The 55946-nt window shown below is 73.8% G+C and carries 50 protein-coding genes (2 of these 50 only partly in view); 23 read left to right on the top strand and 27 right to left on the bottom strand.

Annotated elements, in window-relative coordinates; genetic code table 11:
- Positions 1-2648, bottom strand: partial view of a LuxR C-terminal-related transcriptional regulator gene (locus tag ACFZP7_RS31160; protein ID WP_385637273.1) — the 5' portion only. It extends 409 nt beyond the left edge of the window; only the first 2648 of its 3057 coding nucleotides appear in the window; the start codon lies at positions 2646-2648; the stop codon falls past the left edge of the window.
- A gap of 219 nt (positions 2649-2867) precedes the next feature.
- Positions 2868-3788 carry a lipase gene (locus ACFZP7_RS31155; RefSeq protein ID WP_019327787.1) on the bottom strand — a complete coding sequence of 307 codons (921 nt, stop codon included), beginning with the start codon at positions 3786-3788 and terminating at the stop codon, positions 2868-2870.
- Positions 3789-4426: 638 nt separating this feature from the next.
- Here ACFZP7_RS31155 and ACFZP7_RS31150 point away from each other — a divergent pair.
- Positions 4427-5314 (top strand): Gfo/Idh/MocA family protein, encoded by an 888-nt coding sequence (locus ACFZP7_RS31150; RefSeq protein ID WP_367834799.1) that lies wholly within the window; start codon positions 4427-4429, stop codon positions 5312-5314.
- A 6-nt stretch (positions 5315-5320) separates the two neighbouring features.
- Here the strand turns inward: ACFZP7_RS31150 and ACFZP7_RS31145 are convergent, their stop codons facing one another.
- Together ACFZP7_RS31145 and ACFZP7_RS31140 are read right to left on the bottom strand one after the other, a co-directional pair.
- The gene (locus ACFZP7_RS31145) at positions 5321-5710 is read right to left on the bottom strand and encodes a hypothetical protein (RefSeq protein ID WP_385637269.1); all 390 of its coding nucleotides are present in this window, start codon (positions 5708-5710) and stop codon (positions 5321-5323) included.
- Between the two features lie 124 nt (positions 5711-5834).
- Positions 5835-6734: a GNAT family N-acetyltransferase gene (locus tag ACFZP7_RS31140; protein WP_385637266.1), complete on the bottom strand. Its 900-nt coding sequence runs from the start codon at positions 6732-6734 to the stop codon at positions 5835-5837.
- 386 nt (positions 6735-7120) lie between these two features.
- Here ACFZP7_RS31140 and ACFZP7_RS31135 point away from each other — a divergent pair, with 386 nt between their 5' ends.
- The 3 genes from ACFZP7_RS31135 (at position 7121) to ACFZP7_RS31125 (ending at position 9850) form a co-directional block, all read left to right on the top strand.
- Positions 7121-8329, top strand: a complete 1209-nt coding sequence (locus ACFZP7_RS31135) for a glycoside hydrolase family 64 protein (protein ID WP_019327783.1) — start codon at positions 7121-7123, stop codon at positions 8327-8329.
- Between the two features lie 66 nt (positions 8330-8395).
- On the top strand, positions 8396-9502 hold the full coding sequence (locus tag ACFZP7_RS31130; protein ID WP_385637264.1) for a PP2C family protein-serine/threonine phosphatase: 1107 nt from the start codon (positions 8396-8398) through the stop codon (positions 9500-9502).
- Positions 9503-9628: 126 nt separating this feature from the next.
- A complete protein-coding gene (locus ACFZP7_RS31125) occupies positions 9629-9850 on the top strand; it encodes a hypothetical protein (RefSeq protein ID WP_019327781.1) in 222 nt (73 codons plus the stop codon).
- A gap of 63 nt (positions 9851-9913) precedes the next feature.
- Here ACFZP7_RS31125 and ACFZP7_RS31120 read toward each other — a convergent pair whose 3' ends face one another.
- From ACFZP7_RS31120 to ACFZP7_RS31105, 4 genes are all read right to left on the bottom strand, one after another.
- Entirely contained in the window at positions 9914-10426 is a 513-nt protein-coding gene (locus tag ACFZP7_RS31120) for a DUF5709 domain-containing protein (protein ID WP_385637261.1), read from the bottom strand.
- A gap of 97 nt (positions 10427-10523) precedes the next feature.
- On the bottom strand, positions 10524-12002 hold the full coding sequence (locus ACFZP7_RS31115; RefSeq protein WP_385637258.1) for a hypothetical protein: 1479 nt from the start codon (positions 12000-12002) through the stop codon (positions 10524-10526).
- Between the two features lie 162 nt (positions 12003-12164).
- Positions 12165-14519: a glycoside hydrolase family 65 protein gene (locus ACFZP7_RS31110; RefSeq protein ID WP_019327778.1), complete on the bottom strand. Its 2355-nt coding sequence runs from the start codon at positions 14517-14519 to the stop codon at positions 12165-12167.
- Positions 14516-15262 carry a beta-phosphoglucomutase family hydrolase gene (locus ACFZP7_RS31105; RefSeq protein ID WP_030975825.1) on the bottom strand — a complete coding sequence of 249 codons (747 nt, stop codon included), beginning with the start codon at positions 15260-15262 and terminating at the stop codon, positions 14516-14518. Before ACFZP7_RS31105 ends, ACFZP7_RS31110 begins: the two co-directional genes overlap by 4 nt.
- Before the next feature lie 53 nt (positions 15263-15315).
- Here ACFZP7_RS31105 and ACFZP7_RS31100 point away from each other — a divergent pair, with 53 nt between their 5' ends.
- Positions 15316-16017 carry a nucleoside/nucleotide kinase family protein gene (locus ACFZP7_RS31100; RefSeq protein ID WP_385637256.1) on the top strand — a complete coding sequence of 234 codons (702 nt, stop codon included), beginning with the start codon at positions 15316-15318 and terminating at the stop codon, positions 16015-16017.
- Positions 16018-16103: 86 nt separating this feature from the next.
- Here the strand turns inward: ACFZP7_RS31100 and ACFZP7_RS31095 are convergent, their stop codons facing one another.
- Both ACFZP7_RS31095 and ACFZP7_RS31090 read right to left on the bottom strand, forming a co-directional pair.
- Positions 16104-16529 carry a DUF3662 domain-containing protein gene (locus ACFZP7_RS31095; RefSeq protein WP_030975822.1) on the bottom strand — a complete coding sequence of 142 codons (426 nt, stop codon included), beginning with the start codon at positions 16527-16529 and terminating at the stop codon, positions 16104-16106.
- Positions 16530-16613: 84 nt separating this feature from the next.
- Positions 16614-16778 carry a hypothetical protein gene (locus ACFZP7_RS31090; protein ID WP_019327774.1) on the bottom strand — a complete coding sequence of 55 codons (165 nt, stop codon included), beginning with the start codon at positions 16776-16778 and terminating at the stop codon, positions 16614-16616.
- A 202-nt stretch (positions 16779-16980) separates the two neighbouring features.
- Here ACFZP7_RS31090 and ACFZP7_RS31085 point away from each other — a divergent pair, with 202 nt between their 5' ends.
- Entirely contained in the window at positions 16981-17898 is a 918-nt protein-coding gene (locus ACFZP7_RS31085; RefSeq protein WP_019327773.1) for a MurR/RpiR family transcriptional regulator, read from the top strand.
- 281 nt (positions 17899-18179) lie between these two features.
- Positions 18180-18560: a hypothetical protein gene (locus tag ACFZP7_RS31080; protein WP_019327772.1), complete on the top strand. Its 381-nt coding sequence runs from the start codon at positions 18180-18182 to the stop codon at positions 18558-18560.
- A gap of 39 nt (positions 18561-18599) precedes the next feature.
- Here ACFZP7_RS31080 and ACFZP7_RS31075 read toward each other — a convergent pair whose 3' ends face one another.
- Entirely contained in the window at positions 18600-19475 is an 876-nt protein-coding gene (locus tag ACFZP7_RS31075) for a hypothetical protein (RefSeq protein ID WP_385637253.1), read from the bottom strand.
- Positions 19476-19619: 144 nt separating this feature from the next.
- Here ACFZP7_RS31075 and ACFZP7_RS31070 point away from each other — a divergent pair, with 144 nt between their 5' ends.
- On the top strand, positions 19620-20372 hold the full coding sequence (locus ACFZP7_RS31070; protein ID WP_385637250.1) for a TetR family transcriptional regulator: 753 nt from the start codon (positions 19620-19622) through the stop codon (positions 20370-20372).
- A gap of 172 nt (positions 20373-20544) precedes the next feature.
- Positions 20545-20958, top strand: coding sequence for a Zn-ribbon domain-containing OB-fold protein (locus ACFZP7_RS31065; RefSeq protein WP_019327769.1), 414 nt, complete (start codon positions 20545-20547; stop codon positions 20956-20958).
- 7 nt (positions 20959-20965) lie between these two features.
- Here ACFZP7_RS31065 and ACFZP7_RS31060 read toward each other — a convergent pair whose 3' ends face one another.
- Entirely contained in the window at positions 20966-21373 is a 408-nt protein-coding gene (locus ACFZP7_RS31060) for a PPOX class F420-dependent oxidoreductase (protein WP_385637247.1), read from the bottom strand.
- A gap of 95 nt (positions 21374-21468) precedes the next feature.
- Entirely contained in the window at positions 21469-22650 is a 1182-nt protein-coding gene (locus tag ACFZP7_RS31055; RefSeq protein ID WP_031015860.1) for a MalY/PatB family protein, read from the bottom strand.
- A 181-nt stretch (positions 22651-22831) separates the two neighbouring features.
- On the opposite strand from ACFZP7_RS31055, the gene ACFZP7_RS31050 reads away from it, so the two are divergent.
- On the top strand, positions 22832-24214 hold the full coding sequence (locus ACFZP7_RS31050; RefSeq protein WP_385637244.1) for a S1 family peptidase: 1383 nt from the start codon (positions 22832-22834) through the stop codon (positions 24212-24214).
- A gap of 81 nt (positions 24215-24295) precedes the next feature.
- Here the strand turns inward: ACFZP7_RS31050 and ACFZP7_RS31045 are convergent, their stop codons facing one another.
- Together ACFZP7_RS31045 and ACFZP7_RS31040 are read right to left on the bottom strand one after the other, a co-directional pair.
- Complete coding sequence (locus ACFZP7_RS31045; protein WP_164289681.1) at positions 24296-24460, bottom strand: hypothetical protein; 165 nt, start codon at positions 24458-24460, stop codon at positions 24296-24298.
- Between the two features lie 161 nt (positions 24461-24621).
- Positions 24622-25782: an ROK family transcriptional regulator gene (locus ACFZP7_RS31040; protein WP_127442685.1), complete on the bottom strand. Its 1161-nt coding sequence runs from the start codon at positions 25780-25782 to the stop codon at positions 24622-24624.
- A 156-nt stretch (positions 25783-25938) separates the two neighbouring features.
- Between ACFZP7_RS31040 and ACFZP7_RS31035 the strand changes: the two genes are divergently transcribed.
- The 4 genes from ACFZP7_RS31035 to ACFZP7_RS31020 are packed head-to-tail and all read left to right on the top strand — an operon-like array spanning position 25939 to position 30346.
- On the top strand, positions 25939-26835 hold the full coding sequence (locus tag ACFZP7_RS31035; RefSeq protein WP_030975784.1) for a carbohydrate ABC transporter permease: 897 nt from the start codon (positions 25939-25941) through the stop codon (positions 26833-26835).
- A gap of 16 nt (positions 26836-26851) precedes the next feature.
- Positions 26852-27784, top strand: coding sequence for a carbohydrate ABC transporter permease (locus tag ACFZP7_RS31030; RefSeq protein WP_125536701.1), 933 nt, complete (start codon positions 26852-26854; stop codon positions 27782-27784).
- Between the two features lie 10 nt (positions 27785-27794).
- Positions 27795-29129: an ABC transporter substrate-binding protein gene (locus tag ACFZP7_RS31025; protein WP_385637239.1), complete on the top strand. Its 1335-nt coding sequence runs from the start codon at positions 27795-27797 to the stop codon at positions 29127-29129.
- A 14-nt stretch (positions 29130-29143) separates the two neighbouring features.
- Positions 29144-30346, top strand: a complete 1203-nt coding sequence (locus tag ACFZP7_RS31020; protein ID WP_031015866.1) for a Gfo/Idh/MocA family protein — start codon at positions 29144-29146, stop codon at positions 30344-30346.
- A 21-nt stretch (positions 30347-30367) separates the two neighbouring features.
- On the opposite strand, the gene ACFZP7_RS31015 is transcribed toward ACFZP7_RS31020, so the two are convergent.
- From ACFZP7_RS31015 to ACFZP7_RS31000, 4 genes are all read right to left on the bottom strand, one after another.
- A complete protein-coding gene (locus ACFZP7_RS31015; RefSeq protein WP_385637237.1) occupies positions 30368-31165 on the bottom strand; it encodes an SDR family NAD(P)-dependent oxidoreductase in 798 nt (265 codons plus the stop codon).
- 66 nt (positions 31166-31231) lie between these two features.
- Positions 31232-32158: an SDR family oxidoreductase gene (locus tag ACFZP7_RS31010; RefSeq protein ID WP_029393836.1), complete on the bottom strand. Its 927-nt coding sequence runs from the start codon at positions 32156-32158 to the stop codon at positions 31232-31234.
- Positions 32159-32287: 129 nt separating this feature from the next.
- Positions 32288-32917 carry an MBL fold metallo-hydrolase gene (locus ACFZP7_RS31005; protein ID WP_030975774.1) on the bottom strand — a complete coding sequence of 210 codons (630 nt, stop codon included), beginning with the start codon at positions 32915-32917 and terminating at the stop codon, positions 32288-32290.
- Positions 32917-34005 carry an S-(hydroxymethyl)mycothiol dehydrogenase gene (locus ACFZP7_RS31000; protein WP_031015869.1) on the bottom strand — a complete coding sequence of 363 codons (1089 nt, stop codon included), beginning with the start codon at positions 34003-34005 and terminating at the stop codon, positions 32917-32919. Before ACFZP7_RS31000 ends, ACFZP7_RS31005 begins: the two co-directional genes overlap by 1 nt.
- Positions 34006-34136: 131 nt before the next feature.
- Here ACFZP7_RS31000 and ACFZP7_RS30995 point away from each other — a divergent pair, with 131 nt between their 5' ends.
- Positions 34137-35891 carry an ABC transporter ATP-binding protein gene (locus tag ACFZP7_RS30995; protein ID WP_031015870.1) on the top strand — a complete coding sequence of 585 codons (1755 nt, stop codon included), beginning with the start codon at positions 34137-34139 and terminating at the stop codon, positions 35889-35891.
- Between the two features lie 63 nt (positions 35892-35954).
- Here ACFZP7_RS30995 and ACFZP7_RS30990 read toward each other — a convergent pair whose 3' ends face one another.
- On the bottom strand, positions 35955-36239 hold the full coding sequence (locus tag ACFZP7_RS30990; RefSeq protein WP_019327754.1) for a hypothetical protein: 285 nt from the start codon (positions 36237-36239) through the stop codon (positions 35955-35957).
- A 183-nt stretch (positions 36240-36422) separates the two neighbouring features.
- Here ACFZP7_RS30990 and ACFZP7_RS30985 point away from each other — a divergent pair, with 183 nt between their 5' ends.
- Complete coding sequence (locus ACFZP7_RS30985; protein ID WP_019327753.1) at positions 36423-36788, top strand: nuclear transport factor 2 family protein; 366 nt, start codon at positions 36423-36425, stop codon at positions 36786-36788.
- 28 nt (positions 36789-36816) lie between these two features.
- On the opposite strand, the gene ACFZP7_RS30980 is transcribed toward ACFZP7_RS30985, so the two are convergent.
- Positions 36817-37473: a TetR/AcrR family transcriptional regulator gene (locus tag ACFZP7_RS30980; protein ID WP_127438820.1), complete on the bottom strand. Its 657-nt coding sequence runs from the start codon at positions 37471-37473 to the stop codon at positions 36817-36819.
- Between the two features lie 207 nt (positions 37474-37680).
- On the opposite strand from ACFZP7_RS30980, the gene ACFZP7_RS30975 reads away from it, so the two are divergent.
- Complete coding sequence (locus ACFZP7_RS30975) at positions 37681-38940, top strand: YncE family protein (protein WP_385637233.1); 1260 nt, start codon at positions 37681-37683, stop codon at positions 38938-38940.
- Between the two features lie 63 nt (positions 38941-39003).
- Here the strand turns inward: ACFZP7_RS30975 and ACFZP7_RS30970 are convergent, their stop codons facing one another.
- From ACFZP7_RS30970 to ACFZP7_RS30950, 5 genes are all read right to left on the bottom strand, one after another.
- Positions 39004-39504 (bottom strand): metallophosphoesterase, encoded by a 501-nt coding sequence (locus ACFZP7_RS30970; protein ID WP_019327750.1) that lies wholly within the window; start codon positions 39502-39504, stop codon positions 39004-39006.
- A 9-nt stretch (positions 39505-39513) separates the two neighbouring features.
- Positions 39514-40491 (bottom strand): dTDP-glucose 4,6-dehydratase, encoded by a 978-nt coding sequence (gene rfbB, locus ACFZP7_RS30965; protein WP_385637230.1) that lies wholly within the window; start codon positions 40489-40491, stop codon positions 39514-39516.
- Positions 40492-40660: 169 nt separating this feature from the next.
- Positions 40661-40840: a hypothetical protein gene (locus ACFZP7_RS30960; protein ID WP_127437283.1), complete on the bottom strand. Its 180-nt coding sequence runs from the start codon at positions 40838-40840 to the stop codon at positions 40661-40663.
- Positions 40841-40927: 87 nt separating this feature from the next.
- Positions 40928-41350: a CBS domain-containing protein gene (locus ACFZP7_RS30955; RefSeq protein WP_385637227.1), complete on the bottom strand. Its 423-nt coding sequence runs from the start codon at positions 41348-41350 to the stop codon at positions 40928-40930.
- 70 nt (positions 41351-41420) lie between these two features.
- Positions 41421-43877: a SpoIIE family protein phosphatase gene (locus ACFZP7_RS30950; RefSeq protein WP_355513296.1), complete on the bottom strand. Its 2457-nt coding sequence runs from the start codon at positions 43875-43877 to the stop codon at positions 41421-41423.
- A 191-nt stretch (positions 43878-44068) separates the two neighbouring features.
- On the opposite strand from ACFZP7_RS30950, the gene ACFZP7_RS30945 reads away from it, so the two are divergent.
- The gene (locus tag ACFZP7_RS30945; protein WP_385637225.1) at positions 44069-46225 is read left to right on the top strand and encodes a SpoIIE family protein phosphatase; all 2157 of its coding nucleotides are present in this window, start codon (positions 44069-44071) and stop codon (positions 46223-46225) included.
- A 586-nt stretch (positions 46226-46811) separates the two neighbouring features.
- On the opposite strand, the gene ACFZP7_RS30940 is transcribed toward ACFZP7_RS30945, so the two are convergent.
- Positions 46812-48194 (bottom strand): S1 family peptidase, encoded by a 1383-nt coding sequence (locus ACFZP7_RS30940; RefSeq protein WP_385637222.1) that lies wholly within the window; start codon positions 48192-48194, stop codon positions 46812-46814.
- 580 nt (positions 48195-48774) lie between these two features.
- Between ACFZP7_RS30940 and ACFZP7_RS30935 the strand changes: the two genes are divergently transcribed.
- From ACFZP7_RS30935 to ACFZP7_RS30915, 5 genes are all read left to right on the top strand, one after another.
- Positions 48775-48990: a hypothetical protein gene (locus ACFZP7_RS30935; RefSeq protein ID WP_019327743.1), complete on the top strand. Its 216-nt coding sequence runs from the start codon at positions 48775-48777 to the stop codon at positions 48988-48990.
- Positions 48991-49088: 98 nt separating this feature from the next.
- A complete protein-coding gene (locus ACFZP7_RS30930) occupies positions 49089-49895 on the top strand; it encodes an HlyD family efflux transporter periplasmic adaptor subunit (RefSeq protein ID WP_046250083.1) in 807 nt (268 codons plus the stop codon).
- Complete coding sequence (locus ACFZP7_RS30925; protein WP_385637220.1) at positions 49892-52117, top strand: NHLP family bacteriocin export ABC transporter peptidase/permease/ATPase subunit; 2226 nt, start codon at positions 49892-49894, stop codon at positions 52115-52117. Before ACFZP7_RS30930 ends, ACFZP7_RS30925 begins: the two co-directional genes overlap by 4 nt.
- 1 nt (position 52118) lies before the next feature.
- Positions 52119-54974 carry an NHLP bacteriocin export ABC transporter permease/ATPase subunit gene (locus tag ACFZP7_RS30920; protein WP_385637218.1) on the top strand — a complete coding sequence of 952 codons (2856 nt, stop codon included), beginning with the start codon at positions 52119-52121 and terminating at the stop codon, positions 54972-54974.
- Between the two features lie 74 nt (positions 54975-55048).
- Positions 55049-55946, top strand: the 5' portion of a protein-coding gene (locus tag ACFZP7_RS30915) for a hypothetical protein (protein WP_062133573.1). 113 nt of this gene lie beyond the right edge of the window; the window shows 898 of its 1011 coding nt (coding positions 1-898); it begins with the start codon at positions 55049-55051; the stop codon falls past the right edge of the window.

Below are 55946 nucleotides of genomic sequence, written 5' to 3'. Positions count from 1 at the left end.
CGCTCGAAGTCGCCGCCGGCCTCGTCGTGCCGGGCGAGCGCGCGCCGGTAGAGGTCGTCGGCGCGGTCCGGCGGCGCCAGCAGGGCGTGGCAGCGGGCCAGTTGCGCGGCGGCCTGCGGGTCGGCGCCGAACGCCGCCCAGCCGGCGAAGTCCGTGAGCACCTCGTGGGTGTCCTCCGGGCGTCCGGCGAGGGCCGCGGCCTCGACGAAGCACGGCACGGCGAGCCGCCAGACCGCGAAGTGCCCGCGTCCGGGCCCGGGCAGGACCAGGAGCCCGAGCCGGTCGGCCGCGTCCTGAGGGCGTCCCCGGCCCAGGTCCGCGCGGGCCGCCGCCCACTCGGCGAGGGTGGCCGCCTGGGCCAGCCCGTGGCGCCGGGCCGTCGCCAGCGCCGCCGTCACGTGCCGGGCCACCGTCGCCGGCTCGTCCTCGATCGACGCCGCCAGGGCCAGTACGGCCTGGTGGTGGGCCGCCGTGTTGCGCTGTCCGGCCCGCAGCGCGGTGCGCAGTCCCTCCTCCGCGTGGGCGCGGGCCTGGGGGTGCCGGCCGGCACGCAGTTCGGCGTAGGCGAGGTACTCCAGCGCCTGCGGCACCAGCGCCTCCGAGCCGGACTGCCGGGTCGCGGCCAGCGCCCGCGCGCCGGCCCGGCGGGCGGCGTCCACGTTCCCGAGCAGCAGGGCCGCGGAGGCCGCCCGCAGCAGGGCCTCGGGGCGGTCGTCGGTCCGGGCCCGCTCCACCACCTGCCCGAGCGAAGGGGCCGCCCGGTCGAGCCGCCCTTCGAGCAGCGCGCGCATGCCGACACGGTGGTCGCGCACGGGATCCGGCACGGCACCGCACACCCGTGTCCCGCCGGGCCCGCCCCGGGCACCCGCGTCCGTCCGGGGCGTCGCGCCGCCGGTGCGGCCACCCGCCAGGACGGCCGACGGGACGGCGGCGTACCCCGGAGCGGTGACGTGCCCCGGGACGGCAGCGCGCCCCGGAGCGGTGGCGTGTCGCGGGGCGACGGCCTGCCGGGGATCGACGGCGTGCCGGGGATCGGCGGCGTGCCGGGGGCCCGGCTGGTCGGTCGGGACCGGGACGCCGCCGGGACCGGCGCCGTCGACCGCACCCGCGAGATCGACCGCGCCCGGGAGGCCGTCCGCGCCGGTGGCGGCGTCGGGGGCCGCCGGGCCGAGCATCCCCGCGGCGTCCCGCGGCACCGGTGCCGGTCCGAGGGACAGGGTGGCGAGGCAGGACGACAGGTCGCCCGCCGCCCAGGCGGCGTCGACGGCGGCCAGGGCGGCGGACGCGGCCTCGGCGGGGGCGTCCTCGGCCAGCAGCGACGCGGCCAGCAGCAGGGACTGGTGGGCGTCGCCGACGGGGCCGTCGCGGAGTTCCGCCAGACCGCGTACCCGCTCGGCCCGCCCCCGTACGACGGCGGGGGCGGCACAGTCCCGGGCCGCCGCGAGCAGCGGGCGTGCCCGGTCGGGGCGGCCCCCGAGCAGCGCCTGCTCGGCCGCGGCCGTGTACCGCTCCGCCCGGACCGGCGCGTCGGCCGTCAGTTCGGCCGCACGGGCGTACGCCGTGCCGCGCAACCCGTGGGAGGCCGGCGTCGTGCCGTCGGCGGCGACCGCCGCCAGCCGGTCCGCGAGCCGGGCCACGGGCGCCGGGCCGGACAGCGACCAGGAACGGTGGAGCAGCGCCGGCAGCGGTTGTCCGTCGGCCTCCAGCACGTCGGCCAGCGCGCGGTGGGCGGCCCGGCGCCGGTCGGGCGCGGCGGTGGCGTGGACCGCCCGGCACAGCAGCGGGCTGTGGAAGCGGAGCCGGTCCCCGGCCCCCGCGAGGACGTCGGGGAGGGGGTTCGCGGTGGGGGCGGACGCGGGGTCCAGGTGCCGCAGGGCGTCGAGGACCAGGCGGGTGTCGACGTCCGGTCCGTCCGCCGCGCGTACCGCCGCCGCCACCGTCAGCAGCAGGTCGCGGGCGTCTCCGGAGAGGCAGGTCAGCGCGGAGCCGGCCACCGCCGCCAGGGCCCCGGCGTCGGCCGTCGGGCGGGGCAGCGGCCGCAGTCCGCGCAGTTCGGCGGGCGTGAGCCGGCGGACGAGGGCCAGGAGCAGGGCCGGGTTGCCCTCCGCCTCGGCCAGCAGGTGCTCGCGGACGGCCGGGTCGGTGGAGCCGTCGGTCACCTCGTCGAGCAGGGCGTCGGCGTGCGACGGCGCGAGCGGGTCGAGGCGGACGACGGGGAGGCGCGCGAACTCCGGGTCGACGGCGCGGTGTCCGGCGACGGAGAGGAGCAGCGCGACGCGTCCCGCGGTGTGCAGGCGTTCGGCGGCGCGGCTCAGGGCGGACCGGGCCGGCGCGTCCCACAGGTGTGCGTCGTCCACGCACACCAGGAGCGGAGCCTCGCCGGCCGCCTTCCGCAGGGTGGTGAGCAGTTCCCCGGCGGTGGCGGGCGCGCCCCGGTCCTCTCCGGGGCCGAGGCGCAGTACGGGCCCGGCCCGGAAGGAGTCGGCGGCCCACTGGAGGAGGGCGGTCCGGCCCAGCCCGGGTTCGCCCGTCACGACGAGGTGGCCGCTGCGGGCGCGCAACCCGTCCAGCAGGGCCCGCACCGCCTCCCGCTGCGCGCTGCGGCCGTGGATGCGCACGGCCGTACGTACGGTCGTCTCTCCGGTCATCCACGGGAGGTTACGCGTGCGTAACCTCACGCGGAAGCCGTCGGTCCGCCGTGGGCCGCCCGGGCGTCGGCCGTGTCACCTGCGGTTGTGCGCCGTACGACGGGAACGCGCACTGTGCCGCCGCCCAGCCGCCGACGCCGGTGGCCGTGCGGCGGCACAGCGGGCCGGCGGCGGCCGCGAGGTGTCCGCGACCGCCGCCGGTGGGTGCCGGGAAGGGCGTCAGGAGCCGTGCGGGCAGTTGCCCCGGTACTCCTCGATGGTCAGGCTCGGCCGGGGCAGCGGGCACAGGAACTGCTCGTAGCGGGTGTCGTTGTCGATGAACCGCTTGAGCCAGGAGATGCTGTACTTCGCGATCGTGGTGTTCGACGTGTTCGGCGAGAAGTGGGTCGCGTTGTTCAGCTCCAGGTAGGCGCGGTCCGTTCCGGACGGCAGGCTGGAGTAGAACGGCTCGGAGTGCGAGGAGACGGGCGCGACCGTGTCGCCGTCGGCCCCCACGATCAGGGTCGGGGTGCTGACCTCCGGCCAGCTCTTGTCCAGGTTCCAGGGTGTGAGCGGGATCGCCGCCTGGAGCGACGGACGGGACTTGGCGGCCTCCAGCGAGCCTCCGCCGCCCATGGAGTGGCCCATGACGCCGAGCCGGCTGCTGTCGATCCGTCCCCGGACGGAGCTGCGCTCGGTCAGGTAGTCCAGGGCGGCCAGCAGTTGCCGACCTCGGGAGTCGGGCTGGTCCAGCGTGGTGTTGGTGTCGATGGTGAAGACCACGAAGCCCTGCGAGGCCAGCCGCGGACCGAGCCAGGCGATGGACGACTGGTACGCGGTGAAGCCGGGCGAGATCACCACGGCGCCGAAGGTGCCGTCGCTGGTGCTGGTCGGGTAGTAGATGGTGCCGCCGCCGAAGCCGGTGACGGCGAGCGAGGAGACGCTGGTGTCGGCCACGGAGTACGGACCGCGCAGGGCCTCGATGCTGGACTCGGTGGGCGCCGGGCCGCGCTCGTACGGGTTGTCGGCGGCCTGGGCGCCCGGGCCGGTGAGGGTGGTGAGCGCGACGGCGGCGGCCACGGCGGCCGTGAGAGCGGCGAGCCGCCGGCGGGGTCCACGGAACGCCGGACGCGCCGCGTGGGTGTGGGGGTTCTGCTGCACGGGGAGTGGTCCTCTCTGTCGGGGCGAGGGGCCCGGCCGGTGGTCGCACACGGCCCGGGGCGCGTGGGGTCGCGTCCCGGGACATCCGGTGGCCGGACGTCGCCGATGAGCTGGCGGTGCCACTGTCGGGGGCCGGTGCGGCCGGGCGGATCGGCAGAATCACCGGTCTCGTGCGCCGCGTCCGGACCGGGACGGACACGACACCGGGACGGCGCGGTGCCTCGACGGCCCTGCACCTCGACGGCCCGGCACCTCGACGGCCCGGTGCCGGGACGGACTCCGCACCGGCACGGACGCGACGCCGGCGGGTTCTGGGCCGGCACGGACACGGACACGGACACGGCCTCGGCAACGGCAACGGCACGAGGACCGGGCGCGGGCGCCGGACGCGATCACCGGCCGGGGACACCGGACGCGGAGACCGCCCACTCACGCCGGACACGAACGCCAGACCCGGACACCGGGCCCGCAGACCGCCCACGCAAGCCGGGCGGACGGCGCCGGGCGCGGGGGCCGTCTTGCCCCGGCACCCCGTCGGTGTGGCACGCTCGGCGTCGGCCGGGCGGTCGTGCCGCCGGCCCGTGTCGGCAAGGTCGGCCCGCCCGGTGCCGGGTGGGGTGCGAGGGAGAGGCGGCGGTATGCGGATCGGACTGCTCGGTACCGGACCCTGGGCGGACATGGCGCATGCCCCCGCCCTGCGTCTGCACGAGGAACTGGACTTCGCCGGGGTGTGGGGCCGCCGCCCCGAAGCCGCCGGGGAGTTGGCGCGGCGGCACGGCACCCGTGCCTACGGCGACCTCGACGCCCTGCTCGCGGACGTGGACGCCGTCGCCATCGCGCTGCCCCCGGAGGTGCAGGCCGACCTGGCGGTGCGGGCGGCGCGCGCCGGGTGCCACCTGCTGCTGGACAAGCCGCTCGCGGCGACCGTGGCGCAGGGGCGGGCGGTGGTCGCGGCGGCGACCGAGGCGCGCGTCGCGTCCGTGGTCTTCTTCACCGCCCGGTTCCAGGCCGCGAGCGAGGCGTGGATCACCGAACAGGGCGCCACGGGCGGCTGGTTCACCGCGCGGGCCCAGTGGCTCGGCGCGGTCTTCGGCGGGGACAGCCCGTTCGCCGACTCACCGTGGCGGCGGGAGAAGGGAGCCCTGTGGGACGTGGGCCCGCACGCCCTGTCCGTGCTGCTGCCGGTGCTGGGCGACGTCCGTCACGTGTCGGCCGCGGCCCCCGGACCCGGCGACACCGTCCACCTGGTCCTCGACCACGCCGGCGGCGCGTCCAGCACCCTCACCCTGAGCCTGACGGCACCGCCGGCGGCGGCGGGCGCCGCGGTGGAGCTGCGCGGCCGCACGGGGGTGACCCTGCTCCCCGAGGAGGACGAGGGCCCGGTGCCGGCGCTGCTGAGGGCAGCGGACGCGCTCCTCGTCGCGGCCGGCGGCGGTGAACCGCACCCGTGCGACGCCTCGTTCGGCCTGCGGGTCACCGAGATCCTCGCCGAGGCGGAGGCCCTGCTGGCCGCCGGACGGCGGTGACCGGCGTCAGCCCCCGGCACGCCCGGCACCCTCGTCGCCCTCGTCGCCCTCGTCGTCGAAGGGTGCGTCGCTCCATCTGAACCAGGCCCGATCGCCCCGGATGTGCAGCAGGAACGCGGCGACCGGGCCGTCGGGGGAGATCAGCCGCACCGTGCGTTCGATCTCGGCCTGAATCGCCTCCCATCGGGACCGGTGTGAGGCGTCGTCCCCCTCCGCGAGGGCCAGTTCGCGCGCGAAGAGGTCCTCGACAGCCGCGAAGGCGGGTCCCGCCCGGAACCGTCCGGACAGCCAGGGGAAGTCGGCTTCGTCGATCAGGATCTCGCCGATGTCCGCGTCCCCGCCCCCGTACCTCGGGTCCACCCCGCGCACGTACCAGGTCTCGCCCTCGAAGCCCACGTCCTGCCGCCCTCCGCCGCCCGCTCCGGTGATCGCTCTCGCGGCCCAGCATGCCACCGGGCCCCGGCACCGGGCCGGAGGAAGCCCCCGGCCCGGTGCGTGGTGCGGCGGCACCGCCGTGCGGCTACCGGTCCGTCACGGCGGGACGGAAGTTGATCCGCTCCCGGACGACCGGGTAGCCGGCCCTGGCGAAGTTCGCCGCCATCGGGTGGTTCCCCCGGTCGGTCGCGGCGGAGACGAACTCCGCTCCCCGTTCGACGAGGAAGTGGGTGCACTCGGCCAGCAGGTCGTAGCCGTACCCGTGGCCGCGGTGTTCGGGCAGGACGCCGATGAAGCCGACGCAGGGGCCGGACGGGTTGTGCGCCGGGATGTGGATGCCGGCGAGGTCGCCCCGGGGAGTGCGGGCCACCTGCCACCATTCGCGCGGCGACGGGCACCAGTGGAAGAAGTCCAGTTCCGCCTGGGCGGCCCGGTCGAGACCGCCCTCCTCGATGTCCAGCAGCGCGTGGGCGTCCAGGGTGACCGAGTGGATGCGGCGGAGCGCGTCGAAGAACACCCCGTCGTCCGGCTCGGGGCGGAACTCCAGCCGCCCGGGCCGCTCGGGCAGCCCGCACTCCGGTGTCCAGCGGTAGAGGAAGCGTTCGACCAGGAGGTCGTACCCGGCCGCCCGTGCGGCGGCGAAGCACGCCTGGGTGGCGGCGCGACGGGCCGGGTCGGTGCGCCAGTCGGCGGGCGGGTTCAGTTCCAGTTCGACCTGCCAGGGCGCGGTGCGCAGGAGTTCGGCTCCCGCTTCCTCCTCGCCCTCGGCCACGTCGAACCAGTTGACGTTGAGGGGTTCGGTGTCGTCGGGACCGCCCCACCAGGCGCCGCGGGCGACGACCACGCCGTCGCGCAGGGCGACCCGCTTCCATTCGGGGCGGTGCCGGGTGAGCCGGTGGGCCTTACGGGCGTCCAGCGGGTCGGGCATGGTGTCGAAGAGATGGGCGTCGCTCGCGTCGAGCGCGCGGATGACCGTATCGGTCACGGATTCCTCCGGGATGCGTCATGCGTGGTGCGCTCCCGGTCGGACGAGATTCACGCCGGGACGACGGGGAGGGAGCGCGGGGTGTCGGTGAACTGCACGGCTCTCCCTCCTTCCGTGGGTCTCGGGCGTGGTGCCCACACCGTAGACCACGACCGTCGGGCGGGGCCATCGCTTTTCCGGTGCGGTTTAAACCAGCCTTAAAGGCCGGTTAAGCGTGGCCCGCGCGGCACAGGACGTCCCAAGTCGGGGCGGGTGCGCGGGGTTTGAGCCGCCGGGAACGGTTGGCCGGACCATGCGTCCTGCGTACCATCGGCGCACGGTGTGAGAGCGCTCTCAGGAACCCGCTCGCACTCTGTCATGTCCCGAACACTCTGGAGACCCCCCACATGACTCCTCGTCACCAGCGCCCGCTCGGCCGCCGCAAGCTGCTCGTCGCCCTCGGCGGCGCCGTCGTGGCCGCTCCCGTCGCCGCCGCCGTCGCCCCGCACGCCCTCGCCGGCGCCGGTCCGGACGGCGACGGCGCCGCGCCCCGGGCCGCGGGCGCGCTGCCGCTGACGATCGTCAACAACACCGGCTCCTTCGGCAACGCCGACGTGCACGTGTACATCGTCGGCAACCAGGACGGCACCCAGGTGCGCGTCACCCCCGACGGCACGGTCGCGCCCGTGGCGCTGTCGGACAACGGGGCCGACGGCTACACCGACTACGCGATCAGCCTCGCCGGCAGCGGCGAGACAACGCTGTCACTGCCGTACCTCTCCGGCCGCATCTACGTCTCGCTGGGCGCCAAGCTGAAGTTCAAGGTCGTCGCCGACGGCGCCGGCAAGCCGGCCCTGCAGTACCCGGCGGGCTGGGTGAAGTCGGACCCCAACCACGGGGTACTGCACGACTGCGCCGAGTTCACCTACAACTCCGCCGGCATGTTCTGCAACACCACCATGGTCGACATGTTCAGCGTGCCGATGAGCATCCGGCTGACCGGCGAGAAGGACCAGACGACCGGCACCGTGCGCCCCGGCGGACGGGCGGCCGTCTTCGACGCGGTGCGGTCGGTGGAGGAGTTCGCTCCGCTCGTCGTGGACGACACGCGCGTGATCGCCCCCGGCCACGGTCTGGACGCCGGGCTGTTCCCCGCGGACTACCTCGCTCCGTACATCGACGAGGTCTGGAGCACCTACACCGGGAAGGATCTGCGCGTGACCACGAACGCCGGCACCTTCACCGGGCGGGTGCGCGGCGACCGGCTGACCTTCGACGGGCCCGCCCAGGTGTCGTTCGCCAAGCCGTCCACCCGGGACGTGCTCTTCTGCGACGGCGCCCTCGCCGCCCCCAACGACGGCACGACCGGTCCCGTCGCGGCGGTCCTGGGCGCCGGTTTCAACCGCTCGACGCTGGTCTCCTCCGCCGACCAGCCCACGACCGACCCGGCGTCGTTCTACCGGGCCGCGCTGACCAACCACTACGCGAAGGCCGTGCACGCGGCCACCGAGGACGGGAAGGCGTACGGCTTCGCCTTCGACGACGTCGCGGACTTCGCCTCGTACGTCCAGGACACCGCGCCCACCGGGTTCCGGCTGACCCTGACCGCCTTCTAGCGCGCTCTCGCCCCGCCGCCCCGGCCCGGCGTGCGCGGCACGGGGCGGCGTAGGAGCGTGGTGGGTGTGCGAAAGGTGCCGGCCCCGCCACCGCGCCGGGGCGAGGAGCGGCGGAGCTGGCTGAGCGGTGCTCCGCCGCCCCGCTGGGTGCGGGCGCTGCCACCGGTCCTCGTCGGGGTGGTCTGCGCGGCGACGCTGGCCAGCGACGACCGGCTCGACATCGGCTTCCTGCTGGGCGCCATCCCGCCGCTGGCCGTCCTGTCGTACGGCCCGCCGGCGACGGCGCTGCTGTGCGGGGCCGTGATCGTGCTGCTGACCGTGCCGGCCTTCCAGCTCGACCGGCCGGGCGACGCCGACCTGCTGACCGTCGTGTTCGTCTCCGTACTGAGCGTCTTCGTGTCCTTCGTGCGCAGCCGCCGTGACGCCCAGCTGGACCTGGAGCGCACGGTCGCCGAGGCCGCGCAGCGGGCGGTCGCCCCGCCGCTGCCCGAGCGGGTCGGCGCGGTGCGCTGTGCGGGGCTGTACCGGGCGGCCCAGAGCGGCACCCTGGTCGGAGGTGACTTCTTCGACGTGCGGGACGGGCCCTTCGGTGTGCGGGCCGTCATGGGCGACGTGCAGGGGCACGGGCTGTCGGCGGTGGCGACGGTCGCCTCGCTGCTGGGCGCGTTCCGGGAGGCGGTGCTCGACCGGCCGGACCTGGTGTCGGTGGCGGCTCGGCTGGACCGCAGGCTGCTGGTGGACGCGGCGGGGGCGCGGCACTCCGAGTTGTTCGCCACGGCCGCGCTGCTGGAGTTCTCCGCCGACGCCCTCGAGGTGCGCGTCGTGGTCTGCGGCAACCCGCCGCCCCTCCTGCTGCGCGGCGGGCGCGCCACGGAGCTGGAGGTGACCCCGTGGACGCCGCTGGGGCTCGGGCTGGCGGACGACTGCGCGATCGAGGTGTCCACGGTGACGCTGCGCCCCGGTGACCGGCTCTTCCTCGCCTCCGACGGGGTGGTCGAGGCCCGGGGCGCCGGCGGCGCCTTCTACCCACTGGCCGAGCGGCTGGCCGTCCTCGCCGCCGGGGAGGCCCGGGACGACACCCTGCTGGAGCGCGTCCGGGCCGATCTCCTCCGGTTCTGTCCGGACGTGGAGGACGACGTCACGATGCTCGTGCTCACCCCGTCGCCCCGCTGACCGGGCGGAACGGGTCCGCCCCTCGGGATGCGCGGACCGCTTCCGCATTGAATGGTGTTATCGGGATATTCGGGACCGACACAGCACGGCACCGAAGCAGCGATCCGGATCCGAGGAGCACTGATCATGTCGACGTCACAGCCCGACGCCTCCCAGCCGTCCGAGTCCCGCGCGGGGGACGACCGCGCCACCCCGGACGACCTGCTCCACGCCCGCACCGGCACCGAGGTGTCCCCCGAGGACGTCGTTCTCGCGGCCGGCCGGGACATCACGCCGAAGAATCTCGAATGGGCCCGGCGGAAGCTGGCCGACGAGGGCCCCGCCGCCCTGGACAAACTGCTGCCCTGACCACGGGCGCGGCCCGGGCGGGTGCCGTGGCACCCGCCCGGGCCGCAGAGGTGCCGCGACGCGTCAGGCGGTCCGGTCGTCGCCGCGGTCCGGCGCCTCGGTCCCGTCCGGGAGGTCCGTCTCGTCCTCCACGATGTGCACGGCCGCCTCCTCGGCGCCCGCGGCCCCGCCGTCGATGCCGACGTCCTCGGCGATCGTCTCCTTCGTCGTGTCGGTGCGCACGCCCTCGTCGGGGGCGACCAGCCGGCCGGAGCGTTCGGTGCCCGCCTCGGGGTCGACCGGTTCGCCCTCGCCGCCGGGCTGGTCGCCCACGCCGTCCCCGGCGGGCCCGGACACGTCGGGCACCTCCTGGGCGAGCCTCTGGTCCAGGGTCTCGCCGTCGCGCTGCTCGGCCGCCGTGGTGCCGTACTTGGTCACGCCCAGGGGTTTCTCCGGCGGGGAGTAGCCCTCGTCGAGCGTCTCGTCGTAGGTCCGCTCGTCGACGGCGTCCTGGAGGTCGAGGGGCGCGGCATCCTCCTGCTCCTCGTTGTCCCCGGTGGGCTGGTAGGCGTCGTCGGCCATCGGGTCCGTGCCCATCGCTGCCTCCCTCTCGCGCTGCGGCGGCTCGGTGGTCTCGGTGTGCGGTTCGCGTTTCCCGTTACGCGATCTCTAACCCGTTCCGGGAGGGTGGTCTTCACCCGCGCGGCGCGACGCGCACGGTCAGATCGGTGATCGGGTACGCGGTCCAGTCCCGGGCGTAGCCGGGCGCGCCGCCGCCCGGGCCGGTGACGGCGGCGACCGGGATGCGGCGCGCGGTCTCGACGATCTCGGCGGCGGTGGTGTTCTCGTTGTTGCCGCTGGTGGCGCCGGAGGAGCAGCCGGTGTAGTAGCCGATCGGGATGGACTCGTGCCCGGTGACCAGGCAGGGCGGGCGGACGCCGAGCCGGTGCAGTTCGTCCGCGACCCGGGCCCAGTCCTCGCGGCTCGCGACATTGCGGTCGACGGTGCCCTCGAGGACGGTGAGCTGCACGGCCAGGTGACCGGCGACCGCGAGCGCGACCAGGGGCGCCGCCACCGGCCGCCACCGCCCCCGGTGCGTCCTGGCCAGGTGCCACAGTCCGTCGGCGACCGGGATCGCCAGCAGGGCGTAGGCGGGCTGGAGGAAGCGCGGCGCCGCGTAGCCGATCATGAGCAGGTAGGGTGCCGCGGCCGTGACGGCGCAGACGAACGGGACCAGGGTGAGGGCGGTGCGCCGGGCCCGGGCCGCGACGGCGACACCGAGCGCGGCGACGAACGGCAGGACGATCCACCAGGCGGTGACCACCGGGTGGGGCATGGAGCCGGTGCACGGGCGGCACAGGCCCCGGCCGCCGAGGCTGCGCATCTGGTCGTCGACGGCGATGTTCCAGCCGAGGCCGCCCTGGATCTCGGAGGCCCTGGACAGCCGCTCGCCGAGGCCGCCGTACCAGCCGTACGCCTCGATCACCCACTCCACTCCCCCGGCGGCGAGACCGCCCACGAGGGCGAGCAGCAGCATCCAGCGGCGGCGGACGAGGACCAGGGCCAGCAGGGGCACGGTCACCCATACGGCGTCGGTGGGCCGCATCCACGCCATCAGCGCGACGCCGGCCACCACGCCCCACAGCGCGGCCCGGCCGGAGCGCTCCTGCCAGGACCGCAGGAAGCAGCCCACGCAGATCAGGGCACCGATCGCGACCCAGTAGTTGGGCATGGCCTGCGGGCCGTAGAAGAGGGTCACCCACAGGGTGGCGAAGAACGCGCCCGCGGTGGCGACGACGCGTGTCGGGAACAGTCCCTTCCAGGCGCGCAGGGCCAGGTACAGGCCGACGCCGGACAGCACGGCGAGGTAGACGCGCAGCAGTTCGGTGGAGGACGACCAGGACGCGACGGGCGCCACCAGCAGGGAGACGCCCCGGGCGCGCGGGGCGCTGAAGAAGGCGGCGGGGTGGTGGGTGGTGACCTGGCTGACGTACACCGTCTCGTCCCAGCCGAGGCCCATCCACGGGTGGACGAAGATCAGTTGCAGGAGGGTGAACACGGCGGCCACCACGGCGAGCGGGACGTCGCCGCGCAGGCGTCGGGGGCTTCCGGTCGATGGGGCCGGCTCACCTCGTCGTCTGCCGGTGAGCATGGCGTTCGCGCCGTCGGCCATCGTGCACCCCTTACCCCCGCTCGTCGCGGAGCCGCTCGGTCCTCACCTCCTGCCGCCACTGGCGGGAGTACGGAATCCGGATCACTGATCAAACTAATGCACGGGCCCGCGGGGCGGTACTCGGCCGGGCGCCCGGCCCCGCCGGTACCGTTCCGCGGCCGGTCAGCGGGCGTTGGGACGGCGGTGCGGGGGCTGTTCGGGTGTGGGGCGGCGCTTGGGCGCGGGCACGGCGCGGGTGACGGGCCCGTCGCCGTTCACGGTCACCGCCTCGCCGTGGTGATGGATGGTCAGCGGCTCCCCGTCCAGCAGGGTGTACGTCGCCTTGTCGGAGCCGACCTCCACCCGCAGGCACCGGCCGCGGAACTGGAGCCGGAAGGCGAGGCGGCTGAACTTCTCGGGCAGGCGCGGTGTGAAGCGGAGGCTGTCTCCCTCCCGGCGGGTGCCGCCGAAACCGGCGACCAGCGCCATCCACGTACCGGCGAGGGAGGCGATGTGGAGCCCGTCGCGGGTGTTGTGCTCCAGGTCCGCCAGGTCCATCAGCGCGGCCTCGGCGGCGTAGTCGTAGGCCAGGCGCAGGTGTCCGGTCTGGGCGGCGACGACGGCCTGGCAGCACGCGGACAGGGAGGAGTCGCGCACGGTCAGCGGCTCGTAGTAGGCGAAGTTGCGGGCGATCTGGTCCTCGTCGCAGTGGGCGTCGAACCAGCTGCCGCAGGTGTACATCGCCAGCACGAGGTCGGACTGCTTGATCACCTGTTTGCGGTAGAGGTCGAAGTAGGGGAAGTGCAGCATCAGCGGGTACTGGTCGGCGGCGGTGCGGGCGAAGTCCCAGCGCTGGTGCCGGGTGAAGCCGGTGTGCTGCTCGTGGACGCCCAGCTCCTCGTTGTACGGGATGTGCACGGACTCCGCCGCGTCCCGCCAGGCGGCGCTCTCCTCGTCGTCGACGCCGAGCCGGGCCGCGTCGTCGGGGTGGCGCTCGCACACGTCGGCCGCGGCCAGGAGGTTCGAGCGGGCCATGAGGTTGGTGTAGGTGTTGTCGTCGGTGATGGCGCTGTACTCGTCCGGGCCGGTGACGCCGTCGATGTGGAAGACCCCGTGGTGGTCGTGGTGGCCCAGCGACCGCCACAGCCGGGCCGTCTCCACCAGGAGTTCGAGGGCGGTGTCGCGTTCGAAGTCGGTGTCGCCGGTGGCCGCCGTGTAACGCACCGCGGCGTGCGCGATGTCGGCGGCCACGTGGAAGGCGGCCGTCCCGGCCGGCCAGTAGGCGGAGCCCTCCGAGCCGTCGATGGTCCGCCACGGGAAGGCGGCGCCGCGCAGACCGAGCTGGGCGGCGCGGTCGCGGGCGGCGGGCAGGGTGTCCCGGCGCCAGCGCAGCGCCTCGGCCACGGCCCGGGGCTCGGTGTAGGTCAGCACGGGCAGCACGAACATCTCGGTGTCCCAGAACGCGTGCCCGTCGTAGCCGGAGCCGGTCAGCCCCTTGGCCGGAATGGCCCGCTGTTCGGCGCGGGCGCCGGCCTGCAGTACGTGGAAAAGGGCGAAGCGCACGGCCTGCTGGATCTCCTCGTCACCGTGCACCTCGACGTCGGCCCGCGCCCAGAAGTCGTCGAGGTAGGCGCGCTGTTCGGCCACCAGGCCGTCCCAGCCGCTGTGTCCGGCGGCGGCCAGCGCCGCCTCGACCTGGTCGCTCATCGCGGGCCGGGAGCGGGCACCCGACCATCCGTGGGCGACCGTCTTGCGCACCCGCAGCCGCTGTCCGGGTTCCAGCACGGCGGTGACGGTCAGCCGGGCGACGTCCGGGTTGCTCTCGCTGCTGGTGGTGGTCTCGCCCGGGGCGTCGATCTCGTGGTCGGCGGCCACGGCGACCCGCAGGCCGCTGCGCCGGGTGCGGTGGACCAGGCGCAGCCGGGAGCCGACGGCCATGTCCTCCTCGGGCTCCAGCGGCGACCTCAGCGCCTTGGACGTGCGGGGGTCGCCGTCGGGGTCGGGCAGGCTCTCGTTGGCGACCAGCTCGGACTGGATCACGACCCTGGTCCGGCTGTCGACGGGCTCGACCTCGTAGGAGACGGCGGCGATGGCCCGCTGGGTGAGCGAGACCAGCCGGGTGGAGCGCACCCGGACGGTCGTACCGGCCGGGGAGGTCCACTCGCAGGTCCGCTCCAGGACCCCGCGTCGCAGGTCGAGGGTCCGCTCGTGCTTGTCCAGCCGGCCGTAGCGCAGGTCGAAGGGTTCGTCGTCGACCAGCAGGCGCAGCAGCTTGCCGTTGGTGACGTTGATGACGGTCTGGCCGGACTCGGGATAGCCGTAGCCCGCCTCGGCGTAGGGCAGCGGGTGGAGTTCGTACACGCCGTTGAGGTAGCTGCCGGGCAGGCCGTGCGGTTCGCCCTCGTCGAGGTTGCCGCGCCAGCCGATGTGTCCGTTGGACAGGGCGAAGACGGACTCGCTCTGGGCCAGGAGGTCGAGGTTGAGGGCCGTCTCGCGCACGGCCCACGGCTCGACGCTGTACGTCCGGTTGGTGATCACGCGTCACCTCCCGGTCCCAGCTCGGCGAGGTCCTTGACGACGCGGTCCGCGCCGTGGGCGTAGAGGGCGTCGGTCTGGCCCACGCGGTCGACGCCGACGACGTAGCCGAAGTGCCCGGAGCGGCCCGCGTCCATGCCGGCCAGGGCGTCCTCGAAGACGGCGGCCCGGGACGGTTCGACGCCCAGGTCGCGGGCGGCGGCGAGGAAGGTGTCGGGGCGCGGCTTGCCCGGCAGCCCGCGTTCGCGGGCGACCACGCCGTCGACCCGTACGTCGAAGAGGCGTTCGGCGTCGATGGAGCGGAGCACGTCCCGGGTGTTGGCGCTGGAGGAGACGATCGCGGTGGCGAGGCCGGCGGCGCGGACCGCGTCGATGTAGCGCAGCGTGCCCTCGTAGGGCTCCACGCCGTCGGTGCGGATCTTCTCCAGGACCAGCTCGTTCTTGCGGTTGCCGACGCCGTTGACCGTCCGCGCGTCCGGTGGGTCGTCGGGGTCGCCCTCGGGGAGTTCGATGCCGCGGGAGGCGAGGAAGGTGCGCACGCCGTCGGCGCGCGGGCGGCCGTCCACGTACTCGTCGTAGTCGGAGTCGGTGAAGGGCCTGAAGTCCGCGCCGTCCCGCTCGCGCAGGAAGGCGTCGAAGGTCTCCTTCCAGGCGGCGGCGTGCACCACCGCGGTCTTGGTGACGACCCCGTCGAGGTCGAAGAGGCAGGCCCGGATGGAGTCGGGGAGTCCCAGCTGCGTCGTCATACCCCACACAGTTCCCCGCCGGGGCGGCTCCGATCAGGTGACACACTCTGCGTGTGACGCTGACCTTCGACGACCTCCTCGCCCGTGCCCGCCGTCTGCCCCGCGGAGGACGGCGCGCGATCCTCGGTATCGCGGGCAGTCCCGGGGCCGGCAAGTCGACACTGGCGGAGTGCCTGGTGCGGGAGTTGAACGGGACCGGCGAGCCGTGGGTCGCGCACGTCCCGATGGACGGCTTCCACCTCGCCGACGTCGAGCTGGACCGGCTGGGCCGCCGGGAGCGCAAGGGGGCGCCCGACACCTTCGACGCGGCCGGGTACGCGGCGCTGCTGGGCCGGCTGCGCGCGGAGCCGCACGGCCGGGCGACGGACGGCGACCCGGCGGACGGCGAGGACCCGGCGGACGGCGACACCGTGTACGCCCCCGGCTTCGAGCGGGTGCTGGAGCAGCCGATCGCGGGGGCGGTGCCGGTGCCGCCCTCGGCCCGGCTGGTCGTGACCGAGGGCAACTACCTGCTGCTCGGCACCGGCGCCTGGGCCCGGGTGCGCTCCCACCTCGACGAGGTCTGGTTCTGCGAACTCGCGGAGGATGAACGGGTCCGGCGCCTGGTGGCCCGGCACGAGCGGTTCGGCAAGTCCCCCGCGGACGCGGTCGCCTGGGTCCGGGGCAGCGACCGCCGCAACGCCGAGCTGGTCGCCGCCACCCGGGACCGCGCCGACCTCGTGGTGCCCGAGGGGGCGATGCCGGTCAGCCGGTGATGCGGGTCAACCGGTGATGCCGGCCGGACCGCTGACGTCGGTCCCTACGCCGGCGTCGGTCCCTCCCCCGCCATCGGGCGATCCGGTCATGATCCGCCGTCCGTGCGCTGCGGCCGCCCGGCGTCCGGGAAGCCGTCGGCGCTCACGTGCGGCAGCACACCGCTCGCCACCCGGTAGCGCCCGCCCGGCACGTCGTCCGACCTGGTGATGTGCACGGCGAGCGGGCCGGCCCACTCGTAGCCGCGCCGTTCGGCGTGCCGGGCGAGGCTGTCGGTGAGCACCTGGCCCACCCGGCCGCCGTGGCGTGCCAGTTCGTCGTGCACGCTGCCGGCGAGGGCGACGTCGTAGGCGTTGGGGGCCAGCACCCGCCCCGCGGGAGAGACCACCGCTTTGCTGTCGCATTCGGTGCGCAGGGCGTCGAGGAGTTCGACCGGGTCCTTGTCGAAGACCCGCGCCCACAGCGCTTCCATGCGGTTCTCCAGTGTTTTCTCCAGCGCGCTGATGGCGCCCATGTGTGTCACCTTCCGGGGGTGCCCCCGGGGCCGGTCGCCCGGCCGCCCGGGAGGGAGTGCGGTCGTGGGGCGGTCGTGCGCCGGTCAGTGCTCGTCGTAGTCGCCGGGCCGGACGTGCGCCTCCTCCAGGGCCTCGCGCATGGTCCGGCCGGTGCCGCCGGGCGCGCGGGGCGTCTCCTCGTCCTCGCGCCGGTCGAGGACGTCGTCGGTGGTGTCGGTCTTCGGCCGGTTCTCTTCCGGGACGGTCATGACACTGCCTCTCGTGCGTGTTGCGGTCGCTTTCGCAACGGCGGGTTCCCGGTCGGCGCCGGGCTATCCCCGCCGACCGCGGGGCGGGGCGGGCGGCGCGGAATCCGGCGTCGGAGGGCGGCCGGGCCGCCCCGGACACGGCCGGGCAGGTCACCGGGGGTGAGCTATGTTGACCTCCGTGGGAGACAAAGGAGGCGCACCCGTGCCATCGCCGCAGCAGGCCCGCGCACAGGCATCGGCGATCACCTCGGGACGTACGGCCGAGGAGACGGAGGTCTCCGCCACGTCCCGGCTCAGGACGCTGTTCGACCGTCCCCGTCTCTCCCCCGGACAGCGGCGCATCGCGCAGTACCTGATCGAGCACCTCCCCGAGGCGGCGTTCCTGTCGATCACCGACCTCGCCGACCGGGTGGGGGTCAGCCAGCCCTCCGTGACGCGGTTCGCCTCCGCGGTGGGCTTCAGCGGCTACCCGGCGCTGCGGGAGCGGCTCCAGTCCATCGCTCTGGGCGGCCGGGGCACCGGTCCGGCCGAGGAGAACCGGGGCAACGAACTGCAGGCGGCCGTGGACGCGGAGATCGAGAACCTGGAGAACCTGCGGCGTGACTTCGCCGACGCCGACCGGGTCATCGACGTGGGCCGCAAGCTGGCGGCGTCCACCCCGCTGACCGTCCTCGGCCTGCGCATCTCGGTCTCCCTCGCCGAGTACTTCGCCTACGCGGCCCGCCGGGTCCACCCGGACGTGCGGCTGGTGACCCGCGGCGGCAGCGTCGCCTACGACGCGCTGCTGCAGTCCCGCGAGGCCGGCGGCACCTGGGTGCTCGCGTTCTCCATGCCCCGGCACGCCCACGAGACGCTGAACGCCGTCCGGGTGGCGCGCGGCGCGGGACTGAAGGTGGCGCTCATCACCGACCTGGCCCTCGGACCCGTCGTCGACGAGGCCGACGTCACCTTCGCCACGGGCACGGGGTCGCGGCTGGTCTTCGACTCCTACGCGGCGCCCGGCGTGATGTGCGCGGCCCTCCTCCAGGCCATGACCGACGCCGATCCCGAGCGGACCCAGGCCCGGCTGGAGGGGTACGAGCAGGTGGCCGACCAGCACCAGTTCTTCCTGCGGGACTGAGCGGGCCCTTTTTCGCGAGCCGAAGCACGCATGAATGTTTTCATACGTCTTGCAAAGCGGATGGCATATATAAATACTGCTCCACGGATCGCACCCCCGGCCTCCGGAACGCGTCCGCACCCGCGTGAACACCACGGCCGCCGACTCCTACCCGCTCCGGCGCCCGCGGTGTTCCGTCGGGCGTCTCCCGCGTGAGCGCCCGCGGCGGTCCCGGTCGTCCCCTGGACCGGGGCCGCCCCCCACCGTCGTCCCACCCCGTCGACGCCGCCGCACCGGAAGCGATGATCATGCCCCTGACGACCACGCGCACCAGCCCGGACTGGCCCTGCCAGGTGAAGGCCCCCGGCAGTTACGACTGGGAACGCTCGGCGGCCAAGTGGCTGCGCGAACTGGTGCCGGCCCGCTACGCCGGCTATCCGGCGCTGATCCGCCACCCCGTGCTCCTCGCCCGCCACGCGCAGATCCAGGTCCAGCACGAGATCCGGGTGGCGCGCACCGCCCTGCAGACGGCCCGCGCGGACCTGCCCCGGCTCGGGCTGCCCGAGTCGGTCATCGAGCACACCATCAAGCTGTACGCGGCGGAGGTCCTGCAGCTGCAGCACATCGCGCGCAGCGTACGGGCGGTCACCGAGGCGCTGGTCGAGCGCGGCGGCGGGCGCTGATACCCCCGTCCGCCGGTCCCTGACGCCCCGCGGGTGCGGTCAGGCCGCGAGAAGGCGCCGCAGCGCCGCGCGCAGGGCGGCGACGAAGGAGTCCCGGCCGCTGTCGTCGAGCGCGTCCAGCGACAGGTAGGGGTTGAGGTCCTCCAGTTCGACCAGCAACAGCTCGCCGCCGGGGGCACGGCAGGCGTCGACGCGCTGGATGCCGTGGTCGATACCGTTCCACTCGATGAACCGCCGGGCGAATTCGAGGTCCCGTGCGGTGGCGTCGTACGGCACCAGCTCCCAGCGCCGGCCGGGGTCCGGCGCGAAGAGGGCGTACTGGAAGTCGTCGTCGACGAAGTAGAAGGACACCTCGTACGCGAAGTCGACGCGCGGCTGCACCAGGATGCCCCCGTCGACTCCGGCGGATCCGTCGGCCCCGGCGGCCCCGGCGTCCTCGTCGCCGAGCGCCTGCGGGAGGCGGTCGGCGGGCACGATCCGCAGGCCCGCCGAGTCCGCGCCGAGCCGGGGCTTGACGACGTACTCGTCCGCCGCCGGCAGCAGGTGCAGGTCCGCGAGGCTCCCCACGGTGGGTATGACCGGTTCCCCGGCAGCGCTCAGGTCCAGCAGGTACTGCTTGCCGGCCATGTCCGCCCGGCCGGTGAGCTGGTTGTAGACCCGCGTACCGCGCTCGGTGGCGCGCTCGCGGAAGGCGTCGTAGGCGGCCCGGTGGCCCAGCACCGGACCGCTGTTGCGGACCACCACGGCGTCGAAGGCGTCGAGCAGCGCGGCGGCCTCCCCCGGGTGACACAGCGCCAGGTCGAACTCGTCGCGCAGCCGGGAGGTCAGGAAGATGTCCTCGTCGCAGTAGCGCCGGCCGCGCGCCGGGTAGGCCAGGTCGGTGACGTACAGAAGACGGGGACGGACGGACGGCATGCGGGCCTCCTCGGGGCTGACCGGCTGTGATCGTATGTGATCGACAGCTCGGCAGCTCGACAGGTCGACCTCCGGAGTGCACTCAGTTCCCCCTCCAGGCTGCACCGAGTGCCACCAGGCCGGTGAACTGCTACGTTCCCCCTCATGAGCTCCAGCAGCGCGGCGCCCGGCCGCGAGGACGGCAACGGCGCGGCGGCTGCCGCGGACGCGGCGGGCGGGCGTCCGCCGATGCGCGAGGCACTGGTCGCGGCGGCGTTCCGGCTGTTCCTGGAGCGGGGCTACGAACAGACGACCATCGACGACATCGTGGCGCTCGCCGGTGTCGGACGGCGCTCCTTCTTCCGCTACTTCCCCTCCAAGGAGGACGTGGTCTTCCCCGACCACGAGCGCTGCCTGGCCGACATGACGGCCTTCCTGGCCGCCTCCCCCGAGGACGCCGACCCGGTGGCCCGGGTCTGCGACGCGGCCCGCCTGGTGCTGCGCATGTACGCCGAGAACCCGGACTTCTCGGTGCAGCGCTACCGGCTCACCAAGAAGGTCCCGGGGCTGCGGGCGTACGAGTTGTCGGTGGTGTGGCGCTACGAGCGCGCCCTCGCCGAGTATCTGCGCGGGCGCCTGGGCGGGCGGCCGGACGGGACGCTGGAGGCGGACGTGATCGCGGCGGCGGTGGTCGCGGCCCACAACAACGCCCTGCGGTCCTGGCTGCGTTCGGACGGGCGGAAGGACGCCGGCGCCGCGGTGGACCACGCGCTCCGCTACGCGCAGTCCGCCTTCGGCGGCGCGCCGACACCGCCGCCCGCCGACGAGCAGGGGGACGTGGTCGTCGTCGTCGCACGGCGCGGCGCACCCCTGTGGCAGGTGGTGCGGGAGGTCGAGGCGGCGTTCGCCGGCGACTGACCGGCCTCGTCCCACGAGCCGTGGCGTCGGAAAGCGAGGGTACCGAGTGCCTTTACGTGTGGCACGCAGTGCCATAGCCTGTGGCCGTGCACGGTGGCACGGTCACCCGCGCACCCGCGTGCCCGGGAGACCGCGCACGCGGTTCCGGCTCGAGTGCAGGGAGTTGACCAGCGTGTACCACCACTCAGGAAACGTCGCTCAGCAGACGGCCGGCTCCGCCACGGGCGTGCTCGATCCCAAGGGCCCGGAGACCGAGGCGATCCACTTCCAGCGCTGCACCTGGTGCGGCACCGCCATGTACCACCGGGTGCTGTGCCCCGTCTGTCGGGGCAGCGACCTGCGGACCGAGCGCAGCGAGGGCACGGGGACGGTGCGGCACGCCACGGTGGTGCACCGCAACACCCCCGCCGCGCGCAATGTGTCCCTGATCGAGATGGCCGAGGGCTTCGTGCTGCGCGGACGGGTCATGGGCCCGCTCATCGGCATCCACAGCGGCGACCGGGTGCGGCTGTCCACGGCCAAGGACCCGGTACGCGGCGAGCCGGTCTTCCAGCTGGTCGACGAGCCGTACCGGGCCTGGACCTGACTGTGCGTCAGCCGAGCCGGCGGTCCGCCTCGGACGTGGGCGTGATCCTGATGCCCACGGTGCCGGCCGTTCCGCGGCGCAGCCGGCTGCCGAGGAGGGTGAGCCGGCCGACGATTCCGTACTTGCGGGCGATCAGCCGGCGGTAGCGGCCGGTGGTGGCCGGGTCGCAGACCTCCGCCGTCGCCGGGATCTGGGCGCCGGTCGGCCGGCCGCGCAGGTCGCACGGACCGATCAGCACGTCCGCGCGGTTGCGGACCCGCTTGACCTTCCAGGAGTCGGCGGCCGTCCAGACGCCGAGCGCGTCCCCGTCCCGTACGACCCACACGGGGGTGGCGACCGGGGTGCCGTTCTTCCGGTAGGTGGTGACCAGCAGGTACTTGCCGGTGCCGAGCCGGGCCACTGAGACGTCGTCCATGGCGGGGAGTCTAGGCGTGCGCCGGGCACGGCCGCGGGCCCGGCAACCGCACCGCACCGCACCGCACCCGCATCAACACCGCACCCGCACCCGTCTCAGTCCAGGGCCGCGGCCATCCTCCGTACCGCTTCCGTGATCACCTCGGCCGACGTCGCCAGATTGAGCCGCAGGTGCCCCGCGCCGCCGGTGCCGAACGGGATGCCGGAGCTGAGGGCCACCCGGCCGCGCCGCAGGAAGACGTCCGCCGGATCGTCCCCGAGGTCCAGCGGGCGGCAGTCGAGCCAGGCGAGGTAGGTCGCCTCACCGGGCCGGTGGACCACCCCGGGCAGGTGCTCGGCCAGCAGCCGGGTGAGCAGCCGGCGGTTCTCCTCGATCCCGGCGAGCACGGCGTCCAGCCAGGCGGTGCCGTCGCGCAGGGCGGCCGTGTGGGCCAGGACGCCGACATGGCTCGGTCCGTGGCCGACCTCCTCGGGCATCCGCGCCAGGTCGGCGGCGGCACCGGGTCCGGCGAGGGCGAGCGCCGCCTTGAGACCGGCCAGGTTCCAGCCCTTGGACGCGGACATCAGCGCGAGGCCGCGCTCGGCCCCGGGCACGCTGAGGTACGGCACGAAGCGCGCGCCCGGGCCGGTGACGACCGGCGCGTGGATCTCGTCGGCGACGACCCGGACGCCGTACCGCTCGGCGAGGGCGGCGACGGCGGCCAGTTCCTCGGCGGTGTGCACGGTGCCGGTGGGGTTGTGCGGGCTGCACAGCAGGTAGGCGGCGCGCCCCGACCCGGCGACGGCCCGCCGGAACTCCTCCTCCAGCACACCGAGGTCGATGCGCAGATCGGCACCGAGGGGCGCTTCGACGACCCGCCGGTCCATGTGGGACACGAACGCGTGGAACGGCGGGTACACCGGCGGGTTGACGATCACCGGGTCACCGGGGCCGGTGACCAGCTTGAGCATCTCGACGACGCCCAGCATCACGTCGGGCACGATCGCGGTGCGTTCGACGGCGAGGTCGTCCCAGCCCCAGCGCTTGCCCGCGAAGGTGGCCAGCGCCTCGGCGTAGGCGGTGCCGACGGGGTAGCCGGTGTCGCCGAGTTCCACGGCTTCGGTGACGGCGCGTACGACGGGGGCGGCGAGGGGGACGTCCATCTCGGCCACCCACAGCGGCAGCACGTCGGCCGGGTAGGTGCGCCACTTCATGCTGGTGCGGCGGCGCAGTTGCTCGAGCGTGAGGGCGCGAAGGGGGTTCGGCTCGCCGGACGGGTGCTCCTCGATGCTGGTCATGGGGCACAAGATAGGCGGCGGCGGTGCCGACCGGAAGCGGGACGGGAGGGCGCCGGCGGGCGGGTGGGGCCGCCGGGCCGTGAACACCGGTGCGCCCGCCCCCGTATGGGAGGAGGGCCCTCGATGTCGGGCAGGGCCTCCGCGGCGGTGGCGCCGCGCGTCCGGGTTCGGGAGCACACGCATGAGGCACGCACGACGACGCATGGTCCGGCGAGTCGCACGGCTGGCGGCCGTCGGCGGGCTGCTGCTCGGGGGGACGATGGTCACCCGGGCGGTGGCGAGCGAGCCGCCCGACGCACCCGCGGTGCCGTACACCTCGGCGCGGGCGGCGTCCGGCACGGGCGCCGGCCTGGTGTCCCGGCTGGGCGCCGACCGTACGGCGGGCCACTGGGTCGGCTCCGACGGGCGGCCGGTCGTCGCGGTCACCGACGAGGGCACCGCCGCGCGGGTGCGGCGGGCCGGCGCCGAGGCGAAGGTCGTGCGGCACAGCATGGCCGAGCTGAAGTCGGCAACCGAGGCGCTGCGTTCCGCGCCGCGGGTGCCGGGCACGGCATGGGCCCTCGACTACCGGTCGAACGAGGTGGTGGTGCGGGGTGACAGCACGGTCTCCCGGGCCGACTGGTCCAGGCTGACGGACGTCGCCTCGGGCATCGGCGGCTTCGTCCGCATGGAGCGCACCGAGGGCGCCTTCACCACCCGCCTGAACGGTGCCGAGCCGATCCTGTCCACGGCGGGGCGCTGCTCGGCGGGCTTCAACGTGACGGACGGGAGAGACGACTTCATCCTCACCGCGGGCCACTGCGGGCCGACGGGGTCGGTGTGGTTCGGGGACGAGGGGGGCGACCGTCAGGTCGGCAGGACGGTCGCCGGGAGTTTCCCCGGGGACGACTTCTCCCTGGTCGAGTACGCCGACGGCGAGGCCGGCGAGGGCGCCGAGGTGGTGGCCGTCGGCGGGGGCAAGGGGGTGCGGATCACGGGTGTGGGTGAACCGGCCGTGGGTCAGCGCGTGTTCCGCAGCGGCAGCACCAGCGGGCTGCGCGACGGCCGGGTGACCGCGCTGGAGGCGACGGTCAACTATCCGGAGGGCACGGTCACCGGTCTGATCGAGACCGACGTCTGCGCGGAACCGGGCGACAGCGGGGGGCCGATGTTCTCCGAGGGCGTCGCGCTCGGCGTGACCTCGGGCGGCAACGGGGACTGCGACAAGGGCGGCACGACGTTCTTCCAGCCGCTGCCGGAGGCCATGGAAGCGCTGGGCGTGCGGCTGCTCGCCGCCGCGCGGGAGGGCGCGGCGCCGTCCGCACCTGCGGCGAACGGCGGCGAGGGTGCGGGCGCGGGCGCGGGCGGGGCCACGGCGCCGGGGGGCGCGGCCCCGGGGGCCACGGCACCCGTCACGGGTGTCGACGGCTCGACGCTCCTGTCGCGTCTCACCGACCGCCGCAACGTCGGCCCCGGCATGCTCGTCGTCGCGGGCAGCACGGTGGCCCTGGTGGCCACCCGCTGGATCCGCGCGGAGCAGGACCGCAAGGCCTACCGACGGCACTACTCGGCGACATGGGGGTGAGCCGAGGTCAGTGCGAGAAGGGCACCCTCTGGGTGCCCGGGGGGCGGAGCCGCGATGCGCCGAGGAGAGCCCGGACGCCGCTCAGGCGGCGTGCTCCGGGGCCGAGGCCCACTCCATGACGAGCCGCTGGTACTCCTCGCGCTGCTCGACGCTCAGTGTCCCGCCCGACCGGAGCCACAGGGCCCGGATCTCCTCGTTGACCTCGGCAGCCGATCGCTCGGAGGAGGGTTCAACAGTGGTGGACATGCTGTGAAGCATACGGCGCCGCGCGTGAAGACGATGTGAGTAATCGGCGGCCAATCGGACATAACGGACCGTGTTACTGGTCACGTCGATCTTCTCATCTGTCAAGGCCCGGGGGCGAGTTCGCTGTCCGCGCTGTGTCCTGCCGCACACCTCCCACCCGTTCACACCTGTGCCGCCCCCAACACCAGTACCTGGATGGCCAGCACGGCGGCGCCGCGCGCCCAGTCGTGGAAGTCGGACACCCGGGTCTCCAGTACTACCGGGGCGGCCCGTGGATGCCGGTTGTCGCGGATGGTGTTCTCCACCACGTCGCCGGCCACCTTCATCAGCCCCACCCCTTCCCCGGCGAGCAGGATCTTCTGCGGCATCACGAAGTTGGCGATCTGCGCCACCAGGGTGCCGAGGGCCCGCGCGGCCTCCCCGACCACCCGCGCCGGCATGGGCTCCCCCGCGGCGGCGGAGGCGAGGATCTCCTCGTAACCCACGTCACGGCCGGTGGCGGCCCGGACCTGGTAGCGGATGTTGGGGATGGTCAGCAGCGAGACCGCGCTGCCGCGCCGCCCGTCGGGGGTGAGCGGGCCGTACGGGTCGAGGATCCAGTGACGCCCGAAGCCGCGGTCCTCGTCCCCCGAGTACGGCACCCGCCTGCCGCCGAGCACCAGTCCGTAGCCGAGGCCCGCGCCGATGGTCAGCACCACGAACCGGTCCAGGCCGCGCCCCGCCCCGAACCAGGTCTCGGCCTCCACGAAGGCCGCGGTGTCGTTCTCGACCACCACCGGCAGACCGGTCCGTTCCTCCACGAGCGCGGCCAGCGGAACGCCCCGCCACCCCAGGAAGGGGGACTCGCCGACCACGGAGCGTCCCTCGACGAGGCCGCCCACACCGATCCCGAGCCCGGCCGGCCGGGGACGCCCCCGGGACAGCTCCCGGGTCATTCCGGCCAGCACGTCGGCGACCTCTCCGGGGTCCCGTGCGGCCAGCGAACGGTCCAGGCGGGCGACGATCTCGCTGCGCAGCGTGGTGAGGACGCCGTACACCGTGTCATCGGTGATCTTGAAACCGAGGAAGTGCCGGGAGTCCGCGACCACGTCGAGCGGCTGGGAGGGGCGCCCCTGCCGCCCCTCCGTCGCGCCCGCCTCCTCCACCTCGACCAGCAGTCCCTCCTGGATGAGCGGCTTGGTCAGCCGGGTCAGGCTGCCCGGCGACAGATCCAGCCGCCGGGCGATCTCCGTCCGGGACAGCGGGCCGTGCACGAGCACCTCGATCGCCACGGAGCGCTCACCCGGGCTCAGCGGAAGCCAGCTTTCGGCCTGAGTGCGCATGACGAATCCAGCCCCACTTTCTTCCATCACGGAAATAACAAGGCCATTTTAGGCTCATTCCCTCACGGAAAACGATCTCCGCACACCTCTTGACGCACCGATTATTCCGCCTCAAAAGTAAACAGGACGAGCCGTCCCACGCGAGGGAGTCTGCCGATGTCCATCGCCTTCAGCAGCCGTTCCGGGAAGCAGGGTGACGGTCGTCTCGCCGCCGTGTTCATCGCGCCGGCGTTCCTCGGGTTCGCGGTCTTCCTGCTCTGGCCGACACTGCTCGGCGTCTACCTGAGCTTCACCCGTTTCAATCTGCTCACGCCGGCCGAGTGGGTCGGTCTCGACAACTACGTGCGGATGGTCAACGACCCCATCTTCTGGGAGTCGCTGCGGGTCACGGTCGTCTACGTGGTCCTCAACATCGGCGTGCAGACCGTCTCGGCCCTGGCCATCGCCGTGCTGCTGCAGCGCCTGACCCGGTCCCCCTGGCTGCGCGGCATCGTGCTCACGCCGTACCTGATGTCCAACGTCGTGGCCGGCGTCGTGTGGCTGTGGATCCTGGACACCCAGCTCGGCATCGGCAACGAGATCGTCATGGCGCTCGGTCTCGACCGCATCCCGTTCCTCACGGACGAGACGTGGGCGGTCCCGGCCATCGCGCTGATCAACGTGTGGCGGCACGTCGGCTACACCGCCCTGCTGCTGTTCGCGGGACTGCAGGCCATCCCGGACGACATGTACGAGGCCGCGAAGGTGGACGGGGCGAGCGAGTGGCGGATGTTCCGGCGGATCACGCTGCCGCTGCTGCGGCCGGTCCTCGCCGTGGTCCTCATCATGACGGTGATCGGTTCGTTCCAGGTCTTCGACACCGTCGCCGTGACCACCGCCGGCGGACCGGCGAACGCCACCAACGTCCTCCAGTTCTACATCTACGGCGCCGCCTTCGGCCGCTTCCAGTTCGGGTACGCCTCGGCGATGTCGGTCGCCCTGCTCGTCGTACTGAGCGCCATCACCTTCGTCCAGTACCGGCTCACCCGGGCCGGCCAGACCGACCTCGGCTGACGGAGAGGAGAACGAGATGACCGACACGAGCGCCGTCGCCCCCGCCACGGCACGTGGCGCGGGACGCGGCGGGCGCCGGCTCTCCCCCGGACGGATCGTGGCGTGGGCGGTGATGGCCGCCATCGTGCTCGTCACCCTGCTTCCCTTCTACTGGATCCTGCGCACCGCCCTGTCCTCCAACGCCGGGCTGGCCGGCCACCCGGCGGACCCCTTGCCGGTCGACCCGACGACCAGCGGCTTCGAGCGGGCGCTCGGTCTGCAGTCGGCCGAGGAGGCCATCGCCCAGGGCGGCTCGGGCAGCGGACTGAAGTTCTGGCGGTACCTGCTGAACTCGGTGCTCGTCTCCACGCTGATCACCGTCTGCCAGATCCTCTTCTCCGCCATGGCCGCCTACGCCTTCGCCCGGCTGCGCTGGCGGGGCCGCGACACGGTGTTCGCCCTGTTCCTGGCCGGTCTGATGGTGCCGACCGTCTTCACGCTGCTGCCGAACTTCGTGCTCATCAAGGAGATCGGGCTGGTGGACTCCCTGCTGGGCATCGCCCTGCCGACGTTGTTCATGACCCCGTTCGCGGTCTTCTTCCTGCGGCAGTTCTTCATGGGCATCCCGCGCGAGGTGGAGGAGGCGGCGCTCCTGGACGGCGCCGGCAAGGTGCGGATCTTCTTCCGGATGCTGCTGCCGATGGCCTCGACACCCGTCCTGACGCTGGCCGTGCTGACGTACATCACGTCCTGGAACGACTACTTCTGGCCGCTGATGGTGTCCTACAGCGACAGCTCACGGGTGCTGACCGTGGCGCTGGCGGTCTTCCGCTCCCAGACCCCGACGACCGGCACCGACTGGTCGGGGCTGATGGCGGCCACGCTCATCGCGGCGCTGCCGATGCTGCTGCTCTTCGGGGTCTTCGCGCGCCGCATCGTGGGCACGATCGGCTTCACCGGCATCAAGTGAGGGGACGGACATGCGATTTCGTACCGTCGCGGCCGTGACCGGGGCGCTGGCACTGTCCCTGGTGACCGGCTGCGCGCAGGGCGCCGGGTCGTCCGCGGACACGGTGACGTACTGGCTCTGGGACACCAACCAGCTGCCCGCCTACCAGGCGTGCGCCGAGGACTTCGAGAAGCAGAACCCCGGCCTGGACGTGGAGATCTCGCAGCTGGGCTGGGACGACTACTGGACCAAGCTCACCGCGAGCTTCATCGCGGGCACCCAGCCCGACGTCTTCACCGACCACATCCAGAAGTTCGGCCAGTTCGCCGATCTGAAGGTGCTCGAACCCCTCGACGACCTGGGCATCGACGACTCCGACTACCAGCCCGGACTGGCCGCCAGCTGGCTGGGCGAGGACGGCCGCCGCTACGGCGTGCCGAAGGACTGGGACACGGTCGCGCTGTTCTACAACGAGAAGATGGTGAAGGACGCCGGGCTCGACGCCGCGAACCTGAACGACCTGGCCTGGAATCCCGAGGACGGCGGCACCTTCGAGAAGGCCATCGCCCGCCTGACCGTGGACGAGCAGGGCAGGCGGGGCGACGAACCCGGCTTCGACAAGGACAACGTGAAGGTGTACGGCCTGGCCACCAACGGCGGTGGCGACGGCGACGGCCAGACCACCTGGAGCCACTTCGCCGCCTCCGCCGGCTGGACGTACACCGGGAAGGAGCGGTGGGGCACCGAGTACCGGTACGACGACGACACGTTCCAGTCGATGATCGAGTGGTACTTCGGGCTGGCGGACAAGGGCTACATGGCGCCCTTCACCGACTACTCCGTCTCCAACCAGGCCAACACCCAGGTGGCCGCGGGCACGGCGGCCACCGCGTTCGACGGGGCGTGGATGCTGTCGACGTACGACGGTTTCGAGGGCGTGGACTTCGGCACCGCCGTCACCCCCGCCGGACCGACCGGCAAGCGGGCCACGATGATGAACGGCCTCGCGGACTCCGTCAGCAAGGACGCCCGCAACAAGGCCGGTGCCCGCAAGTGGGTGAAGTACCTGGCCTCCGAGGAGTGCCAGCGCACCGTGGGCGGCTACGGCATCGTCTTCCCGGCCACGCCCGACGGCACCGAGGCGGCGGTCGCCGCGTACGAGAAGAAGGGCATCGACGTCTCGGCGTTCACCCGGCCGGTCGAGGACAAGGAGAACTTCCGGACGTTCTCCTACCCGATCACCAACTACGCCGCGGACGTGCAGGCGCTCATGCGCCCCGCCATGCAGGACGTGTACGGCGGCGGCAGGCCGGTGAGCAGCCTCGACGAGACCAACGACCAGATCAACCTGATCCTCGACCAGTGAAAGGCACTGCATTCATGACGTTCTCCCTCGGCATCGTCGGTGCCGGCCAGTTCTCCGGCCAGTTCGCCAAGTTGTTCCACGCCCACCCGGGCGTGAGCGACGTGTACGTCACCGACCTGCTGCCGGAGCGGGCCGAACGGCTCGTCGCCGCCGAAGGTCTCGCCGGTACCTTCCCGACCTACGAGGCGATGCTGGAGTCCCGGGCGGTCGACGCCGTCGCGATCTTCACCCAGCGCTGGACGCACGGCCCGCTGGTGCTCCAGGGCCTGGGCGCGGGCAAGCACGTGTTCTCCGCCGTCCCCATGGCGATCAGCACCCAGGAGATCGCGGACATCATCGACGCGGTCAAGTCGACCGGCCTGACCTACATGATGGGCGAGACCAGCCAGTACAACCCGGCGACCGTGCACGCCCGCAACAAGATCGCCGAGGGCGCCTTCGGCCGGCTCTTCTACGCCGAGGGCGACTACGTGCACGACATGGACCTGGGCTTCTACGAGGCCTACCAGTACAGCGGGGGCGAGCGGTGGAAGGAGACCGCCAGCTATCCGCCGCTGCTGTACCCGACCCACTCGGTGGGCGGCGTGCTGGGCGCCTGGCGGACGCACGCGATCAGCGTCTCGGCGGTCGGGGTCGTGGACCGGCGCGGGGACGGGGTCTTCGACCGGTCGGTCAGCCAGTTCGACAACGACGTCTCCAACGCGACGGCGCTGTTCGAGGTGGCCGGCGGCGGCTCCTTCCGCACCAACGAGTTCCGACGGGTCGGGTACCCCGCGCACATCCGTGAGTCCCGTTTCCGCTTCTTCGGCACCGAGGCGAGCATGGAGCAGCTCGCCACGGTGGCGCTGTGGCAGGACAAGACCGGGGTGGAGGACATCAGCGAGCTGCTGGAGCCCAAGCCCAGTACCTCCCCCGACGACCCGTCGCTCCAGCACGTCGCGCCGGAGCTGCGGGCCGCCTTCACCTCGGGCTCGGCGCCGGTGCACGACCGGGCGCGGCTGCCGCGGGTGTTCGACGGGATGCGCAACGGGCACGAGGGCAGCCACCACTTCCTGGCGGACGACTTCGTGGTCGCCGTGAACTCCCGGACCCTGCCGCCGGTCAACGCGTGGGTGGCGGCCCGCTACACCCTGCCGGGCATCATCGCGCACGAGTCCTCGCGGCAGGGCGGGGCCAGGCTGGAGATCCCGGACTTCGGGGACGCGCCCGAGGTGTGACGCGGCGGCGCGGGCGGGCCGTCAGCCCTCGTCCCGCTCGCGCACCGCCCGCCGGAAGCCGGTGTTGACGGCGGTCAGGCCGCCGTCGACGACCAGCGTCGTACCGGTGACCCAGGACGCGTCGCTGGAGGCGAGGAAGGCGACGGCCGCCGCGATGTCGTCCGGCTTGCCGACCCGGCCCAGCGGATACAGCTCCCGGACCGCCGCCAGGTCCTCGTCCCGCCCCTCCCAGGCCGTGGTGCGCACGGTGCCCGGCGTCACCAGGTTGACCCGGACCCCGCGCGGCGCGGCGTGCCCGGCGAGGGTACGGGTGAGCGAGGCGAGGCCGGCCTTGGCGGCGCTGTAGGCGTGGTTGCCGAAGTCCTGGACGCCGTTGACCGAACCGACGCTCACGATCGCGCCGCGTCCGCCGGCCGCCAGGTGGGGCAGGGCGGCCCGGCAGCAGCGGTAGGCGCCGGTGAGGGTGACGTCGAGGTCGCGGGCCCAGACCTCGTCCGCCTCGTCCTCGAAGAGCGGGGCGTCGGGCGCGCAGGCGTAGGCGTTGTTGACCAGGACGTCGAGGCCGCCGAAGGTGTCCACGGCGTGGGCGACGGCCGCCTCGACGGACGCCCGGTCGGCGACGTCGCAGGCGAACGCGTGGACGTCCAGTCCCTGTTCCGCCAGCTCCGCCGCCGTCCTCCGCGCGGCGGGGAGGTCGATGTCGGTCAGCAGCACCCGCGCCCCTTCCGCGGCCAGCCGGCGTGCGGTGGCCGCTCCGATGCCGCGGGCCGCGCCCGTCACCAGTGCTCCGTGGTCGGCGAAACGCCCTGTCTCCGTCATGGTGCCGACGGTACTGCCGCGACGATCACAAGGGCAGACGGCGTATGTCAGCGTCGGCGCCGTCCGTCAGCGGTAGCCGGTGACGTCGGCCGGCTTGCCCGGGTCCTGGACCTCGACGAGGTAGCGCCAGGCGTCCGGGCGGCTGCCGTCGAGGTCGGTGAAGCCGTACTCCCGCGCGAGGCCGCCGCTGGACAGGGACCGGCCGTTGAAGCGCGTCACGCCGGGGTCGGCGGCGAGCGCGGCGACGGCGCGTCCCACGTAGCGGGGCGTCTCGGAGATGGCGAAGTGCGGCACGCGGTCGAGGGCGTCGCGCCAGTTGTCCTCGGCGACCCCGAAGTGCTCCAGCATCATCTCCGAGCGCATCCAGCCGGGGGTCAGCGCGACGGCGGTCGCGCCGCGCGGGCCGAGTTCGTGGCCGAGGGCGAAGGCCATGCGCAGGACGGACGACTTGGCGAGGTCGTAGAAGAAGGAGACCCGGTAGTGGTCGCGGTTGTAGTCGTCGGTGCCGTCGGTGATCTCGACGACCAGTCCGCCGGGCCGGCGCAGCATGAGCGGCAGGGCGTGGTGGCTGGTGACGGCGTGGGTCTCGACCGCCAGGCGCAGCAGCCGGAGCCCCTTGTCGAGGTCGTGCTCCCAGACGGGGCTGTCCCACGCGAAGAGGTGCTCCCCGCCCCAGATGTCGTTGACCAGGATGTCGAGGCGGTCCTGCTCACGGGCGATACGGTCGACGAGTGCGGCGACCTGGGCCGGATCGAGGTGGTCGGTGGGGACGGCGATGCCCCGGCCGCCCGCCTCGGTGACCAGGTCGGCCGTGTCCTCGACGGTCTCGGGGCGGTCGTACTCCGAGCGCCGGGCGCGGGTGCTGCGGCCGGTGACGTAGACGGTGGCGCCGGCCGCGCCCAGTTCCACGGCGATGCCGCGTCCGGCGCCGCGGGTCGCCCCGGCGACCAGCGCGACCCTGCCCGTCAACGGCCTGTTCGGTGACTGTGCCATGTCCGGCTTCCGTTCCTCTCCCACGAGATGCACGAGTGCTTTCGGTCTCGTGATCGAGGGTGCACGGAAAGCCGGACATCTCCTGTCACCTTTCGCGCGTGTCCCGCGCCGCTTTCGTCCCGTCGCGGCTCAGTGGCCGCGCTTGATCCACTCCTCCAGGTGCGGCGCCTCGGCTCCGATGGTGGTCGGGTCCCCGTGGCCGGTGCGGACCTCCGTCTCGGGCGGGAGCACCAGCAGCCGGTCGCGGATCGAGTCGATGATGGTCGGGAAGTGGGAGTAGGACCGTCCGGTGGCGCCGGGGCCGCCCTGGAAGAGGGTGTCGCCGGTGAAGACGGTGCCGAGTCCCGGGTCGTACAGGCAGACCGCGCCGGGCGCGTGCCCGGGGGTGTGCAGGACGGTCAGGTCGGCGCCGGCGGCCTCGATGACCTGGCCGTCGGTCAGCCAGGCGTCGGGGTCCCGGTCCGGGTGGGTCTGCTGCCACAGCGGCATGTCGTCGCGGTGCAGCCAGATGGTGGCGCCGGTGCGCTCGGCGAGCGCGGGCGCGGCGTTGACGTGGTCGTTGTGGGCGTGGGTGCAGACGATGGCGGTCAGCCTGCGGTCGCCGACGGCCTCGGCGATGGCGTCGGCGTCGTGGGCGGCGTCGATGACGATCACCTCGTGGTCGTCGCCGACGATCCAGACGTTGTTGTCGACGTCCCAGGTGCCGCCGTCGAGGCTGAACTGACCGGAGGTGACGAGGCGTTCGATGCGGGCGGCCATCACAGCACCACCACCGAGCGCAGCACGTCACCGGCGTGCATCCGGTCGAAGGCGGCCTCCACCTCGTCGAGGCGGATGGTCTCGGTGACGAACTTGTCCAGGTCCAGGCGGCCCTGGAGGTGCAGGTCGATCAGCATCGGGAAGTCACGGGAGGGCAGGCAGTCGCCGTACCAGGAGGACTTCAGGGAGCCGCCGCGGCCGAAGACGTCGAGGAGGGGCAGCTCCAGCTTCATCTCGGGCGTGGGGACGCCGACGAGGACGACGGTGCCGGCCAGGTCGCGGGCGTAGAAGGCCTGACGGTAGGTCTCCGGGCGGCCGACCGCCTCGATGACGACGTCGGCGCCGAAGCCGCCGGTCAGCTCCCGGATCGCCTCGACGGGGTCGGTCTCGCGGGAGTTGACGGTGTGGGTGGCGCCCATGGAGCGGGCGGTCTCCAGCTTGCGGTCGTCGATGTCCACGGCGATCACCTTCGCGGCCCCGGCGAGGTGGGAGCCGGCGATCGCCGCGTCGCCGACGCCGCCGCAGCCGATGACGGCGACGGTGTCGCCGCGGCCGACGTTCCCGGTGTTGATGGCGGCGCCGATGCCGGCCATCACACCGCAGCCGAGCAGCCCGGCCACCTGCGGGGCGACGGCCGGGTCGACCTTGGTGCACTGTCCGGCGGCGACCAGCGTCTTCTCGGCGAAGGCGCCGATGCCGAGGGCCGGGGAGAGTTCCTGGCCGGTGGAGGCCAGGGTCATCTTCTGCTCGGCGTTGTGGGTGTCGAAGCAGTACCAGGGCCGGCCGCGCAGACAGGCCCGGCACTTGCCGCACACCGCGCGCCAGTTGAGGATCACGAAGTCGCCGGGGGCGACGTCGGTGACACCGGCGCCGACCGACTCGACCACGCCCGCGGCCTCGTGGCCGAGCAGGAAGGGGTAGTCGTCGCTGATGCCGCCCTGCTTGTAGTGCAGGTCGGTGTGGCACACCCCGCAGGCCTGGACGGCGACCACGGCCTCGCCCGGGCCGGGATCGGGCACGACGATCGTCTCGATCCGCACCGGTTCGTCCTTGCCCGGTGCGATCACGCCGCGTACTTCCTGCGCCATGGTCTGGACCCCTTCTTCGGCCGTTCAGCGTTCTCCCCCGACCCTACGCGCAACTGATCGACAAGGGGCACTCCGACGTCGCTGCGGGCCCACGTAGCCTGAAGCTTCCGCCCGCCTGCCGAAGGAGTGCCGTGAGCGCCGCCGACACGGAGACCGGTCAGCCCGCCTGGCGACTGCTCCTGACCTACGTACGGCCGCACCGGGCGGCCCTGTTCGCGGGCGCCGCGCTCTCCCTCGTCACCGGCGCCACGGGGCTGATGCTGCCGCTGGTGGCGCGGGAGCTGATCGACGACCTGGCGCACGACCGGGCCATCACCGGCGCGTTGCTGGCCATGTCGGGGCTGGTGGTCGCCAACGCCGCGCTGGGGGCGCTGGGCGGGTACGTGCTGCGGCGCACCGCCGAGTCCGTGGTGCTCGGCGCGCGGCGCACCCTGTCGTCGTACCTGCTGCGGCTGAGGGTCGCGGCGGTGGACCGCACCGAACCCGGCGACCTGATGGCCCGGATCACCTCCGACACGACGTTGCTGCGCGAGGTCACCACCGACTCCCTGGTCGGCCTGGGCACCGGCGGACTCACCCTGCTGGCGACCCTGGTGATGATGGGCCTGGTCGACCCGGTGCTCCTCGGTGTCACCCTGGCGGTGGTCGCCGGGGCGGGCACGGTGCTGGGCCTGATCGTGCCGCGCATCAACCGGGCGAGCCGGCAGGCGCAGGACGCGGTGGGCGTGATGGGCGCCGCGCTGGAGCGGATGCTCGGCGCGCTGCGCACGGTGAAGGCGTCCGGTGCCGAGCCCCGTGAGGAGCGGACGCTGCACGAGGCCGCCGAGGAGTCGTGGCGGCAGAGCGTGCGCGCCGCCAAGTGGTCGGCGGCGGCGGGGAACACGGCCGGGCTGGCGATGCAGGTCGCGTTCATCACGGTGCTCGCGGTGGGCGGGGCCCGGGTGGCGACGGGGGCGATCGACATCGGCACGCTGGTCGCGTTCCTGCTGTTCGTCTTCTATCTGATGGCGCCGATCCAGAACGTCGTGGCCGCCGTCACGCAGTACCAGACGGGCAAGGCGGCGCTCGCCCGCATCCAGGACGCGCTGCGGCTGCCCGCCGAGCCGCCGGCGCGGCCCGCGCCCTTGCCGTCGCCGGGCGCGGAGCCGGCCTCCGTCGCCTTCCGCGACGTCCGCTTCCGCTACGCCGACGATCTGCCGTACATCCACCACGGGGTGACCTTCGAGGTGCCGGCCCGGGGGATGACGGCCTTCGTCGGCCCGTCCGGCGCCGGCAAGACCACCGTCTTCTCCCTCGTCGAGCGGTTCTACGACCCGGTCTCCGGGGAGATCACGCTGGACGGCCGGAGCCTCGCCGACTGGGACCTGGCCTCGCTGCGCGCGGCGATCGGTTACGTGGAGCAGGACGCGCCGGTGCTGTCCGGTTCGCTGCGGGACAACCTGCTGCTGGGCAACCCGGGGGCGGACGAGGCCGCCGTCGCCGCGGTGGTGAAGACGACCCGCCTCGACTCCCTGGTGGAGCGGCTGCCGGCCGGTCTCGACACGCTGGTCGGGCACCGCGGCACCAAGCTGTCGGGAGGCGAGCGCCAGCGGGTCGCCATCGCCCGCGCCCTGCTGCGCCGTCCGCGGCTGCTGCTGCTCGACGAGGCCACCTCGCAGCTGGACGCGGTCAACGAGGCCGCGCTGCGGGACACCGTGGCCGACGTGGCGCGCACCACCACGGTGCTGGTCGTCGCGCACCGGCTGTCCACGGTGACGATGGCCGACCGCATCGTGGTGATGGACGCCGGGCGGGTCCGGGCGGTGGGCACGCACCGCGCGCTGGTGGCCGAGGACCCGCTGTACGCGGAGCTGGCGGCGACGCAGTTCCTGGCCGCGGGCGCCTGAGTCCGGCCCGGAGCGGGCGGGGCCGCCCGGTGCCGGACGGCCCTCGGCGGCCTCCCCGGCGGGTCAGCCGATCGCGGGGACGGCCCCGAACACCGGGGAGACCAGGCCGGTGACCTGCTGGAGCTGGTTGAGGTCGCTCAGCCGGCTGAGCTGCTGGGAGGGCGTGGGCATCTGGGCGCGGTCCTCGGCGGGCATGTCGCCCACCGCCAGCTCGTCCAGCGTCTGGGTCACGCTGAGCTTCCCGCCGCCCAGCGCGCCGGCGTCGGCGGCGCTCGCCATGGGCGCGGCGAGGCCGGTGACACCGGCGGCGAGTCCGACGGCGGCGGCGATACGTCGTGTTGAGATCATGCTCTGAGCAACGGTGGCGGCCCGCGGTCGGACACGGGCGGGCGGCGGCGCTCACCCGACGGGACCATCGGCCCGGCCGCGTTGCCGCGGGCGCCCGGACGGAGGAGGCTCGTAGGCGAGGGGCCCCTGCGGCCCGCCCTCCTCGCGGGCCGCGCTCGGCCGCTCGCGTGGAAGGAGGCCGTCATGAGCACCCACGCAACCCACGGCTTCGACGTGGAGACACTGCGCCGGGGCATCGAGGCGGACACGGCGGCGCCGCTCGTGTCGCTCTACGCGCCGGACGCGGAGGTCCGCATCGTCGACCGGTACGACCAGCCCAGCCGCCCCAAGGTCCTGCGCGGCCGGGACGAGATCGCCGAGATGCTCGACGACGTGTACAGCCGCGACATGTCGCACCGGCTGGCCCGGTGCGTGGTCCAGGGCGACCAGGTCGCCTTCACCGAGGAGTGCGCGTACCCGGACGGCGTGCGGGTGCTCGCCGAGTCGATGCTGTCGCTGCGCAACGGCGAGATCGTCGAGCAGACCACCGTCCAGGCCTGGGACGAGTGAGCGGTGGCCGGCCGGTTGCCGCAGACGTCTATCCGGCCTCCCGTCCGGGGGGCCGGAGCACGGCCAGCAGTTGGCGGACCAGTTCGTCGACGACCTCGTCGAGGGTCGCGTCCACCCAGCCCGCGCTGTAGTCGTGGAGCAGCCCGTTGACCCCGCCGATGAACGCCGTGGCCGCGAGCCGGTAGTCGCGACGCGCCGCCTCGCCGCGTTCGGCGGCGGCCTCGGCCTCGGCCCGGATGAGGTCGACCCAGCGGGCGCGGCGGGCCAGCCGCTGTTCCTCCAGGCGCGGGCTGACACCGATGATCTCGACGAAGGTGATGCGCACACGCCGGGGGTCGCAGGTGACGTCGGCCGCGTAGGCGCGGAAGATCGCGGCGGCGCGTTCGGCCAGCGGCAGGTCGCGGGCGTCGGCCGCCGCCGCGAGGACGGCCTGTTCGGCCCAGTCGTTGACCTGGAGGTGGAGGGCGGCGAGCACGTCCTCCAGGGTGCGGAACTCCTCGTAGAACTGGCGGGTGGAGAGCCCGGCGGCCTCGCTGAGGGCCGCCACGGTGGTGGCGCGGTAGCCGGGGGTGTCGCCGAAGAGCTGGAGCGCGGCGTCGAGGAAGCGCCGCCGGCGCTCGGCCTGGCGCTGTGCGGCGGACTTGCCGCCGTAGCGTCCCGTGGGTGCCCTGAGCCTGCCCGCCACCCGCACCCCCGTCCCGCGCCGTCGTCGCTCCGTCCGCCGACGGATCCCCGCGGGCCAATTTTGTCGTGTACGCGGTCTTGTGGAGAAGGGCCGCTCTTCCTTACTTTGCAGTAAGTTCACTCTGAAAGCGGCTGTGTTCAGAATGCGCGCGCCGTCATTCCGGCGCGTCACCCCCCCTTCCCACGCCCCCTGCCAGAGGAGAGCAGCATGCCTGCCTTCGGAACCAGGCACCTCCGCGCCGCCGCCGTGACCGCCGCCCTCGCCCTCACCGCCGCCGCTCCCACGACCGGCGCGGCGGCCGTCCCGGACGCGCCCGCCGGGCTGCGCGAGGTCATGTTCGTCGGCAACAACTGGGACGGCACCGCGGACGTCATCCGCTCCACCGGGGACTTCGCGAGGATCGGCCGGATCGACGTCGTTCCGGACAAGGCGCGGCGGATGGCGGAGATCAACGCCGATCCGATCAAGTGGATCTACTTCCAGGCCATCCGCAACAGCGTCGGCGAGGGACACGACCAGTTCGTCGACGACATGTACTCCACGCCGGACGGGCGGTCGGTGGTGGTCTCCCGGCCGAGCTTCGCCGACGTGGTCTCCGTCGACCTCGCCACCGGAGACATCAACTGGCGCTTCCCCGTCTCGGGTTACCGCTCCGACCACATGGCCCTGTCCCCCGACGGCTCCCGGGTCGCGGTGTCGGCCTCCACCTCCAACACCGTGCACGTGCTGGACATCTCCACCGGTGAGGAACTGGGCTCCTTCAAGACGGGCGACAAGCCGCACGAGAACATCTTCACCCGCGACGGCAAGTACCTCTGGAACATGTCCATCGGCGAGGTGAACACCGCGCTCGACGCCCCCTGGCTGGACTGGACGAAGGGCAACCGGCGCATCACCGTCGTGGACGCCACGACGTACGAGCAGGTCAAGGTGATCGACATGCGTGAACGGCTGGACGCGATCGGCCTCGGCGACCACTCCGACGCGGTGCGGCCCGCCGTCTTCTCACCGGACGAGTCCAAGCTGTACTTCCAGGTGTCGTTCTTCAACGGCTTCTTCGAGTACGACCTCGCCACCGACCGGATCACCCGCACCAAGACCCTGCCGAAGAACCCGGCCACCAGCGAGGACCGCACCACCTGGGTCAACGACTCGCGCCACCACGGCCTCTCCATGAGCCCGGACGGGTCCAAGCTGTGCGTCGCGGGCACGATGGACGACTACGCGACCGTCGTGGACCGCACGACGCTGCGGGAGGGTCCGCTGGTCACCGCCGCGAAGCCGTACTGGGCCACCGTCAGCGGCGACGGCACCCACTGCGTGGTCTCCGAGAGCGGCGCCGACCGGGTGACCGCCATCGACTTCGCCACCGGCGAGAAGTCGGTGTCCGTCCCCGTCGGCGACCACCCCCAGCGGGTGCGCCTCGGACACGTGGCGGCGGACTGGACCGGCCCGTCCGCCGGCTGACCCGGCCCGCGGTGGCCGCCGGCGGCTGCCCGGCGGCCACCGCCGCGGCCCGGTCGCCGGCCGCTACTTCCGCGGCAGCCGGTGCAGTTCGACGTCCGTGAGCCGGCCGTCGGCGGCCGTCGCCGTCATGTAGGTGCAGTACGGCTGGCGCCTCCGGTCGGTGGGCGAGCCCGGGTTGAGCAGGCGCAGGCCGGTGTCGGCAGTGGTGTCCCAGGGGATGTGGCTGTGGCCGAAGACCAGGACGTCGAGGTCCGGGAAACGGCCCGCGCAACGCCGCTCGCGGCCCTGGGCGGCGCCCGTCTCGTGGACGACGCCGAAGCGCAGGCCGCCGAGGTCGGCGTACGCCACCTCGGGCAGCCGGGCGCGCAGGCCGGGGCCGTCGTTGTTGCCGTACACGCCGATCAGCCGCCGGCTGAGCCGCTCCAGCAGGTCGAGCGTGGCCGTGTCCACCCAGTCGCCCGCGTGCAGGACGACGTCGGCGTGCGGCACCCGGGCCAGCAGCGGCTCCGGCAGCGCCTTCGCCCGCTTCGGCAGATGGGTGTCGGACATGATGAGCAGTCGCACACGGCCAGCCTAGACGGCGGACTCGGCCCTCCGCTTGAGCGGCTCCCACCAGGCCCGGTTGTCCCGGTACCAGGCGACGGTGCCGACCAGTCGGGCCGCGAAGTCGCGGGTCGGGCGGTAGCCCAACTCGTCGCGGGCCTTGGACCAGTCGACCGAGTACCGCAGGTCGTGGCCCTTGCGGTCGGCGACGTGCTCGACGCGGTCCCAGCCCGCGCCGCAGGCGTCGAGCAGCAGACCGGTCAGCTCGCGGTTGGACAGCTCGGTGCCGCCACCGATGTTGTACACCTGGCCGGCCCGGCCCCGGGTGCGGACCAGCTCGACGCCGCGGCAGTGGTCGTCCACGTGCAGCCAGTCGCGGACGTTGCGGCCGTCGCCGTACAGGGGGACCTTCCGGCCGTCGAGGAGGTGGGTGACGAACAGCGGGATCAGCTTCTCGGGGAACTGGTGCGGGCCGAAGTTGTTGGAGCACCGGGTCACCCGGACGTCCAGCCCGTGGGTGCGGTGGCAGGAGAGGGCGAGCAGGTCGGCGGAGGCCTTGGAGGCGGCGTAGGGCGAGCTGGGCCGCAGGGGGTACCGCTCGGTCGCGGAGCCCGTCCGGACCGATCCGTAGACCTCGTCGGTGGAGACGTGCACGAACGGGCCCACACCGTGCCGGAGGGCCGCGTCCAGCAGGGTCTGGGTGCCGACGACGTTGGTGAGCACGAAGCCGGCCGCGGCGTCGATCGACCGGTCCACATGGGACTCGGCGGCGAAGTGCACCACCTGGTCGGCGTCGGCCATCAGCTTGTCGACCAGCGCGGCATCGCGGATGTCACCGTGCACGAAGTCCAGCCGGGGGTGGCCCAGGGGGAGGTTGTCGAGGGTGCCGGCGTAGGTGAGGCTGTCCAGGACCGTGATCCGCGGTGCGTCGGGCGCCTCGGAGGCGAGCAGGGTGCGGACGTAGCGGGAGCCTATGAAGCCGGCTGCGCCGGTGACCAGGAGGTTCATGGACGGTTTCGGTGCCTTGCTGCGGTCGGGCGGTCGGACGGTACGGGCCGGGGGAAGCCTTCGCCGACGTTACCCGCGCGGACGGCGCGGTCCGCGGGCGGCCCGGGCGCGCGCCGCGCCGGCACTCGGCCGGCGCGCCGGTGTCTCCCCCGAACCGGGGTCCCTGAGGTCAGTCCTCGCCCCTGACGATGTTCGACTCCTGACCCGTCCGCGGCGCGCGTGCGGTGCTGCCGTCATCGACGGCCGGTATCCAGGTGCGCACGGCGCCCCGGCGGCGCAGCCGTCGGGCCTTGGACCAGCCCGTCTCCAGTCGGCGGGCGGCGGGTTTCTCGCTGGTGTCCGTCGTCACGGAGCATCATCTTCCTTCTGTTTCCGGCACCGTCGTCGCCCGGTCGGGTCCCCAGGGCTGTCCCCGCGAAACCCCCGGTGGCGGGCCTCAGGGGTTGGGCCGGGCCACGCTGATGTCGCCCAGCGCCGACTCCGGGTCGCGCTCCAGGGCCAGGTCGCCCAGGGAGACGATGCCCACGGGGCGGCTGTCGTCGACGACCGGTACCCGGCGCACGGCGTGTTCCCGCATCAGCTCGACGGCGCGCTCCAGCTCGTCGTCGGGACCTACGGTGACCAGCTCCTCGTCGCTGCACACGCCGGCCACGGTGGTGCGCTCCGGGTCGCCGCCCTCCGCGACCGCCCGGATCACCAGGTCACGGTCGGTCACCAGGCCGCGCAGCTCGTCGCCGTCCGTGACCAGGACGGCGCCGAGGTCGCGGTCGCGCATGACGCGGGCCACGGCGGTGACGGAGGTCAGCGGCTCCACGGTCACGGGGTGGCCGGTCATGATGTCGCGGACGTACCGGGTCATGGCGGGGTACCTCATTCCGCTGCTCGGTCGGGGTGTGCCCGCCGGGTACCCGGCGGGGCGGGGCCCGCACCTATGCCGGGCCGCGGCGCACCGGGATCTCGCTCCAGACCTGTTTGCCGCCGCCCACCGGCAGGGTCCCCCAGGTCGCCGACATCGCCTCGACGAGGAGGATGCCGCGTCCGCCCGTGGCCTCCCAGCCGATGCTGGTCGGCTTGACGGGCGTACGGGGCGAGGCGTCGGCGACCGCGACCCGCAGCCGGCCGTTGATCAGGGCGAGGTCGAGGCGGACCGTGCCGTCGGTGTGCACCAGGGCGTTGGTGACCAGTTCCGAGACGATCAGCAGGACGCCGTCGACGTCGGCGTCCTGCACGCCCCAGGAGCGCAGGGTGCGCCGGGTGAAGCGGCGGGCGTGCCGCACGGCCTCGGGCAGCCGCCACACCGACCAGCTCTCCCGAAGCGGCCGCACCGCCATGCCGTCGTAGCGCACCAGGAGCAGGGCGACGTCGTCGCTGCGGCGGGCGTTGCCCAGCAGGGCGTCGGCGACGAGCCCCAGGTGGGCCGGGTCGGAGACGGCCAGCGCGTGGGCGAAACGGTCCATGCCCGCGTCGATGTCCTCCTCGGCGGACTCCACGAGACCGTCCGTGGTGAGGGCGATCAGCGTGCCGCGGCGCAGCCGCAGCGGGCTCATCGGGAAGTCCGCCTGCCGGACCACGCCCAGCGGCGGGCCGCCCTCCGACTCGGCGATCTCGGTGCTGCCGTCGGGATGGCGCAGGACCGGCGGCGGGTGCCCGGCCCGTACGCACCAGGCGGAGCCGGCCTCCATGTCCAGGTCGACGTAGACGCAGGTGGCGAAGAGGTCGGTCTCCATGTCCATGAGCAGCCGGTTGGCGTGCGAGACCACGACGTCCGGCGGGTGGCCCTCGGCGGCGTAGGCGCGCAGCGCGGTGCGCATCTGGCCCATGAGGGTGGCGGCGCCGGCGCTGTGGCCCTGGACGTCGCCGATGACGAGGGCGACGTGGTGGTCGGGCAGCGGGATCACGTCGTACCAGTCGCCGCCCAGCTCCAGTCCGGCCGTGCTGGGCAGGTAGCGGGCCACGGCGACCGCGCCGGGCAGCTTCGGCAGGCGGCGCGGCAGGAGCTGACGCTGGAGCATGCCGACGAGTTCGTGCTCGGCGTCGAAGGCGTGGGCGCGCATCAGGGCCTGTCCGGCGAGGCCCGCCGAGGCGGTGAGCAGGGCGCGTTCGTCGGGGCCGAAGTCGTGCGGGGCGTCCCAGCCGATCAGACAGGCGCCGGCCATGCGGCCGCCGGCGGGCAGCGGCAGCACCGCGAGGCCGCCGGGGCCGACGTCGGCGAGGGCGGGCTCCACGTCGCCGGTCCCGGCGGGCCAGATCCGGGCGCGGCCCTCGCGCAGCGCGGCGGCCAGCGTCGGCATCGCCCGCACCGGTGCGTCGGGCCACTCGGTGCGCCACTCCGACCGCCACAGCTCCGGCCAGGACTCGGGCTCGGGCGGGTCGAGGACGGTGACGACCAGACGGTCGTTCTCCAGCTCGGCCAGTGCGATCCGGTCGGCGCGCAGCGGCCTGCGCAGGGCGGCGACCACGGCCTGGCTGACGTCGCGCACGGTGCCGGCGGTGGCCAGCGCGGCGGCGAGGCGCTGGACGCGGGCCACGTCGGTCACGTCGGGGCGCAGGGTGGAGGCGTCGGCGACGGTGCCGACGAGGCGGGCGGGCCGGCCCTCGCCGCCGGGCAGCAGGCGCCCGCTGAGCCGCAGCCACTTCGGCGGGCCGCTGGGCTGCAGCACCCGGAACTCCAGCTCGCGGTCGCCGATGGACATGTGGTCGGCCTCGGTGACCGACATCAGCGAGGGCAGGTCCTCGGGCACGGTGAGGCCGAGGAGCGTCTCGACCTTGCCGTCGAACTCGCCGGGCGCCAGACCGAACAGGCGCAGGATGTCGTCGCCGACCTCGACCCGGCCGGTGTCCATCGCCAGGGAGAAGGCGTCCGGCCGCACCTCCTCGCCCTCGGGGACCACGCCGGGTGCCGGGCTGGTCACGGCCCCGGCGACCAGTTCCAGGCACGCGCGGTCCTCGGCGCCGAAGCCCTCGGGGCGCTCGGTGAGGGCGAGGAGGCAGCCCCCTCCGCCGCCGCGCACGGGCAGGGCTGCCAGGGAGAAGCCGCTGGACGGAACGTGCCGCGACTCCGCCGAACCGGCGAACTCCTCGGGGCCGAGCCACACCGGAGCACCCTCCCGGTGGACGTCCGCCACCGGGGAGCCGCCGGACACGGGGTATCCGTCGCGCACGCCGTACAGGGTGCGCGGAACGCCCGCCGACCCCGCCAGGCAGAGCAGTTCCCCGTTCTCACCGGGTGTGTAGAGGGCGGCGAAGGAGGCCCCCGCGAAGACCAGCGCCTGTTCGAGGACGCGGCGCAGCCGCTCCCCGGGGTCCGGCACGGACGCGACCGCCTTCAGGGCACCCTCGGCACGCAGCGACCTCGCTCCGCGTTCCACCGCGCCCTCACTGACCACGCCGCCATTACAGCGCTCCTGGGACGTCCGCGCAGCCCCTGCGGGGCGGGAAGAGTCCCGGAAGGGCCGGGAAGAATCCCGGAAGGAGCGGAGGGCGCGACCGCGCGCGCCGTACGCCGCTCCCCCACCGTGCGGTACGGGCTCCCGGGGAGGAGATTTGAACCGGGGCCACGGTGCGGCCGTGCGAGGAGGTGGTCGGTGTGTCCGACGAGCGGTCGTCGTCACCGGCGCGGGTCGCCGCGCCGGACCCGGCCGACCGGCCGGTGCTCTCCCTGGCGCTGGCGGCCATGCTGGAGGACGTACGGGCCCACTCCGGCGCGGTGTACCTGCTGGGCGCCGATCCGCCGGTCCTGGAGATGGCGGTGATGGCCGGGCTGCCGAGGGCGTTCGCGGCCCCTTGGGAGCGGGTGACGCTGCACGCCCCGGTGCCGGTGGCGGACGCCGTGCGCGAGCGGCGGCTGGTCTGGGTCCGGGACGGCGAGGAGATGGCGCGGCGCTATCCCAGGGTCGCCGTGGTGCTGCCCTACCCGTTCTCGCTGGCCGCGCTCCCCCTCGCCACGGACACCACGGCGTACGGTGCCGTCTTCCTGACCTGGCCCGGTGCGCGCGACGCCGACTTGTCCCCGGGTGAGCGCGAGCGCCTCACGGCGGCCTGCGGGCGGCTCGCCACGCGGTTGGAGAGCGCGGCGGAGGCGAACCTCCCCGTGCACCCCGAGCCCGATCTGCTGGCCGCGCCGGTGGTCGGGGGCGTGCCCGGAACGCTCGGCGCCCTGGAGGCCGTACGGATGGTGGGGCGGCTGCCGTACGGCCTGTGCTCCCTCGACCTGCACGGCAGGGTCGGCTACGCCAATCCGGCGGCGGCCGATCTGCTGGACGTGCCGGTCTCCCGGCTGATCGGCAGCCGGCTGTGGACGGCGGTGCCGTGGCTCGACGACCCGGTGTACGAGGACCGCTACCGGGCGGCGCTGCTCAGCCAGGAGACGACGTCGTTCGTCGCGCTGCGGCCACCGGGCCGGTGGCTGTCGTTCCGGCTCTACCCGACCCGCACCGGACTGAGCGTCCGGATCAGCCGCGCCCGCGGCGTGTCACGGCCGAGGCCGGGCGGCCCCCTGGCCGAGGACGCCGTGCCGCCGGCCCGGCTGGTGACCGTCTCCCGGGTGGTGAGCCTGACCGGCGCGCTGTCCGAGGCGGTGGGCGTGCGGGACGTGGTGCAGCTGATCGCGGACGAGATCGCCCCGACCGTGGGCAGCCAGGGCCTGGTCGTCCTCGGCTCGCGGGCCGGCCGGCTGCACGTGCTGGGGCATCGCGGCTATCCCGACCCGGCGGTCGCCGAACGCTTCGACGGCACCCCGCTCACCGAACGGCTCCCCGGCACGCAGGTCCTGCGGACGGGGGTGCCCGCGTTCTTCGAGTCCTGGGAGCAGCTCGAACGCCTGTACCCGGCCCGGCGGGGCACCCACGACGGCTTCGCCGCGTGGGCGTTCCTGCCGCTGATCGCCTCCGGGCGGCCGGTGGGCACCTGCGTCCTGGCCTACGAGCGGCCGCACTCCTTCACCACGGAGGAACGGGCGATCCTGACCAGCCTGGCCGGGCTGGTGGCCCAGGCCCTGGACCGGGCCCTGATCTACGACGCGAAGCACCGGCTGGCCCACGGGTTGCAGGACGCCCTGCTGCCGCACTCGCTGCCCGCGCTGCCCGGCATCGAGGCGGCGGCCCGTTATCTGCCGGCCACCCGCGGCATGGACATCGGCGGCGACTTCTACGACCTCGTCCCGGCCCGGGGTTCGGCGGCGGCGGTGATCGGGGACGTGCAGGGCCACAATGTGACGGCGGCCGGACTGATGGGGCAGGTGCGCACGGCGGTCCGCGCCTACACGGCGGTCGGCCAGGCGCCCGAGGAGGTGGTGCGCGGCACCAACCGGCTGCTGATCGACCTGGGCACCGAGCTGTTCGCCAGCTGTCTGTATCTGCGGCTGGAGCCGGGGCGCGGGCGGGTGGTGCTGGCGCGGGCCGGCCATCCGCCGCCGCTGCTGCGCCGTCCGGACGGCGCGGTGGACGTGCTCGACGTCCCCGGCGGCCCCTTGCTGGGCATCGATCCGTCGGCCGACTATCCGCGCACCGAGGTGGAGTTGGCCCCGGGCTCCCTGCTCGCCCTCTACACCGACGGCCTCGTCGAGTCCCCCGGCGTCGACTTCGACGACGCCCTCGCCGGCCTGGGGCGGCGGCTGGCCGTGGCCGGGGAGCTGCCGCTGGAGGAGCTGGCCGACCGGCTGGTGCGGCACGCGGCGGACGCGGAGGAACGGCCCGACGACATCGCGCTGATGCTGCTGCGGGCACCGGTTGCGTGACGCGGGGCGGGGCAGCCGCGCCGGGGGCGGAGGGCGGGGCGGGGGCATGCGCAGCCTGGGGGGGAGGGCGGGGCGGGGGCACGCGCAGCGTGGAGGGAGGGCGGGACGAGGGCATGCGCACCCTGGACTGAGGGCGAGACGCGAACGGCTGGACGCCAACAGCCGTGCCGTGGAAGGACGTCGGGAGGCCAGCACCGCGCCGTGAACGAACGGCGGGACGCCAACAGTCATGCCGTGGGCGAATGGCGGACGCCCCCACCCGCGCCGTGGATGAGCGGCGGGACGCCAACACCCCTGCCATAGACGAACGGCGAAGCCCAGCACCACGCCGTGGACGAGCGGCGGGACGCCAACACCCGCGCCATGGACGAGCGACGAGACGCCAACAGTCGCGCCGTGGACAAGCGACGAGACGCCCCCACCCACGCCGTGGACGAGTGGCGGGCCCACGGGCAGGGCGCCCGTGCGAGGGCCGGGCACGGGCGGGGTCCCGGCTCGGAGTGCGGCCGTGGACGCGTGCGGGGCCGGCCCTTCCGCCGGAGGGCCGGCCCCTGCTGTGGGGGCCGCGGGCGTCCGGGCCGGGCGGTCAGCCGGTGGGTCCGGAGCCCGCGGCGGCACCGGCTCCCGTGCCGTCACCGAGGTCTCCGGGGTCACCGGAGACACCGGCGTCACCCGGGCCGCCGACCTCGTCGCCGTCCGCGCCCGCTCCGGTACCCCCGCCGGCGTCCTCCCCGGCCTGTCCGGTGCCGCCGCCGTCGGCGTCCGCGCCCCCGGCGTTCTCCTCGCCCGCCTGGTCGGCCGCGCCGGCGCCTCCGTCCCCGGCCTGTCCGGCACCGGTGCCGGCGCCGGTGCCGTCGCCCAGGGTCGCGCCGACGGCCTCCAGGGCGGTGGTGACCGGCTGGAAGAAGGTCTCGCCGCCGACCGTGCAGTCGCCGCTGCCGCCCGAGGTCAGGCCGACGGCCAGGCCGTCCTGGGTGAACAGGGGGCCGCCGCTGTCGCCCGGTTCGGCGCACACGTTCGTCTGGATGAGGCCGGTGACCGTGCCCTCGGGATAGTTGACGGTGGCGTCCAGGCCGAGGACCTGCCCGTCGGCCAGCCCGGTCGTGCTGCCCATCCGGAAGACCTGCTGACCCACCGTCGCCTCGGCGGCCCGGCCGATCGGGACGGCCTGGTCCCCGAGGTCGACCTCGCTCGGCGCCTGGGTCGCCGGGTCGTCGTACCGGACGAGCGCGAAGTCCCCCTCGCCGGGGAAGACCGCCTGGTCGACGGTGGCCGTCGGCGGCCCGTCCTGCGCCTCGGACCACTGGTCGTCCGCGACGCCGCAGTGACCGGCCGTCAGGAAGGCCGGGGCGCCGTCGCCCGCGGTGACGTTGAAGCCGAGCGAGCAGCGCGCGCCGCCGCCGAAGATGGCGTCGCCGCCCGAGGCGAAGGTCTTGAAGGTGCCGGGGGACTGCTTGAGGGTCGCCATGCCGGTGCCGAGCCCCTGGACGGTGGACTCCAGCCGGTCCCACTCGGCGCCGGTGACCGTGCTGTCGGCGGTCACCAGGATTTTGTTGGTACGGGGGTCGATCGCCCACGAGGTGCCCGGGATGGTCGCCCGCGACTTCAGGGTCCGGGCGCCGTCGCGCAGCTCGCCCATCGTGTTGTCGACCTCGCGGACCTCCGCGCCCGCCTTCTCGGCCCGCACGACGACCTGGTCGTCGTCGCCGGGTACGACGTTGACGACGAGCCGCTGCTCGTCGGCGTCGTAGTAGGAGCCGGCGAAGGCGTCACCGAGCAGACCGGCGAGCCGCGAGGCGAGGTCCGGCGCGTCCGCCGCCTTGAGCGTCCTCGGCGCCGCCGCGTCGTCGGAAGAGCCGCCGTCCTGGGAGGCGTTGGCGCTGGGCAGCAGGACGGCGGCCGCGCCGAGCGCCACCACACCGCCCGCCGCCATCGCGGCCCTGCGCTTCGGAATTCGCTTGTGACTCAACCTTCTCGACCTCCTGGGACGGGGTCCGTGCCGCCGGGCCGGCGGCTGTCGGGGGCGCCTGGACGGCTGTTGATACGCACCGCCCGGACGGCGTGTTCACGAAAGCCGCGCGATCGGAACGGATCGACACCCTCCGCATCCGGTCGGCGACGCTCCGTTCCGGACGCGGAGCGGAATCGCCGCTTCAGCGAATCTGCACATCGAATGCCCAACCCGGTCACTCCCGTCGGCGGATCTGCACAAGCCCACGGCCCCGCGCACGCCTTTGGGGCGGGAGTGCCGGATTCACCGCCGCGCGGGCAAGGGGTCGCGCCGGCCGATGCGGTCCCCGGTGTGAAGAAGTCGCCGCGAAGGCGTGCGCGAGCCTGCACGCTTGGGCGCGCGGGCGTCGCAAGTTCCCTGGTGGGAGGGGGTGATTGATTGGAAGGGCGGACCGGCCCCGTGCTTTGATCCATCGCACCGCGGGGGCCGCGGAGGGCTCCGGAAACGGGCGCCCGGCGCCCGCGGTCGCGGCCGTCATCTGTCCCCAGAGGGGGCCGCTCCCCCCTTGTGAAATGGCTATACGAAGGGAAGTTCCATCATGAACTCCACCCCCCAGGTCGAGACCGTCGAGATCTCCGACGCCGACCTCGACAACGTCTCCGGCGGCCTGAACGTGAACGCCGTCGGCACCGTCACCGGCCTGGTGGACGGCATCGCCCCGGTCTCCGGCCTGGTCAACACCGCCGTCGGCACCGTCGAGGGCGTCACCGGCCTGAACACGGCCCCGGTCACCAACCTGGTCGCCGGTCTCTGATCGCGCCCTTGTGCCGCTGAGTCCCGGAGCCCTCCAGGCTCCGGGGCTTTTCGGCGGTTCACCCGCAGCGCCTCGCAAGACCCTGGGAAGTCACCGACGTGCAGTTCCGCCAACAGGCCCTCGCCAAGCTCCAGTCACCGGAGGAGCTGGACCTCCCGGTGCGTCTCGCCCGCCCGCAGGGCTGGCTGGTGCTCTCCGTGACCGTGGTCGCCATGGCCGCCGCGTCCGTGTGGGCGGTGGGCGGTTCGGTGACCTCCACGGTGAGCGCGCCCGCCGTCCTCACTCACGGCCAGGGCAGTTACCTCCTGCAGAGCCCCGTCTCCGGCCAGGTCACCGCGGTCCTCGCGCGCCAGGGACAGCGGCTGCCCGCCGGCTCCCCCGTGCTGAGGGTGCGCACGGACGACGGCGAGACGGTGGTCCGCACCATCGACGCGGGGCGGGTCAGCGCGCTCGCCGCCACCGTCGGGCAGATCATCGGGACCGGCGCCAACGTCGCCTCCGTCGAGAAGGTGGCCCACGCCGACGATCCGCTCTACGCCACCGTCTACGTCCCCGCCGAGAACGCCGCCGCCATCCCCGCGCACGCCTCCGTCGACCTCACCGTCCAGTCGGTGCCGGCCCAGCAGTACGGCGTCCTGCACGGGGAGGTGCAGTCGGTGGACCGCTCGGCGCAGTCGGCGCAGTCCATCGCCGCGTTCCTCGGGGACAGCCAGCTCGGCGAGCAGTTCACCGAGGAGGGCAGGCCGGTGGCCGTGACGGTCCGGCTGGACACCTCGGAGTCCACGAAGAGCGGCTACGCGTGGTCGTCCGCGGACGGACCCCCGTTCGCCCTCACCTCCATGACCATGGCCACCGGTTCCATCCGGCTGGCCGATCAGCGTCCCGTCGATTGGCTGCTGCCGTGAGCACCGCACAGGAGACCCGGGGCAGGCGCCGTGCCGCCCCGCCCAAGCGCACGGCGCCCAAGGCGCGGGCCAGGACGGTCCGCACGCCCACCGTGCTCCAGATGGAGGCCGTGGAGTGCGGGGCCGCCTCCCTCGCCATGGTCCTCGCCCACTACGGGCGGCACGTGCCGCTGGAGGAGCTGCGCATCGCCTGCGGCGTCTCCCGCGACGGCTCGCGCGCCAGCAACCTGCTCAAGGCGGCCCGGAGTTACGGCCTCACCGCCAAGGGCATGCAGATGGACCTGGCCGCACTCGCGGAGGTGACGGCGCCGGCCATCCTGTTCTGGGAGTTCAACCACTACGTCGTCTACGACGGCATGGGGCGTCGATTCGGCCGCCGCGGGGTGTTCGTCAACGACCCCGGCAAGGGCCGCCGTTTCGTCTCCCTGGAGGACTTCGACGGGTCGTTCACCGGCGTGGTGCTGACCATGGAGCCCGGCGACGGCTTCACCCGGGGCGGTCGCAGGCCGGGCGTGCTCGGCGCGATGCCGGCCCGGCTGCGCGGCACCGCGGGCACGCTCCCCGCCGCCCTGCTGGCCAGTCTGCTGCTGGTGGCGGTCGGCGCGGCGGTGCCCGCGCTCAGCCGCACCTACATCGACATGTTCCTGATCGGCGGGCAGACCTCGCTGCTCGGGGTGCTGTTCGCGTCGATGGCGGCGTGCGTGCTGCTCACGGTGGTGCTGACCTGGCTCCAGCAGGCGAACCTGCTGCACGGCCGGATCATCTCCTCGACGCTCTCCAGCGCCCGCTTCCTGCGCCACCTGCTGCGGCTGCCGGTCACCTTCTTCTCCCAGCGCAGCCCGGCCGACCTCGTGCAGCGCCTCCAGTCGAACGACGCCGTCGCCGAGACGCTGGCCCGCGACCTCGCCGCGGCGGGCGTGGACGCGATCGTGGTCGTCCTGTACGCCGTGCTGCTGTACACGTACGACCCGCAGCTCACCTTCGTCGGGATCGGCGTGGCGCTGCTCAACATCCTCGCCATGCGGATCGTGATCCGGCTGCGCGCGACCCGCACGGCGAAGCTGCGGGCGGACACGGCGCGGCTGACCAACACCGCGTACACCGGCCTCCAGCTCATCGAGACGATGAAGGCGACCGGTGGCGAGGACGGCTACTTCCGCAAGTGGGCGGGGCAGCACGCCACCACGCTGGAGGAGCAGCAGCGGCTCGGGGTGCCGAGCGCCTGGCTGGGCGTGGTGGCGCCGACGCTCGCGACGCTCAACAGCGGGCTGATCCTGTGGATCGGCGGTCTGCGCGCGGTCGAGGGGCACATCTCGGTCGGCCTGCTCGTCGCCTTCCAGGCGCTGGTGGTCCGCTTCACGGCCCCGCTGACCCGGCTGAACGGCGTCGCGGGCCGCATCCAGGACTTCGCGGCCGACGTGGCACGGCTGAAGGACGTGGAGAACTTCCGTGCCGACCCGCTCTACGACCGTCCGGGCGGCGCCGGCGACTCCACCCGCAGGCTCCGCGGGCACGTCGAGCTGCAGAACGTCTCCTTCGGCTACAACCCCCTCGACGAGCCCTTGCTGACCGGCTTCGACCTGACCGTCGGGCCGGGGCGGCAGGTGGCGCTGGTCGGCGGATCGGGCAGCGGCAAGTCCACGGTGTCCCGGCTGATCTCGGGCCTGTACGCCCCCTGGGACGGCGTCATCCGCATCGACGGACAGCGTCTGGAGGACATCCCGCGCGGGGCGCTCGCGTCCTCCGTCTCCTTCGTCGACCAGGACGTGTTCCTCTTCGAGGGCACCGTGCGCGACAACGTGGCGCTGTGGGACCCCTCGATCCCCGACGACGCCGTGGTGGAGGCCCTGCGGGACGCCGCCCTCCACGACGTGGTGATGCGCCGGCCGGGCGGCATCCACAGCAGGGTGGAGCAGGACGGCCGCAACTTCTCCGGCGGTCAGCGTCAGCGGCTGGAGATCGCGCGGGCCCTGGTGCGCCGGCCGAGCATCCTCGTCCTCGACGAGGTGACCAGCGCGCTGGACGCGGAGACCGAGCTGGTGGTCATGGACAACCTGCGCCGGCGCGGCTGTGCCTGCGTGGTGATCGCGCACCGGCTGAGCACCGTGCGGGACAGCGACGAGATCGTCGTGCTGCGGCACGGCACGGTCGTCGAGCGCGGACGGCACGAGGAACTGCTGGCACGCGGCGGCACGTACGCGGCACTGGTCAGGGAGCGGTGAGATGACTGCCGTGCACGAAGGTCAGGGCGATCTCGTCCTCGGGGCGCTCGGCTCGCTGGGCACCCGCGTCGACTGCGCCGGGTTCGGCCGCCTCGACCTGGAGGGGCCGCAGGTCCTGTGGCTGGTGGCGTCCGGGGCGCTGGACCTGTTCGCGGTGGACGCCGGTGAGCAGGGGCACTGGCACCACCTGGGCCGCCTGGAGGCCGGCTCGGTGCTGCTCGGCCCGGTCGCCGGGCCCCGGCACACCCTGGTCGCCCGCCCGCTGCGGGACTGCGTGGTGCACCGCATCGCACTGCGCGAGCTGTACCAGCCGGCGCACACCCAGACGTGGTCGTACGACGAGTACGGCAATCCGCAGTACGTTCCGCCGCGGACGAGCCCGCTGGAGTACGCCCTCGCCCTCGGCGTGGGCCGCGGTCTGACCGTCCTCTTCCAGGCGCCGATGGCCGCCGAACAGGCCACGGCCCACGGCGGCTCCCCCGCGCGGGCGCACGCCGGCGTGGGCGACGACGACGTGTTCTGGATGCAGGTGCCGCCCGGCAGCGTGCAGTACGGGGCGGTGTACGGCGAGGAGGCCGCGGCCGACCTGCTGATGGACCCGGCGCTGTGGCAGAGCATGGTCGACCAGCAGCACCGGCTGCTGACCACGCTGGACCGCTGGATCGAGCAGCTGGAACGCACCCACGAGACCCGTACCGCCGCCGGTATCAAGGCCGGTGAGGCGGTGCGCGCCCGGGCCGACCGGACGCTGCTGGCCTCCATCGGCAAGCGGTCGGGGCAGCGGAGCACCGCCGCCGACGCCGACGCCACGTACGCGGCGTGCCGGCTCGTCGCCCGGGCCGCCGGGATTCCGCTCGCCGAACCCGCGCGCAACGGCACGGAGAGCGACCGGATCGATCCGGTGGAACGGATCGCCGTCGCCTCGCGCGTGCGCACCCGGACCGTGCGGCTGGACGGCCGCTGGTGGCGGGACGACGTCGGTCCGCTGGTCGGTCACCGGGCCCTGTCGGGGGCGCCGGTGGCGCTGCTGTGGCAGCGCGGCGGCTATGTGGCCGTCCATCCGGCGACCGGCCGCCGGACGCCGGTCGAGAAGGCGAACGCCGAGGAGTTCGAGCCGCGCGCGGTGATGTTCTACCGGCCGCTGCCGGAACGCCGGCTCGGCCCGCTGGGGCTGCTGCGGTTCTGTCTGCGGGGCACCCGCCGGGATCTGTCCGCGCTGCTGCTGGCGGGCCTGGTGACGGTGGCGCTCGGCGCGCTGGTGCCGGTCGCGACCGGCAAGGTGCTCGGGGAGTTCGTGCCGAAGGCCCAGACGGGGCTGATCGCGCAGGTGTGTCTCGCGGTGATGCTCAGCGGCGTCGTCGCGGCGGCCTTCATGCTGCTGCAGAACCTCACCGTCCTGCGGTTGGAGGGCCGCGTCGAGGCGACGCTCCAGCCGGCCGTCTGGGACCGGCTGCTGAGGCTGCCGACCACGTTCTTCACCGAGCGTTCCACCGGCGAACTGGCGAGCGCGGCCATGGGCATCAGCGCGATCCGCAGACTGCTGGCCGGGGTCGGACCGACGGTGGCGCAGTCGGTGACCGTCGGGGCGATGAATCTGGTGCTGCTGCTCTGGTACAGCGTCCCGATGGCGCTCGCGGCGATCGGCATGCTGGTGGTGGTGGCCGCCGTCTTCCTGGGGCTCGGGCTGTGGCAGGTGCGCTGGCAGCGGCGGCTGGTCCAGCTCACCAACAAGTTGAACAACCAGGCGTTCCAGACCCTGCGCGGGCTGCCCAAGCTGCGGGTGGCCGCCGCCGAGAACTACGCGTACGCGGCGTGGGCGGAGCAGTTCGCGCGCAGCCGTGAGCTCCAGCAGCGGGCCGGGCGGATCAAGAACCTCAACGCGGTGCTGGGCGCGGTGTACCTGCCGCTGTGCACGCTGCTGATGTTCATGCTGCTCGCCGGTCCCGCGCGGGGTTCGATGTCGGCGGCCGACTTCCTCACCTTCAACGCGTCGGTGACGATGCTGCTGACCTCCGTCACCCAGCTGACCGGGGCGTTCGTGTCGGCGGTGGCCGCGCTGCCGCTGTTCGAGGAGATCCGGCCGGTGCTGGACGCGACACCGGAGGTGCGGGCGGCCAGTACCCGGCCGGGTCCGCTGTCGGGCGCGATCGAGGCGCGGCGGCTGTCGTTCCGGTACAGCGACGACGGTCCGCTGGTCCTGGACGACGTCTCCTTCGAGGTGCGGCCGGGCGAATTCGTCGCGATCGTCGGCCCCAGCGGCTGCGGCAAGTCGACGCTGCTGCGGTTGCTGATCGGCTTCGACCGCCCGCTGTCGGGCAGTGTCCTGTACGACGGCCAGGACCTGGCCGCGCTGGACCAGTCCGCGGTACGCAGGCAGTGCGGGGTGGTGCTCCAGCACGCGCAGCCGTTCACCGGTTCGATCCTCGACGTCATCTGCGGCACCGAGCCGTACACGCCGGAGGAGGCGATGGCGGCGGCCGAGATGGCGGGGCTCGCGGAGGACATCCGGCGGATGCCGATGGGTCTGCACACCATCGTCTCGGGCAGCGGGGCGGTCTCCGGGGGGCAGCGGCAGCGGCTGATGATCGCGCAGGCGCTGATCCGCCGGCCGCGCATCCTCTTCTTCGACGAGGCGACCAGCGCCCTGGACAACGAGACGCAGCGCCGGGTGATCGAGTCGACCAAGGCCCTCGACGCCACCCGGGTGGTGATCGCGCACCGGCTGTCGACGGTGCTGGACGCCGACCGCGTGATCGTGATGGAGGACGGCAAGGTCGCCCAGCAGGGGCCGCCGGCGGAACTGCTCGCCGACACCGGCGGACGGCTGCACGAGCTGGTGCGGCGGCAGCTCGCCTGAGCCCCGGCGCGTGTTTCCGGCCGTACCCGGGCGGGCGGCCCTTGGACCGGCCGTAAATGGGTACCTGCGTCCTCATGCGTATCAGCGTGGTGGACGTGGGGTCGAACACGGTCCGTCTCATGGTGGCGGACGCGGAGGGCGGTGTACCGCTGCCGGTCCACACCGCGAAATGGCGGCTGCGGCTGTCGGAGCAGGTCAAGCCGGGCGGTGCGGTGCCCGAGGAGGCCGTGGAGCGGCTCGTGGCGGCGGTCGAGGGCGCGAGCCGGACCGCGGCCCGATGGGGGTCCTCGGCCCCGCTGGCCTTCGCGACGGCCGTGGTGCGCGCCGCGCCCAACCGGCGGGAGGTGCTGCGCACCGTCCGCGCCCGTACGGGTGTCGCCCTGTGCACGCTGCCGGGCGAGGTGGAGGCGGAGCTGACGTTCCTCGGTGCCCGGCGCTGGATGGGCTGGCGGTCCGGTCCGCTGGCGCTGCTGGACATCGGCGGCGGCTCGCTGGAGATCGCCTTCGGCCGCGGCCGGCTGCCCGACTTCGTCGCCTCGCTGCCGCTGGGCGCCGCCCGGCTGACCCACGAGTTCCTGGACGGTGGGGTGGACGCGCCGCCGCCGGAGCAGGTCCGGGCGCTGCGCCGCAGGGTCCGCCACCAGTTGCGGGACGTCGCGGCGCGGATCCGCTGGGAGGGGCCGCGCACCGCGGTGGCGACGTCGCGGACCTTCCAGCAGCTGGGCCGGCTGTGCGGGGCGCCGCCGGGCCGGCACGGCCCGTTCGTGGAGCGCCGGATGCGCTGCGCGGACCTGGGTGAGGCCGCGGACCGCCTCGCCACGCTGACCGCCGCCGAGCGGGCCCGGCTGCCGGGCATCTCGGCGCCGCGGGCGGCGCAGAGCCTGGCCGGGGCCGTGGTCGGGCACACCGCCATGAAGCTGACCGGCCTGGAGTCGGTAACCCTGTGCCCCTGGGCCATCCGCGAGGGTGTCC

This window comes from Streptomyces sp. SudanB5_2050, assembly GCF_964272335.1.
Classification (GTDB): domain Bacteria; phylum Actinomycetota; class Actinomycetes; order Streptomycetales; family Streptomycetaceae; genus Streptomyces; species Streptomyces rochei.
Note: the sequence above shows the minus strand (reverse complement) of the source record. Positions and strands in the feature narration are given on the sequence as shown.

What these genes read in the sequence shown, in the direction of transcription:
- ACFZP7_RS31020 (WP_031015866.1), top strand. Translation starts at nt 29,144, where the DNA reads ATGACGTTCTCCCTCGGCATCGTCGGTGCCGGCCAGTTCTCCGGCCAG.
- ACFZP7_RS30920 (WP_385637218.1), top strand. Translation starts at nt 52,119, where the DNA reads ATGACTGCCGTGCACGAAGGTCAGGGCGATCTCGTCCTCGGGGCGCTC.
- ACFZP7_RS31090 (WP_019327774.1), bottom strand. Translation starts at nt 16,778, where the DNA reads ATGACCGTCCCGGAAGAGAACCGGCCGAAGACCGACACCACCGACGAC.
- ACFZP7_RS31050 (WP_385637244.1), top strand. Translation starts at nt 22,832, where the DNA reads ATGAGGCACGCACGACGACGCATGGTCCGGCGAGTCGCACGGCTGGCG.
- ACFZP7_RS31075 (WP_385637253.1), bottom strand. Translation starts at nt 19,475, where the DNA reads ATGCCGTCCGTCCGTCCCCGTCTTCTGTACGTCACCGACCTGGCCTAC.
- ACFZP7_RS31105 (WP_030975825.1), bottom strand. Translation starts at nt 15,262, where the DNA reads ATGACGACGCAGCTGGGACTCCCCGACTCCATCCGGGCCTGCCTCTTC.
- ACFZP7_RS31080 (WP_019327772.1), top strand. Translation starts at nt 18,180, where the DNA reads ATGATCATGCCCCTGACGACCACGCGCACCAGCCCGGACTGGCCCTGC.
- ACFZP7_RS31070 (WP_385637250.1), top strand. Translation starts at nt 19,620, where the DNA reads ATGAGCTCCAGCAGCGCGGCGCCCGGCCGCGAGGACGGCAACGGCGCG.
- ACFZP7_RS31045 (WP_164289681.1), bottom strand. Translation starts at nt 24,460, where the DNA reads ATGTCCACCACTGTTGAACCCTCCTCCGAGCGATCGGCTGCCGAGGTC.
- ACFZP7_RS31000 (WP_031015869.1), bottom strand. Translation starts at nt 34,005, where the DNA reads ATGGCGCAGGAAGTACGCGGCGTGATCGCACCGGGCAAGGACGAACCG.
- ACFZP7_RS31125 (WP_019327781.1), top strand. Translation starts at nt 9,629, where the DNA reads ATGTCGACGTCACAGCCCGACGCCTCCCAGCCGTCCGAGTCCCGCGCG.
- ACFZP7_RS31035 (WP_030975784.1), top strand. Translation starts at nt 25,939, where the DNA reads ATGTCCATCGCCTTCAGCAGCCGTTCCGGGAAGCAGGGTGACGGTCGT.
- ACFZP7_RS31040 (WP_127442685.1), bottom strand. Translation starts at nt 25,782, where the DNA reads ATGCGCACTCAGGCCGAAAGCTGGCTTCCGCTGAGCCCGGGTGAGCGC.
- ACFZP7_RS31135 (WP_019327783.1), top strand. Translation starts at nt 7,121, where the DNA reads ATGACTCCTCGTCACCAGCGCCCGCTCGGCCGCCGCAAGCTGCTCGTC.
- ACFZP7_RS31120 (WP_385637261.1), bottom strand. Translation starts at nt 10,426, where the DNA reads ATGGGCACGGACCCGATGGCCGACGACGCCTACCAGCCCACCGGGGAC.
- rfbB (WP_385637230.1), bottom strand. Translation starts at nt 40,491, where the DNA reads ATGAACCTCCTGGTCACCGGCGCAGCCGGCTTCATAGGCTCCCGCTAC.
- ACFZP7_RS31010 (WP_029393836.1), bottom strand. Translation starts at nt 32,158, where the DNA reads ATGGCACAGTCACCGAACAGGCCGTTGACGGGCAGGGTCGCGCTGGTC.
- ACFZP7_RS31150 (WP_367834799.1), top strand. Translation starts at nt 4,427, where the DNA reads ATGCGGATCGGACTGCTCGGTACCGGACCCTGGGCGGACATGGCGCAT.
- ACFZP7_RS31015 (WP_385637237.1), bottom strand. Translation starts at nt 31,165, where the DNA reads ATGACGGAGACAGGGCGTTTCGCCGACCACGGAGCACTGGTGACGGGC.
- ACFZP7_RS31095 (WP_030975822.1), bottom strand. Translation starts at nt 16,529, where the DNA reads ATGGGCGCCATCAGCGCGCTGGAGAAAACACTGGAGAACCGCATGGAA.
- ACFZP7_RS31055 (WP_031015860.1), bottom strand. Translation starts at nt 22,650, where the DNA reads ATGACCAGCATCGAGGAGCACCCGTCCGGCGAGCCGAACCCCCTTCGC.
- ACFZP7_RS30985 (WP_019327753.1), top strand. Translation starts at nt 36,423, where the DNA reads ATGAGCACCCACGCAACCCACGGCTTCGACGTGGAGACACTGCGCCGG.
- ACFZP7_RS30935 (WP_019327743.1), top strand. Translation starts at nt 48,775, where the DNA reads ATGAACTCCACCCCCCAGGTCGAGACCGTCGAGATCTCCGACGCCGAC.
- ACFZP7_RS31005 (WP_030975774.1), bottom strand. Translation starts at nt 32,917, where the DNA reads ATGGCCGCCCGCATCGAACGCCTCGTCACCTCCGGTCAGTTCAGCCTC.
- ACFZP7_RS31030 (WP_125536701.1), top strand. Translation starts at nt 26,852, where the DNA reads ATGACCGACACGAGCGCCGTCGCCCCCGCCACGGCACGTGGCGCGGGA.
- ACFZP7_RS31115 (WP_385637258.1), bottom strand. Translation starts at nt 12,002, where the DNA reads ATGGCCGACGGCGCGAACGCCATGCTCACCGGCAGACGACGAGGTGAG.
- ACFZP7_RS30975 (WP_385637233.1), top strand. Translation starts at nt 37,681, where the DNA reads ATGCCTGCCTTCGGAACCAGGCACCTCCGCGCCGCCGCCGTGACCGCC.
- ACFZP7_RS31060 (WP_385637247.1), bottom strand. Translation starts at nt 21,373, where the DNA reads ATGGACGACGTCTCAGTGGCCCGGCTCGGCACCGGCAAGTACCTGCTG.
- ACFZP7_RS31025 (WP_385637239.1), top strand. Translation starts at nt 27,795, where the DNA reads ATGCGATTTCGTACCGTCGCGGCCGTGACCGGGGCGCTGGCACTGTCC.
- ACFZP7_RS30990 (WP_019327754.1), bottom strand. Translation starts at nt 36,239, where the DNA reads ATGATCTCAACACGACGTATCGCCGCCGCCGTCGGACTCGCCGCCGGT.
- ACFZP7_RS30955 (WP_385637227.1), bottom strand. Translation starts at nt 41,350, where the DNA reads ATGACCCGGTACGTCCGCGACATCATGACCGGCCACCCCGTGACCGTG.